Origin of the sequence: Variovorax atrisoli (assembly GCF_014195185.1) — a bacterium.
GTDB lineage: Bacteria > Pseudomonadota > Gammaproteobacteria > Burkholderiales > Burkholderiaceae_C > Variovorax > Variovorax atrisoli.
Map to the genome: position 1 here is coordinate 1 of NZ_JACIBG010000016.1, position 48,180 is coordinate 48,180.

Annotated in this window: 48 protein-coding genes; 29 read left to right on the top strand and 19 right to left on the bottom strand. The window is 67.8% G+C overall.

Annotation, left to right across the window (positions count from 1 at the left end; all coding sequences use genetic code 11):
- Positions 1-124: 124 nt before the first annotated feature.
- The 5 genes from FHY06_RS33655 to FHY06_RS33675 form a co-directional block, all read right to left on the bottom strand.
- Positions 125-676, bottom strand: coding sequence for a TIGR00725 family protein (locus tag FHY06_RS33655; RefSeq protein WP_051127672.1), 552 nt, complete (start codon positions 674-676; stop codon positions 125-127).
- The gene (locus tag FHY06_RS33660; RefSeq protein WP_184607595.1) at positions 624-1,448 is read right to left on the bottom strand and encodes an ABC transporter permease; all 825 of its coding nucleotides are present in this window, start codon (positions 1,446-1,448) and stop codon (positions 624-626) included. The genes FHY06_RS33655 and FHY06_RS33660 overlap by 53 nt, the downstream gene beginning before the upstream one ends.
- 158 nt (positions 1,449-1,606) lie before the next feature.
- Positions 1,607-2,683 carry an extracellular solute-binding protein gene (locus FHY06_RS33665; protein WP_132755089.1) on the bottom strand — a complete coding sequence of 359 codons (1,077 nt, stop codon included), beginning with the start codon at positions 2,681-2,683 and terminating at the stop codon, positions 1,607-1,609.
- Between the two features lie 37 nt (positions 2,684-2,720).
- Complete coding sequence (locus FHY06_RS33670) at positions 2,721-3,749, bottom strand: ABC transporter ATP-binding protein (protein WP_184607596.1); 1,029 nt, start codon at positions 3,747-3,749, stop codon at positions 2,721-2,723.
- Positions 3,750-3,768: 19 nt separating this feature from the next.
- Entirely contained in the window at positions 3,769-4,554 is a 786-nt protein-coding gene (locus FHY06_RS33675) for an ABC transporter permease (RefSeq protein ID WP_026346754.1), read from the bottom strand.
- 166 nt (positions 4,555-4,720) lie between these two features.
- Between FHY06_RS33675 and FHY06_RS33680 the strand changes: the two genes are divergently transcribed.
- Together FHY06_RS33680 and FHY06_RS33685 are read left to right on the top strand one after the other, a co-directional pair.
- On the top strand, positions 4,721-5,635 hold the full coding sequence (locus tag FHY06_RS33680) for a LysR substrate-binding domain-containing protein (protein ID WP_019657775.1): 915 nt from the start codon (positions 4,721-4,723) through the stop codon (positions 5,633-5,635).
- A 67-nt stretch (positions 5,636-5,702) separates the two neighbouring features.
- Positions 5,703-6,608 (top strand): ketopantoate reductase family protein, encoded by a 906-nt coding sequence (locus FHY06_RS33685; RefSeq protein WP_184607597.1) that lies wholly within the window; start codon positions 5,703-5,705, stop codon positions 6,606-6,608.
- A 110-nt stretch (positions 6,609-6,718) separates the two neighbouring features.
- On the opposite strand, the gene gorA is transcribed toward FHY06_RS33685, so the two are convergent.
- Positions 6,719-8,086, bottom strand: coding sequence for a glutathione-disulfide reductase (gene gorA, locus FHY06_RS33690; protein WP_132755093.1), 1,368 nt, complete (start codon positions 8,084-8,086; stop codon positions 6,719-6,721).
- A gap of 171 nt (positions 8,087-8,257) precedes the next feature.
- Here gorA and FHY06_RS33695 point away from each other — a divergent pair, with 171 nt between their 5' ends.
- A complete protein-coding gene (locus tag FHY06_RS33695) occupies positions 8,258-8,557 on the top strand; it encodes a double zinc ribbon domain-containing protein (protein ID WP_132755095.1) in 300 nt (99 codons plus the stop codon).
- A gap of 4 nt (positions 8,558-8,561) precedes the next feature.
- Here the strand turns inward: FHY06_RS33695 and FHY06_RS33700 are convergent, their stop codons facing one another.
- Complete coding sequence (locus FHY06_RS33700) at positions 8,562-10,508, bottom strand: DUF6600 domain-containing protein (RefSeq protein WP_184607598.1); 1,947 nt, start codon at positions 10,506-10,508, stop codon at positions 8,562-8,564.
- Between the two features lie 147 nt (positions 10,509-10,655).
- On the opposite strand from FHY06_RS33700, the gene FHY06_RS33705 reads away from it, so the two are divergent.
- Positions 10,656-12,704 carry a PEP/pyruvate-binding domain-containing protein gene (locus FHY06_RS33705; protein ID WP_184607599.1) on the top strand — a complete coding sequence of 683 codons (2,049 nt, stop codon included), beginning with the start codon at positions 10,656-10,658 and terminating at the stop codon, positions 12,702-12,704.
- Positions 12,705-12,731: 27 nt separating this feature from the next.
- Here FHY06_RS33705 and FHY06_RS33710 read toward each other — a convergent pair whose 3' ends face one another.
- The 3 genes from FHY06_RS33710 to FHY06_RS33720 form a co-directional block, all read right to left on the bottom strand.
- A complete protein-coding gene (locus tag FHY06_RS33710) occupies positions 12,732-14,705 on the bottom strand; it encodes a TRAP transporter large permease (RefSeq protein WP_184607600.1) in 1,974 nt (657 codons plus the stop codon).
- Positions 14,702-15,322: a TRAP transporter small permease subunit gene (locus tag FHY06_RS33715; RefSeq protein WP_019657782.1), complete on the bottom strand. Its 621-nt coding sequence runs from the start codon at positions 15,320-15,322 to the stop codon at positions 14,702-14,704. Before FHY06_RS33715 ends, FHY06_RS33710 begins: the two co-directional genes overlap by 4 nt.
- Before the next feature lie 107 nt (positions 15,323-15,429).
- A complete protein-coding gene (locus FHY06_RS33720) occupies positions 15,430-16,545 on the bottom strand; it encodes a TRAP transporter substrate-binding protein (RefSeq protein ID WP_126183858.1) in 1,116 nt (371 codons plus the stop codon).
- 177 nt (positions 16,546-16,722) lie between these two features.
- On the opposite strand from FHY06_RS33720, the gene FHY06_RS33725 reads away from it, so the two are divergent.
- Positions 16,723-17,133 (top strand): rhodanese-like domain-containing protein, encoded by a 411-nt coding sequence (locus tag FHY06_RS33725; protein WP_019657784.1) that lies wholly within the window; start codon positions 16,723-16,725, stop codon positions 17,131-17,133.
- A gap of 208 nt (positions 17,134-17,341) precedes the next feature.
- Here FHY06_RS33725 and lysM read toward each other — a convergent pair whose 3' ends face one another.
- Positions 17,342-17,806 (bottom strand): peptidoglycan-binding protein LysM, encoded by a 465-nt coding sequence (lysM, locus tag FHY06_RS33730; protein ID WP_184607601.1) that lies wholly within the window; start codon positions 17,804-17,806, stop codon positions 17,342-17,344.
- Positions 17,807-17,940: 134 nt separating this feature from the next.
- Here lysM and FHY06_RS33735 point away from each other — a divergent pair, with 134 nt between their 5' ends.
- Positions 17,941-18,729 carry a type III pantothenate kinase gene (locus FHY06_RS33735; protein WP_184607602.1) on the top strand — a complete coding sequence of 263 codons (789 nt, stop codon included), beginning with the start codon at positions 17,941-17,943 and terminating at the stop codon, positions 18,727-18,729.
- A gap of 6 nt (positions 18,730-18,735) precedes the next feature.
- Here FHY06_RS33735 and FHY06_RS33740 read toward each other — a convergent pair whose 3' ends face one another.
- From FHY06_RS33740 to FHY06_RS33750, 3 genes are all read right to left on the bottom strand, one after another.
- Positions 18,736-20,088, bottom strand: a complete 1,353-nt coding sequence (locus tag FHY06_RS33740; RefSeq protein WP_184607603.1) for a serine hydrolase domain-containing protein — start codon at positions 20,086-20,088, stop codon at positions 18,736-18,738.
- A gap of 24 nt (positions 20,089-20,112) precedes the next feature.
- A complete protein-coding gene (locus tag FHY06_RS33745) occupies positions 20,113-20,928 on the bottom strand; it encodes a crotonase/enoyl-CoA hydratase family protein (RefSeq protein WP_019657788.1) in 816 nt (271 codons plus the stop codon).
- A 119-nt stretch (positions 20,929-21,047) separates the two neighbouring features.
- Positions 21,048-21,896: a 3-hydroxybutyryl-CoA dehydrogenase gene (locus FHY06_RS33750; RefSeq protein ID WP_019657789.1), complete on the bottom strand. Its 849-nt coding sequence runs from the start codon at positions 21,894-21,896 to the stop codon at positions 21,048-21,050.
- A gap of 173 nt (positions 21,897-22,069) precedes the next feature.
- On the opposite strand from FHY06_RS33750, the gene purT reads away from it, so the two are divergent.
- The 10 genes from purT (at position 22,070) to FHY06_RS33800 (ending at position 33,164) form a co-directional block, all read left to right on the top strand.
- Complete coding sequence (gene purT / locus FHY06_RS33755; RefSeq protein ID WP_126183861.1) at positions 22,070-23,269, top strand: formate-dependent phosphoribosylglycinamide formyltransferase; 1,200 nt, start codon at positions 22,070-22,072, stop codon at positions 23,267-23,269.
- 298 nt (positions 23,270-23,567) lie between these two features.
- Entirely contained in the window at positions 23,568-24,509 is a 942-nt protein-coding gene (locus FHY06_RS33760; protein WP_184607604.1) for a LipP1 family hormone-sensitive lipase, read from the top strand.
- A 121-nt stretch (positions 24,510-24,630) separates the two neighbouring features.
- A complete protein-coding gene (locus tag FHY06_RS33765) occupies positions 24,631-25,473 on the top strand; it encodes a helix-turn-helix domain-containing protein (protein WP_184607605.1) in 843 nt (280 codons plus the stop codon).
- A 19-nt stretch (positions 25,474-25,492) separates the two neighbouring features.
- Positions 25,493-26,368, top strand: a complete 876-nt coding sequence (locus FHY06_RS33770) for a branched-chain amino acid ABC transporter permease (RefSeq protein ID WP_019657793.1) — start codon at positions 25,493-25,495, stop codon at positions 26,366-26,368.
- 93 nt (positions 26,369-26,461) lie between these two features.
- The gene (locus FHY06_RS33775) at positions 26,462-27,538 is read left to right on the top strand and encodes a branched-chain amino acid ABC transporter permease (RefSeq protein WP_184607606.1); all 1,077 of its coding nucleotides are present in this window, start codon (positions 26,462-26,464) and stop codon (positions 27,536-27,538) included.
- Positions 27,539-27,683: 145 nt separating this feature from the next.
- Positions 27,684-28,502, top strand: a complete 819-nt coding sequence (locus FHY06_RS33780) for an ABC transporter ATP-binding protein (RefSeq protein ID WP_019657795.1) — start codon at positions 27,684-27,686, stop codon at positions 28,500-28,502.
- A 238-nt stretch (positions 28,503-28,740) separates the two neighbouring features.
- The gene (locus FHY06_RS33785; protein ID WP_145759708.1) at positions 28,741-29,514 is read left to right on the top strand and encodes an ABC transporter ATP-binding protein; all 774 of its coding nucleotides are present in this window, start codon (positions 28,741-28,743) and stop codon (positions 29,512-29,514) included.
- 5 nt (positions 29,515-29,519) lie between these two features.
- Positions 29,520-31,379: an AMP-dependent synthetase/ligase gene (locus tag FHY06_RS33790; protein ID WP_184607607.1), complete on the top strand. Its 1,860-nt coding sequence runs from the start codon at positions 29,520-29,522 to the stop codon at positions 31,377-31,379.
- Between the two features lie 145 nt (positions 31,380-31,524).
- Positions 31,525-32,694, top strand: coding sequence for an ABC transporter substrate-binding protein (locus FHY06_RS33795; protein ID WP_019657798.1), 1,170 nt, complete (start codon positions 31,525-31,527; stop codon positions 32,692-32,694).
- Between the two features lie 8 nt (positions 32,695-32,702).
- Positions 32,703-33,164, top strand: a complete 462-nt coding sequence (locus tag FHY06_RS33800; protein WP_184607608.1) for an EVE domain-containing protein — start codon at positions 32,703-32,705, stop codon at positions 33,162-33,164.
- 23 nt (positions 33,165-33,187) lie between these two features.
- Here the strand turns inward: FHY06_RS33800 and FHY06_RS33805 are convergent, their stop codons facing one another.
- Together FHY06_RS33805 and FHY06_RS33810 are read right to left on the bottom strand one after the other, a co-directional pair.
- Entirely contained in the window at positions 33,188-33,841 is a 654-nt protein-coding gene (locus tag FHY06_RS33805; protein ID WP_019657800.1) for a MarC family protein, read from the bottom strand.
- A 2-nt stretch (positions 33,842-33,843) separates the two neighbouring features.
- Complete coding sequence (locus FHY06_RS33810; RefSeq protein WP_126183867.1) at positions 33,844-34,590, bottom strand: SDR family oxidoreductase; 747 nt, start codon at positions 34,588-34,590, stop codon at positions 33,844-33,846.
- A 73-nt stretch (positions 34,591-34,663) separates the two neighbouring features.
- On the opposite strand from FHY06_RS33810, the gene FHY06_RS33815 reads away from it, so the two are divergent.
- On the top strand, positions 34,664-35,266 hold the full coding sequence (locus FHY06_RS33815) for a 2-hydroxychromene-2-carboxylate isomerase (RefSeq protein WP_184607609.1): 603 nt from the start codon (positions 34,664-34,666) through the stop codon (positions 35,264-35,266).
- A gap of 84 nt (positions 35,267-35,350) precedes the next feature.
- Complete coding sequence (locus FHY06_RS33820; protein ID WP_019657803.1) at positions 35,351-36,034, top strand: dienelactone hydrolase family protein; 684 nt, start codon at positions 35,351-35,353, stop codon at positions 36,032-36,034.
- A 45-nt stretch (positions 36,035-36,079) separates the two neighbouring features.
- Here FHY06_RS33820 and FHY06_RS33825 read toward each other — a convergent pair whose 3' ends face one another.
- Positions 36,080-36,994: a LysR family transcriptional regulator gene (locus FHY06_RS33825; RefSeq protein ID WP_019657804.1), complete on the bottom strand. Its 915-nt coding sequence runs from the start codon at positions 36,992-36,994 to the stop codon at positions 36,080-36,082.
- Positions 36,995-37,127: 133 nt separating this feature from the next.
- Between FHY06_RS33825 and FHY06_RS33830 the strand changes: the two genes are divergently transcribed.
- Together FHY06_RS33830 and FHY06_RS33835 are read left to right on the top strand one after the other, a co-directional pair.
- Positions 37,128-37,457 carry an alpha/beta hydrolase gene (locus FHY06_RS33830; RefSeq protein ID WP_126183870.1) on the top strand — a complete coding sequence of 110 codons (330 nt, stop codon included), beginning with the start codon at positions 37,128-37,130 and terminating at the stop codon, positions 37,455-37,457.
- A 219-nt stretch (positions 37,458-37,676) separates the two neighbouring features.
- Complete coding sequence (locus FHY06_RS33835; protein WP_026346758.1) at positions 37,677-38,045, top strand: hypothetical protein; 369 nt, start codon at positions 37,677-37,679, stop codon at positions 38,043-38,045.
- A gap of 81 nt (positions 38,046-38,126) precedes the next feature.
- Here the strand turns inward: FHY06_RS33835 and FHY06_RS33840 are convergent, their stop codons facing one another.
- Positions 38,127-39,302: a magnesium transporter CorA family protein gene (locus FHY06_RS33840; protein ID WP_126183871.1), complete on the bottom strand. Its 1,176-nt coding sequence runs from the start codon at positions 39,300-39,302 to the stop codon at positions 38,127-38,129.
- A gap of 20 nt (positions 39,303-39,322) precedes the next feature.
- A complete protein-coding gene (hemB, locus tag FHY06_RS33845; RefSeq protein ID WP_019657808.1) occupies positions 39,323-40,336 on the bottom strand; it encodes a porphobilinogen synthase in 1,014 nt (337 codons plus the stop codon).
- A gap of 345 nt (positions 40,337-40,681) precedes the next feature.
- On the opposite strand from hemB, the gene FHY06_RS33850 reads away from it, so the two are divergent.
- From FHY06_RS33850 to FHY06_RS33890, 9 genes are all read left to right on the top strand, one after another.
- Complete coding sequence (locus FHY06_RS33850; RefSeq protein ID WP_126183872.1) at positions 40,682-41,110, top strand: CopD family protein; 429 nt, start codon at positions 40,682-40,684, stop codon at positions 41,108-41,110.
- Between the two features lie 19 nt (positions 41,111-41,129).
- On the top strand, positions 41,130-42,260 hold the full coding sequence (locus FHY06_RS33855) for a VanZ family protein (RefSeq protein WP_019657810.1): 1,131 nt from the start codon (positions 41,130-41,132) through the stop codon (positions 42,258-42,260).
- A 57-nt stretch (positions 42,261-42,317) separates the two neighbouring features.
- Positions 42,318-42,671 (top strand): (2Fe-2S) ferredoxin domain-containing protein, encoded by a 354-nt coding sequence (locus FHY06_RS33860; protein ID WP_019657811.1) that lies wholly within the window; start codon positions 42,318-42,320, stop codon positions 42,669-42,671.
- Positions 42,672-42,706: 35 nt separating this feature from the next.
- Positions 42,707-43,339 (top strand): alpha/beta hydrolase, encoded by a 633-nt coding sequence (locus tag FHY06_RS33865; RefSeq protein ID WP_126183873.1) that lies wholly within the window; start codon positions 42,707-42,709, stop codon positions 43,337-43,339.
- Between the two features lie 40 nt (positions 43,340-43,379).
- The gene (locus FHY06_RS33870) at positions 43,380-44,549 is read left to right on the top strand and encodes a D-alanyl-D-alanine carboxypeptidase family protein (protein ID WP_184607610.1); all 1,170 of its coding nucleotides are present in this window, start codon (positions 43,380-43,382) and stop codon (positions 44,547-44,549) included.
- A gap of 202 nt (positions 44,550-44,751) precedes the next feature.
- Positions 44,752-45,129: a 30S ribosomal protein S12 gene (gene rpsL, locus FHY06_RS33875; RefSeq protein WP_019657814.1), complete on the top strand. Its 378-nt coding sequence runs from the start codon at positions 44,752-44,754 to the stop codon at positions 45,127-45,129.
- Between the two features lie 149 nt (positions 45,130-45,278).
- Positions 45,279-45,752 carry a 30S ribosomal protein S7 gene (gene rpsG / locus FHY06_RS33880; RefSeq protein WP_019657815.1) on the top strand — a complete coding sequence of 158 codons (474 nt, stop codon included), beginning with the start codon at positions 45,279-45,281 and terminating at the stop codon, positions 45,750-45,752.
- A 95-nt stretch (positions 45,753-45,847) separates the two neighbouring features.
- Positions 45,848-47,947, top strand: coding sequence for an elongation factor G (gene fusA, locus FHY06_RS33885; RefSeq protein ID WP_019657816.1), 2,100 nt, complete (start codon positions 45,848-45,850; stop codon positions 47,945-47,947).
- Between the two features lie 143 nt (positions 47,948-48,090).
- Positions 48,091-48,180 (top strand): GTP-binding protein (locus tag FHY06_RS33890; RefSeq protein ID WP_038111923.1); only part of this gene is annotated, 90 nt, incomplete at its 3' end.

Below are 48,180 nucleotides of genomic sequence, written 5' to 3' on the forward strand. Positions count from 1 at the left end.
ATACGGGGTGTTGAGGTCGGGCAAGCCCTTCGATGTGAACCATCATCCCAAGGCAGTCTGTAGTTGACAGGCAGAACGGTGTCTTTATTTCGCTGTGCACACCCCCGAACGACAGAGCAGAAACTCAGCCCAACAGGCAGGCCACCACCTTGGAGAGCATCTCGTTCACATCCGAGACCTGCACCGCCCCCGGCAGCGCCACGTCGCCGTGCATCACGAACACCGGCTTGCCCCACTTGAGACCCAGCGCCATCTCCGACAGCGTGCCCATGTTGCCGCCGATGGCCACCAGGCACACGCCGCTGCGAGCGACGATGCCGTTGCGCATCTCGCCCATGCCGGTGGGGATGGCCACGCTGAGCCATTCGTTGGCGTTGCGGTCGTCGTCCTCGGGCAGGATGCCCACGGCGATGCCGCCGGCTTCCACCGCGCCGCGCGAGGCGGCCGCCATCACGCCGCCGCGCCCGCCGCAGACCACGGCCATGCCGGCGCCGGCCAGCGCATGCGCCACGGCATGGGCGGCCTCGCATTCGGCCGGACCGCCGTCGCCGGGGCCGATGATGGCCACCGGCTGACGGTGGCGCTGCGGCCCCCGCTGCTTCTGCGCGAGGCGCGCCAGCGCCTCAGTGACCTGCGCCGGCAGCGCCACCGCGCTCGCGCCTTCGCGTAAAGACATCGCCCACTCCCATCACGATCACACACACAACCATCAGCACCAGCGACAGGGCCGCCGCCACCGCGAAATCGGAACCGCCGTCGCCCACCTGCGCCAGCAGCATCAGCGGCAGGATGTTGAGCTGCGTGCCCACCAGCGCCAGCGCCGTGCCGTAGGTGCCCATCGCGATCGCGGCCACCATGCAGGCGTTCGACAGGACCGAGGGCAGCACCTCGGGCACCACCGTGTCCCAGAAAGCACGCGAGCGAGAGGCGCCCAGCGTGCGCGCCGCCTGCGCCGGGCGCAGGTCGAGGTTCGCGAACACCGGGTACAGCGACAGCGCCACGCGCGGAATCAGGTAGTAGGCATACGCAAAACCCAGGCCCGACACGCTGTAGATCCAGCTGCCGAGGGCCGCCGGGTCGGCGCCCAGGCCCGCGAGCAGCTGCGTCACGAAGCCCGCGCGGCCGAAGGCCAGGATGAAGCCATAGGCGATCACCAGCCCCGAGAACGCCAGCGGCAGGCCCAGCAGGGTCATCATCCAGCGGCGGCGCGCCTCGGGCTGGCGCGCGAGCTCGATCGCGATGCAGGTGCCCACCAGCGCCGACATGGAACCCGCCGCGAGCCCGAGCGCCAGGGTATTGCGCAGCGCGCCGAAGAAGAGCGCGTTGCCGAACAGCCGCCCGAAGGCGCTGCCGCCCTCGCCGAAGGCCTCGGGCAGCAGCGCGCCAAGGGGCACCGCGAAGAACAGCGCCATGAAGGCCCATGCGGGCCAGGCGCCAAAGCGTCGCATATCAGTTCTCCGTCACGACCTGCCGCGGCCCATGGCGCATGCAACGGCAGGGCCAGGGCGGGGAACACCGCGGAACCGGCTTTGCCGGGCCGCAGGTGTTGCCCCCGGCGAGGGGGTTGGCGAAGCGACACGAAGTGCGCAAAGACTGCGGGAGTGCGTCATTTCAGTGCTGCCTGCGCCCAGAGCTTGTCGACCTCGGCCTTGCGCTCCGAGGCCTTCACCACGTCGAGCGGCTTGATCTGCGGCGCGGCCGGCATCTTGGCGGCCACGTCGGCGGCCAGCGGCGTGCCCGGCACGGCGGGGCGCACGAAGCCCTGCGCGAAGAGCGACTGGCCGGCCTCGCTCATGATGAAGTTGAGCCACAGCTTGCCGGCGTTCGGGTTCGGGCCGTTCTTCACGAGGCTGATGGCGTAGGGCGCGGCCACGCTGGCTTCCTTCGGGATCACCACTTCCACCGCGTCGCCCATGCCGTCGACGTGCTTGGCCTTCAGGCCGTCGTTCTCGTAGCTGATCCACACCGGGATCTCGCCCTTGAGGAACTTGGCATAGGGCGTGGTGCCTTCCACGCGCAGCACGTTGCCGGCCGCATGCAGCTTGCCGAGGTAGTCGGTGCCGGGCTGCACGTTGTCGACGCTGCCGCCGTTGGCGTACGCCGCCGCGAAGGTCAGCACCTGGCCGATGCCGGTGGAGCGCGGGTCGAGGTACACCACCGAGTTCTTGAACTCGGGCTTGAGCAGGTCGGCCCAGCCGGCGGGCACGTTCTTCACCAGCTTCTTGTTGACCAGGAAGGCGATGTTGAGCGTATGGATGGTGAACCAGCGGCCCTCGGCCTCGCGGAACACGGCCGGCAGCTTGTCGAAGTTGACGGGCTTGAAGGGCGCGACCACGTCCTTCTTCGCGGCGTCGACGGCGGAGGCGGCGAAGTAGTAGGCGGTGTCGGCCTGCGGGCGGCGCTTCGTCTTCTCGAGCGAGACCACGGTGGCGGCGGAGCCGATGTCGTTGTAGGTCAGCTCGATCTCGGGGTAGCGCTTCTTGAAGTCGCGGAACAGCGACTTCCAGTTGGCCCATTCGGGGCCGGTGTCGAAGGAGACGCACAGGCCTTCCTTCTGCGCCTCGGCGTACAGCGCCTTCTCGCCCGCGTAGAGCTCGGGGCCGTCGAAGGCGAATGCGGTGCGGGCCGCGAGAGAGGCCAGCGGCAGTGCGCCGGCGGCCTGGATCAGATGTCTGCGTTGCATGGTGGCTCCTTGGAGGATGGGTTCAGGGTTTTCTTGTTCAGTGGTCGAGCAGGCGCAGGTGCTCTGGCGCGATGGCGATCGCCTCGGCGGCCGGCCTCGACGATTCGGCGAGGAAGGGCTTGGCGGCGCCCCGCACCTCGAAGTCGTAGCGCGTGAGCGCGCCCAGGTAGCGCTGCGCGCCGGTGCGGCCCGCGAGCCGGTTCACGGCGTCTGCGGCCGGGTCGGGCCGGATGTGCTCGGGCCGCACCAGCACGTTCACCTCGGTGCCGGAGGCGCGCCGGCCGGTGTCGGCGAAGAGCTCGGCAAAACCCATGTCCAGCCGGCCAGGTGCGGCCACCTTCGCGGGCAGGATCGTCGAGAGCCCGACGAACTCGGCCACCGCGCGGCTCGCGGGGTTCTCGTAGATGTCGCGCGGCGTGGCGATCTGCAGCAGCCTGCCGTCCTTGAGCATCGCCACGCGGTCGGCCATGGCCAGCGCTTCCTCCTGGTCGTGCGTGACCAGCAGCGTGGTGGCATTGAAGCGCTGCTGTATGGCGCGGATCTGGTCGCGCAGGTGGCCGCGCACGCTGGCGTCGAGCGCCGAGAGCGGCTCGTCGAGCAGCAGGGCGCGCGGGTCGATGGCCAGCGCGCGGGCCAGCGCCACGCGCTGCTGCTGCCCGCCCGAGAGCTGCGCCACGGCGCGCCGCGAGAACTCGCCCAGCCCGACGATGTCGAGCAGCTCCTGCGCGCGGCGATGCCGCTCGGCCGCGGCCACCTTGCGCAGCTTCAGGCCGTAGGCCACGTTGTCGAGCACGCTCAGGTGCGGAAAGAGCGCGTAGCTCTGGAACACCATGCCGATGTGGCGCTGGTGCACCGGCGTGCGCGACATGTCCTCGCCGTCGAGTGCGATGCGGCCGGTGTGGCCCGTCTCCAGGCCCGACACCAGCTTCAGCAGCGTCGACTTGCCCGAGCCGCTGGGACCGATCACCGCGACCAGCTCGCCGGTGCGGACGTCCAGCGATACGTCGTGCAGCCCGTGCGTGCTGCCGGGGTAGTTGTAGCTGACCTTGTCGAGGAGGAGGCTCATGGCGTATCGGTTCTGCCGCTTATGCGCGTTGCTTCACGAGGGAGGAGGAAAGAAGCGCCGACGCGCTCGCCAGCACCAGCAGGATCACCGTGGCCGCGCAGGCGAAGCCCGTCGCGCCGTAGAAGGCCTGCAGCAGCACCACCGGGTAGGTGCGGTTCTGGAAACTCGTGAGCAGGTTCGACACGCCGAACTCGCCCACCGAGATGGCCGCCACCATCACCAGCCCGCTGATCAGGCTCTGGCGCAGGCTGGGCAGCACGATGCCGGTGAACTGCTGCCAGCCCGAGGCGCCGAGCGTGGCGGCCGCCTGCTCCAGCCGGCCGAGGTCGAGGTGGCGCAGGTCGGTCAGCAGCGTGTTGGTGAGATAGGGCAGCGTGAGGATCGCGTGCGCCGCGATCAGCAGCGGCATCGAGCCCAGCCAGGGCGCGAGGTCGGTGTTGAAGACGATCATGTAGCCGAAGGCCAGCGTGATCGTCGGCACCGCCACCGGCGTGGCGCTCACGATGCGCGCCGCCAGGCTGCCGCCGCGCCGCGCGCCGTGGTACAGCGCATAGGCCAGCGGCAGCGCCAGCACGGTGTTGATGGCGCAGGCCGACAGCGCCACCACCAGGCTGCTCACGAAGGCCTTGCGGAAGGAGGTGTCGAGCCAGAGGTCGACATACCACTGCCCGGTGATGCCCGTGGGCAGCAGCGTGTTGGTCCAGTTGCCGCCCACGCTGCCGACCAGCAGCAGCGCGATGGGCAGCAGCAGGTACAGGCCGTAGACGAGCGAGATGACGCGAACCAAGTTTGTCTCCAATGTCATGGACACCCGGCATACTTTCCGGATGCGCTACTGTTCGCGCCGGTCATGCCGCCGCGCCGTCCCGAATTCTAGGAACCGCATGCGTACTTATGGGTGAAAGTTGGATGACGACACTTGAGCAATTGGAAACCCTTTTTCACGCAGCTTTCATGAAGCGAGGCCATGCATGAAGCGCGACTGCCCCACCATCCAGGAGCTGCTGGCCTTCGACGCCGTGGCGCGCCACCAGAGCATCACGCTCGCGGCCGGAGCCCTGTGCATCACCGTGAGCGCGGTCAGCAAGCAGATCGCGGGGCTCGAGGCCTTCCTGGGCCGCGAGCTGCTGCAGAAGAACGGCCGCGGCGTGCAGCTCACGCCGCAGGGGCGCGTGTACTGGCAGAAGATCTCCGGCGGCCTGCGCGCCATCGAGACCGCCACCTTCGAGGCCCGCTCGGGCGATGCCGGCGCCGGCCTGCTCACGCTGGCGAGCGTGCCAACCTTCCTTACCAAGTGGCTCATTCCGCGCCTGCCCGCCTTCAGCCAGAAGAGCCGCCACGTGATGCTGAGCTTCAGCCGCCACCTGGAGCCCAGCGACGGCATCCCGGCCGGCGTGGATGCCGCCATCCGCTATGGCCCCGACGGCTGGCCCGGCGTGGTGTCCGAATACATCGCGGGGCGCGAGTTCGTGCTGATCGTGGCGCGCTCGCTGGTCGAAGGGCGCCATCGCATCGCGCAGCCCGCCGACATCGTCGGCCACACGCTGCTGCACCACGAGGGCGCGCCCACCGCCTGGCGCCTGTGGGCCGTCCAGCACGGCGTGCCCGAGGTGCAGACCGTGGCCGGGCCGCGCTTCGCCCAGTATTCGGCGCTGATCCAGGCGGCGCTCAACGGACTGGGCATCGGCCTCGTACCGAAGCTGCTGGTGCAGGAAGAGTTGGCCGAAGGCGCGCTGCTCAGCCCCTGCGGCACGCCCGTGAGCGTGAACCAGGGGCACTACCTGTGCTACCGGCCAGACCGCCTCGACCTGCCGGCCTTCGCGGCGTTCCGCGAATGGCTGCTCGACGAGGGGCTGAAGTCGCGCGGCGTGGAAACCGAAGCATGAAGCGAGGCATGAAGGCGCCATCTTCGCTAGGCTTGCCCTCCATGCGGACAAGCAAGGAATCGAACCGATGAAAGTCGCAGTGATGGGTGCCGGCGCGGTCGGCTGTTACTACGGGGCGATGCTCGCGCGCGCCGGACACGAGGTGGTGCTGATCGGCCGCCCCTCGCACGTGGAGGCCGTCGACGCCAGGGGCCTGCGCCTGGAGACCAAGGCCTTCGACGAGCACGTGCGCGTTGCCGCAAGCACCGAGGCTTCGGTCGTGCAGGGCGCCGACCTCGTGCTCTTCTGCGTGAAATCCACCGACACCGAATCGGCCGCCGGACAGATCAGGCCGCACCTTGCACCCGGCGCGCTGGTGCTCACGCTGCAGAACGGCGTGGACAACGACCAGCGCGTGCGCTCGGTGCTGCCGCCGTCGAACGAAGTCGCCGCGGCCGTCGTCTACGTCGCGACCGAGATGGCCGGCCCCGGCCACGTGAAGCACCACGGCCGCGGCGAGCTGGTGATCGCGCCTTCGGCCCGCAGCGAGGAAGTGGCGCGGCAGCTCGAAGCCGCCGGCGTGCCCACGCAGATATCGCCCAACGTGCGCGGATCGCTCTGGGCCAAGCTGATCCTCAACTGTGCCTACAACGCGCTCTCCGCCGTCACGCAGCTGCCCTACGGCGTGCTCGTGAAGGGCACCGGCGTGGCCGACGTGATCCGCGACGTGGTGGCCGAATGCCTCGCGGTCGCGAAGGCCGAGGGCGTGGACGTGGTCGGCGACACCGACGCCGCCGTGCGCGCCATCGCGCAGACCATGCCGTCGCAGTACTCCTCCACCGCGCAGGACCTCGCGCGCGCCAAGCCCACCGAGATCGACCACCTCAACGGCCTCATCGTGCGCCGCGGCGAGGCGCTGGGCGTGCCCACGCCGGCGAACCGCGTGCTGTTCGTGATGGTGAAGCTCCTTGAAGGCAAGCAACGCTCGAGCTGACCCCTATCTGGCGGAAACACCGCGGAACCGGCTTTGCCGGGCCGCAGGTGTTGCCCCCTGCAAGGGGTTGGCGCAGAGACACGAAGTGCGCGCAGCCTGGGGGCGAGCCTTCACCCCGGCATCGGCTCGCGCATCGTCACGAACTCCTCGGCCGCCGTGGGATGGATGCCCACCGTGCTGTCGAAGACCGCCTTCGTCGCGCCTGCGCGCATCGCCACCGCGAAGCCCTGCACCACTTCGCCGGCATCGGCGCCCACCATGTGCAGGCCCACGACGCGGTCGGTGGCCTTGTCGACCACCAGCTTCATGAAGGTGCGCTCGCTGCGGCCCGAGAGCGTGTGGCGCAGCGACTTGAACTCGCTGGAGAACACCGTCACCTCGCCGAACCTGGCGCGTGCGTCGAGCTCGGTGTAGCCGCAGGTGCCGATGTTCGGGTGCGTGAACACGGCGGTGGGAATGAACTCGTAGTCGAGCCGGCGCTTTCCCTTGCCGAAGAGCTCGTCGACCACCACCATCGCCTCGGCCAGCGCCACCGGCGTGAGCTGCACGCGCGTGGATACGTCGCCCACCGCGTAGATCGACGGCACCGAGCTGCGGTAGTGCGCATCGACCGCGATCGCGCCGCGCTCGTCGAGCGCCACGCCCGCCGCCTCCAGGCCCAGCCCCTGCGTGTTGGGCACGCGGCCGGTGGCGAAGAGCACCGTGTCGGCCTCGATCTGCTGGCCGCGTGCCAGCGTGACCGTGAGGCCGCCGCTACCGCCGGTGTGGCGCGTGACCGAGGCGACATCGCAGTTCAGCCGCACGTCGACGCCGGCCTTGCCCATCTCGTTGGCCAGGAACTGCCGCACGTCGTCGTCGAAGCCGGTGAGCAGGTGGGCGCGGCGGTGCAGCTGCGTGACCTTGGCGCCCAGCCCGTTGAAGATCGACGCGAACTCGCAGGCGATGTAGCCGCCGCCCACCACCAGCAGGCGCCTGGGGAACGGATCGAGGTCGAACATCGCGTCGGAGGTCACGACGTGCTCGCGGCCCTGGATGTCGGGCACGAAGGGCGTGCCGCCGGTGGCCACGAGCAGGTGGCGCGCGGTGTGACGCTTGCCGTCGACCTCCACCGTGTGCGGATCGACCAGCTGGGCCCATCCGGTGACGAGCGTGACGCCCGCGTTCTTCAGCAGCGAGGCATAGATGCCGTTGAGCCGGCCGATCTCCTTCGCGCGCTGCGCCTTCAGGTGCGCCCAGTCGAACTGCGGCGCCTCGGGCAGCTTCCAGCCGTAGCCCGCGGCCTCCTCGAAGGATTCGGCATAGCCGGCCGCGTAGCTGTAGAGCTTCTTGGGGATGCAGCCCACGTTGACGCAGGTGCCGCCAAGCTCGGCGGCCTCGGCGAGGGCGACGCGGGCGCCGGTCTGCGCAGCCATGCGAGCGGCGCGGACGCCGCCGCTGCCGCCGCCGATGACGAAGAGATCGAAGTCGAATGTGGGCATGAAAGGCTTGCTCCTTGGCCGCCGACTGTAGCGGCCGGGGCGAAGCCGGCGCTTCCGTCGGGGCTTGCTTGACCCTGGAGCTGCTTCAGGGATTCCACTGTGTCCGGGCCCCGCGGGTGTTCATCGCCGCCGGCGACGCTTCCGCGGACTGCCCGCTATCAGGGAGATCACATGGGCATGCTTGAAAGGCTTTTCGGAGGCCACGGCGGATCGCGGCATGGTGGTGGCGGCCACCATGGCTCGCACGGCGGATACGGCCACGGCAGCGGCGCACCGCCTGCTGGAGGGGGAGGTGGCGGCAGCGCTTGCCCCGCATGCCGCGCCGTCAACGGGCCGGGCGCGCGCTTCTGCCAGCAATGCGGCGGCTCGATGCTGCCGGCGGCCTGCAGGCAGTGCGGCACCGCGATGCAGGCCGGTGCGAAGTTCTGCGCGCAGTGCGGCCAGCCCTCGGACGCCCCGCTGCGCGGCTGAAGCGCTACTGGCGCGAGTCGGGCGAGGTCCAGAGCCGGCGCGGGTCGTCACCGCGCTGGCCGGGCTGCGGTTGCTGCACGGCGGGCGGCTGGATGCCGCGCTGCTGCTGCAGCGCGCGCAACTGGGCCTGCTGCAAGGCCTGCTGTTGAGCCTGCGCCTGCTGTTGAGCCTGCGCCTGCTGCTGCATCTGTGCGGCGCGCTGCTGCATCTCCTGCTGCTGGCGAAGCTGCTGTTGCTGCGCCAACGCCTGCTGCTGCGCCGCGCGCTGCTGCTGCAGAAGTTGCATCTGCGCCGCCTGCTGTTGTTGGAGCAGCTGTTGCTGCTGCAGGGCCTGCGCCTGCGCGGCGCGTTGCTGCATTTCCTGCTGCTGGCGCATGGCCTGTTGCTGCTGGAGTTGCAACTGCTGTTGCTGCAGCTGCTGTTGTTGCTGGCGCTGCCAGCGATCCTGCTCCCCGCGCTGGCGCCATTCCTGCTGCGCCTGCCAATCCTGTTGCTGGCGCCAATCCTGTTGTTGCCTCCAGCCTTGCTGGCGCTGCCATTCCATCTGCTGCTGTTGCTGCATCAGCTGTTGTGCCTGTTGTGCCTGTCGCGCCTGCTGGAGCTGGATCTGCTGCTGCCGCGCCGCCAGCGCGGCGGCCGGCGGCACCACCGCGGCGGGCCGGCCGAAACCGCCGAAGGCATTGACTGCGATGCCTGGCGCGGGCGCCACAGGTCCGCGCGCGAAGCGGTCGTCCGGCAGCCGCATCAGGTCGCGCCGCCCGAAGGGGCCGCGGCCGAAGCGGTCGGCGGGTACCACGGTCACCGCGCCGGGCATCTGCTGGTTGGCGTAGAAGTCGCTGCGCAACGCCTGGCGGTTATAGATGGCCATGCGGTTGACCTGGTCCAGGTAGCGCTGGCTCGCGCGGTAGCCGGGGCGCCATTGTTCGCCCGGGGCCAGCGGGAACCAGCCGACCCCGCCGTTGCCGCCCGTTCCGGCAGCGCCGCCCACGAAGCCCACCAGCGCCGGCGAATACACGGGCCGTCCGCCCGGCCGCCCCGGCACCCAGCCCCAGCGCGGACCGACGCGCGCCCAGCGTCCGTAATGGGAGGGCGCGAAGCCCCAGGGCGCGGCGTCGATCCAGGTCAGGCCCCAGGGCGCGACGTTGACCCACTGGCCGTCGCGGTACGGCGCCCAGTCGGCATCGACATTGCGCGGGAACCACACGTCGCCATAGGTCGGGTCGCTCTGCCAGTCGCCGTACGCGTCGAGCTGCTGGTAGCCGACCACGTCGCGCGACACGTAGCGGGCGGAGATCGACTGGTCCTCGATGCGGTTGCGCTCGGCCACCCAGGCGTCGAAGCCGCTGCCCTGCTGCGGCGCGCCGCTCACGGCCGAAAGATCGCGGCCCGCCACGGTGAGCTGCTGGCGCGCGCCCAGCGACTGCGACTGGCCGTTCTCGCCATGGAGCGTGACCCGGCCCGAGGCCACCGCCACCCAGGTGGTGCCGGCGGCCGGATCGGCGGCGATGCGGTATTCGCCCGGCGCGTCGATGACCACCGCGATGTTGCCGGTGTCCACCTCGAAGCGCTGGCCCGAAAGCTCGTCGCGAACGCGCAGCTGCAGGTTGCCCTGGTTCGACGTGATGCGCGCCGTGTCGTCGTCCAGTTCTGTGAACTCCAGGTGCGTCTGCCCGTCGAGCCGCAGCGCCGCCGAGCCGATGAAGAGTTCGGCGCGGGCGTTGCGGTCGGTCCAGAGCCGGTCGCCGGTGGTGATGGGGCGGTTGGTCTGCGCGTCGTACCAGCTGTCGGCGCCGGCGGGTGCGAAGCTCACCGAGCCCTGCTGGTAGCCGAGCAGCGCGACGCGGCCCGGCGGGTCCTGCTGCGCGCTGGCCGCGAAGGCCGCGCACAGCAGCGCGATGCCGAGCAGCCATCGGCGTGGCGCGGCAAGCATGGAAGGGGTGGGTTGGTTCATGGTGTCGTTCTCTGATCCTCGGGACGGTGCGAAAGCGCGGCGCCGGGTTTTTGTAACGCGCGAGAATCCGCTGCCGCCGTCACCGCACGACCCCTGCTTGGTGAAGCGCGCGTGCAATCGGAAACCGGCTGTAAGGAGGGACACCCCATGAAAAACCAGAACAACACACGACCCACGGGCAGATCGCGCTTCAAAAAGCGTAGCGCGATCGTGTTCTCCATGGCTGCTGCTGCGGCAACACTGGTGGCAGGGCCCGCCGATGCGCAGCTGGCTCGCAAGCCGTCTTACTACCAGCAGCAGAACCAGCCGCAGCCCGAAGGCCCGGCCGCGCAACTGGTGCCGCGCCCCGCAGTGCCCTCGTCGCTGCCCGCGCTGCGCAGCCAGGCCGACTTCGACCAGCTCGCCCGCGTCTACGACGCCGGCACGCCGATGCAGCTTGCGCACGTGCTCTTCGTGGTCGACCGGCAGGCGAAGCCGCCGCGCATGTACTACATCGACACTCCGCGCTACCAGCTGCACGTGCGCTTCCTGCGCGACACGCGGCTCGCGCCCAACACCGTCAAGCGCGAGATCGACCGCAACTACCTCGTGCCCGACCGCCGCTTCCTGTTCGGCACACTGAGCTGGCAGCAGAACATCGGCAGCTTCACCTACGAGTTCTGGGAGGGCGACAAGCTCACCGCGCCGCTGCTGCGGCAGGCCGAGCAGCAGGTCAGGTCCAGCTTCTTCGGTCCGGTGAAGTTCAAGACCAACTCCACGCTGCACGAGCGCGTGGCGAAGGAAGCCGGCATCGATTTCGTGAGCCAGGAGGCGCTGATCCGCGAGCAGCCCTTCCTGCCGATGAACCTAGGCACCGCCACCGGCCGCGTGCGCATCGTGGAGGACGACGCCGGCATCGACGCACTGCTGCCCGACGACATCGCCGTGCTGCGGCAGGTGCCCATCGGCCTGCCGCCGGTGGCGGCCGTGCTGACCGAACGCCCCTCGACTGCGCTCTCGCACGTCAACCTGCTGGCCAAGGGCTGGGGCATTCCCAACGCCTACGTGCGCGACGCCGCCGCGGTCCTGAAGGAGCATGCCGGCCAGTGGGTGGCGCTGAAGGTCGCCAGCTCGGGCTACCAGGTGCGCCGGCTCACACCGGAGGAAATCGCCGCGCTGCCGCCGCGCGCGGTGCGCACCGCCGCCACGGGAGTCGTGCCCGGCAGCGCGCGCGCCATCAGGCCCGACCTGCGCGAGAGCCGGCTGCTGCCGCTGGCCTCGCTGCGCGCGCGCAACAGCGCGCAGTGCGGCGTCAAGGCCGCCAACCTCGGCGCCATGCAGGCCGCGCACATCCCGGGCACCTCGGTGCCCGACGGCTTCTGCATTCCCTTCGCGCACTACGACCGCTTCATGCGCGCCAACGGCCTGGCCGATCGCATCGCGCGCATGCAGCAGCAGCCCGGCTTCGCGAGCGACCCGAAGGTCCGCCAGAAGGCGCTGGCGCAGCTGCGCGACGAGATCGTGCAATGGCCCGTCGATGCCGCCACCGCCGCCGGCTGGCGCGCCGCATGGCAGTCGCAGCTCGGCGGCGGCGGCGTGTTCGTGCGCAGCTCGTCCAACTCCGAAGACCTGCCCGGCTTCAGCGGCGCGGGGCTCTACACCACCGTGCCCAACGTCAAGACCGGCGACGCGCTCGAAGTGGCCGTGAAGAAGGTCTGGGCCTCGGTGTTCAACCCCGAGGCCTGGGAGGCCCGCGCGGCGGCGGGCTTCGGCGCCGAATCGGTCCTCATGGGCGTGTTCGTGCAGACCGCCATCGACTCCGCCAACGCCGGCGTGATGATCACCCGCGACCCCTTCGACGCGGGGCATCCGCACATCACCTACATCTCGGCCAAGCGCGGCATCGGCATCCGCGTGGTCGAGGGCCGGCGCGTGGCCGAGCAGGTGATGTACTCGAGCTGGTCCAAGGCCATCCAGGTGCTCAGCCGCTCGGCCGAAGACACCGCGCTGCAGCTCGACAAGGACGGCGGCGTGAAGGAAGTGCCGGTGGAAGCCGGCCGCAACGTGCTGACCGACGACCTGGTCGTACGGCTGTCCAACGTGGGCGCGGCGGTCAAACGCACCTTCAACGGCGTCGACCAGGACATCGAGTGGGCGACGATGGGCGACAGGATCGTGCTGCTGCAGGCGCGGCCGTATGTGGAGAGGCGGCGCTGACGCCACCGCCCCGGCTTGCCGCCGCTTCTACTTGTACAGCAGCTGCGGCAGCCACAACCCGATCTGCGGCCACATGTACAGCAGCACGATCGCCAGCACCTGGATGCCCATGAAGGGCAGCATGCCCAGGAAGATCTGGTTGAGCGTCACGTGCGGCGGGCTCACGCCCTTGAGGTAGAAGGCGGCCATCGCGACCGGCGGCGACAGGAAGGCGGTCTGCAGGTTCAGCGCCACCAGCAGCCCGAAGAACAGCGGGTCGACGCCGAAGTTGTCGAGCAGCGGGATGAAGATGGGCATGAAGATCACGATGATCTCGGTCCACTCCAGCGGCCAGCCCAGCAGGAAGATGATGACCTGGCTCAGGATCAGGAACTCGACCTTGGTGAGGTTCATGCCGAGCACCCATTCCTCCACCAGCGCCTGTCCGCCCAGCAGCGCGAATGCGGCCGAGAAGATGGCCGAGCCGACGAAGAGCCAGCACACCATCGCCGATGTCTTGGCCGTGAGGAACACCGACTCCTTCAGCACCGCGAGGTTGAGCCGCCGGTAGGCCGCCGCCAGCAGCATGCCGCCGAGCGCGCCCATGGCTGCCGCTTCGGTGGGTGTGGCGAGGCCCAGCACGATCGAGCCCAGCACCGCGAGGATCAGCAGCACCAGCGGAAAGAACGACGCCAGCAGCATCTTGAATATCTCGAGCCGCGCGAAGCTCAGGAACAGGTAGAACAGCGTGACGATCGCGCCGAAGATGGCGAAGGTGACCCACCACCAGGTCGGCGCGGGACGCTGCGTGGCGGCTTCGGCGGCGGCAGGGGCGGCGGGCTCCGCAGCTCCCTCGGCGGCAGGCGCCGGTGGTGCGGGCGATGCCCCCGGTGGCTCGGCCAGCGAGCCTTGGTTCGAAGCAGCGGCCGGCGCCGATGGCTGCAAATCTTCACTGGGCGGCTCCTGGAGGCCGCCTTCCTGCGGCGGCTCCTGCAGCCCGCCTTCGACCGGAGGCTCCTGCAGTCCACCCGACTCCGGCGTGCTGCTGCGCACCGCGCCGATCTCCTCGATCTCGTAGCGCGCCTGCGCTTCTACGGTGGTCACGGCCTTGTAGCTGAAGGCGGCCAGCAGCAGGAAGATCACACCCGGCAGCGCGACGACGCCAAGCTGTTTCAGCACATGCGAGAAGGGCACGTCGGCATTGCGCCGGCCCTTCAGCAGGCCGACCAGCGCATGCGCGGCCGGGCTTTCAGCCAGCCGCTGCGACAGCGGCGGCAGCGGCACGACGCGCTCGGCGTGCGACAGCGGCGGGGCCCATTGCGGCTTGAGCCACGCGACGATGATCACGTACAGCACGTAGAGCGAGGCCAGCATCAGCCCCGGAAAGAACGCCCCCGCATAGAGCTGCACCACCGACACGCCCGCCGTCGCGCCGTACACGATCAGCAGCACCGAAGGCGGAATCAGGATGCCCAGGCAGCCGCCCGCGGTGATCGAGCCCGCCGCCAGCGGCACGCTGTAGCCTGCGCGCAGCATGGCCGGCAGCGCCAGCAGGCCCATCAGCGTGACCACCGCGCCCACGATGCCGGTGGCCGTCGCGAAGATGGTGCAGGTCACGAGCGTCGCCACCGCCAGCGCGCCCGGCAGCCGCGCGAGCGCGAGGTGCAGGCTCTTGAACAGCGACTCGATGAGGTTCGCGCGCTCCACCAGGTAGCCCATGAACACGAACAGCGGCACCGCGATGAGCACGTCGTTGGCCATGGTCTTGAAGGCCGACTGCACCATCAGGTCGAGCGTGCGGTGCCAGTCGCGGTCGTAGGCCAGCCAGGTGAAGAGCATGCCCATGCCCATCAGCGTGAACGCCGTGGGAAAGCCCAGCATGATGGCCACCACCACCAGCGAGAGCATCAGCAGGCCGAGGTGGCCGTTGGTGATGGTGGGCGCGTTGGCCAGCACCGCCACCGCGCCGATCACGATCAGCGCCATGAACGAGAGGCCGAACCAGAGTTCGCGGTGGATCATCGCGCGGCCTCCTTCGAGGCGACGACGCGATCGAGCGCGGCGATGTCCTCGTCCTTCACGTGCACCATCTCCTTGAGCTTCTCGACGTCGACTTCCTCCACGTCCTGCTCGCGCGAGGGCCAGGCGCCCTCGCGGATGCAGCGCACGCAGCGGATGATCTCCACCAGCCCCTGCAGGAGCAGCGTGAACCCCGCCAGCGGAATGACGTACTTGAACGGGTACAGCGGCAGCGGCTCGGCCGAGAAGGTCTGTTCGCGGATGGCGAGCGACTCGCCCGCGTAGACCCATCCGGCCCAGGTCAGCGCCACGATGCCGGGCAGGAAGAAGACGATGTAGAGCACCAGGTCCACCAGCGCCTGCGTGCGCGGGCGGAAGAAGCCGTAGAGCACGTCGCCGCGCACGTGGCCGTTCTTCGAGAGCGTGTAGGCGCCCGCGGTCATGAACATGGTGCCGTACAGCATGATCTGCGCGTCCAGCACCCAGGCGTGGGGCTTGTTGAGGGCATAGCGCGAGAACACCTCCCAGCTGATCAGCAGCGTGAGCAGCAGGGCGCACCAGGCGAAGGTCTTGCCGATCCATGTGGAGAACCGGTCGACCGCCAGCAGGAAAGATTGCATCGGAACGAACTCCTCGCCGCGTCATCCGTGTCTTGCGCGGCAGCTTGGGCGCAGGCATGAAAAGAGGGCACCGCACGGGTGCCCTCGCGTCGCATCGATCCCTTGGCTCAGGTCTTCTTCGCCTGCCGTCCGAAGTAGTGGTTGTAGGCCATCTTGAAATCGACCTCGTAGTCGTTCTGCCACTGGCCCGCGCGTTCCGCGAAGGCTCGCTGCGAGTCGAGCACCTTCTTGAACATGGGGTTCTCGGCCGACTTCTTCGCGATGGTCTTGTCCCACGATGCGAGCTGCGCGCGCAGCACCGTGTCGGGCGTCTTGTAGAACTTGATGCCGGCCTTCTTCAGCTCCTCGTAGTCCTTCGAGTTGCGGTCGATGGCCTTCCAGCTCATCTCCGCGCTCGCGGCCTGCGTGGCGTACTCGATGATCGACTTGAGCTCGGTCGGCAGCGCCTTGAGCTTGGCGCCGTTGAACAGCACCTCGAACTGCTCGCCGCTCTGGTGGAAGCTCTGCAGCATGCAGTTCTTGGCGACGTCGGGAAAGCCCAGCACGCGGTCGCTAGACGCATTGTTGAACTCGGCCGCGTCGATCAGGCCGCGGTCCAGCGCGGGCACGATCTCGCCGCCGGGCAGCGGGTTCACGGCCGCGCCCATGTCGGTGAACACGTCCACCGCCAGGCCCACGGTGCGGAACTTCAGGCCCTTCATGTCCTCGGCCTTGGCCACCGGCTTCTTGAACCAGCCCAGCGGCTGCGTGGGCATGGGGCCGTAGAGATACGAGACCACGTCGAGGTTCAGGCCCTTGTAGATCTCCTCCATCAGCGCCTTGCCGCCACCGTAGGTGTGCCAGGCCAGCACCATGTTGGCGTCCATGCCGTAGCCCGGGCCAGAGCCCCAAAGCGCGAGCGCCGAGTTCTTGCCGTACCAGTACGCGACCACGCCGTGGCCGCCGTCGAGCGTGCCCTTGGCCACCGCGTCGAGCAGCTGGAAGGCGGGCACCACCGAGCCGGCGGGCAGCACCTCGATCTTCAGGCGGCTGCCCGCCATGTCGTTGACCTTCTTCGCGTAGTCCTGCGCGTACTCGTGGAAGATGTCCTTCGCGGGCCAGGTGCTCTGGAAGCGCAGGGTGGTGGTCTGGGCCATGCTGACCATCGGCACGGACATGGCGCCGGCGGCCACGGCCGCGCCCTTGAGCAGCCCGCGGCGGCGGGGCATCTTGCTGTCTGTCATTTGTCTCTCTCCAAACGGTTCTGACTTGGGAAAACCCAGGCTGTACGTCTTGGAGTTATGGTTCGACAGGCCCAAGGCGCCATCTTTGGCGCGCGGCAGCACTCAACAAACAGGGTTTTCACGAACCGGTGAAAAATTCCGGGGAATGAAAACCCGCATGCCAAGGACGCAAGAGAGATGACCGAACCCATCGAGAACAAGGGCTACGCCGGCGACGTGACGCCCGAGCAGGCCGCGCAATGGATCGCCAGCGCAGAGGCCGTGCTGGTCGACGTGCGCACGGATGCCGAGCGCGAATGGGTCGGCTACGTGCCCGGCGCCGTGCCGCTGGCATGGAAGCAGTGGCCCGGCATGGCGCTGAACCCGGCCTTCGACGAAGGCATCCGTGCCGCGGCCGAAGGCGGCAAGAAGCTGGTGCTGCTGTGCCGCAGCGGCGTGCGCTCCATCGCCGCGGCCAAGCGCGCGACGGAACTGGGCGTGGAGGCCTACAACATCCTCGAAGGCTTCGAGGGCAACCCGGACGAGAACGGGCACCGCGGGCTGACGGGCGGCTGGCGCAAGCGCGGGTTGCCGTGGCGGCAGAACTGAGCCTGAAGCCTGGCGGCTGAGTGTTTCATGGCAGGGCCACGAAGAATTCGTTGCTCAAAAGGCGACGATCGTTGCTAATCGGGCAACAGGCACCCGGCGTGCGGAGTACGCGTCGCGCCGGGTGGGCTTGCCCTTCATCGGCTGCGCCAGAAATCACAAAGGCCCACGGTACGCCGCGGGCCTTCCTGCACTGCATGGCGAAAGGCTTTCAGCCCAGCGCCGGAATGCGCAGCTTCTGCCCCGGATAGATCTTGTCCGGATTGCTCAGCATCGGCTTGTTCGCCTCGAAGATCACGTTGTACTTGTTGGCGTCGCCGTAGTACTTCTTCGAGATGGCAGAGAGCGTGTCGCCGCGCACCACGTCGTGGTACTGGGCGGGCGGTGCGGCCGGTGCGACGAGGTTGTTCTCCACGCTGGTCACGTTCGCCACGTTGCCGGCGGCCAGCGAGGCCTTCTCGCTGGCTTCCTGCGACGGCGCCTGGCCCGCGAGGGTGACAACCCCGGTGCTGGCGGTGTAGGTCACTTCCAGTCCCGTGAGACCGAGGTTCTGGGTCTCGATGTAGGTCTTGATGGCTGCGGCAGCGGCCTGGTTGGCGTCGGGCGTGGCGGCCTGGGCCGACGAGCCGCCGAACAGCTTCTCACCAGCCTCCTTGATGAAACTGAGCAATCCCATGGTTCTCTCCTTGTGCGGTGGTGGGTGGAACCCGCCAATGTAGGGGTGGAACTCGGCGTGCCTGCGTAGTCCCATGCCGCGTGTGTCAACGACGTGCCAGCAGGAATAACAACAAAGTCGCAATAATCCCGCGCATGTCATCCCCCTTCCTCGCCATCGACATCGGCAACACCCGCATCAAGTGGGCGCTCTACGACTCGGCCGGCCCCGGCGCCGCGTTGCAGGCGCAGGGCGCCGAATTCCTCGACCACATCGAACGGCTGGCCGACGGCCCGTGGGCCGACCTGCCTTCGCCGGGTTCGATGCTGGGCTGCGTGGTGGCCGGCGATGCGGTGCGCCGTCGCGCCGAGGAGCAGATCGTCGAGCGCTTCGACTGCACGCCGCGCTGGGTGATGTCGAGCGCGGGCGAGGCAGGCATCGTCAACGGCTACGACCATCCCACGCGCCTGGGCGCCGACCGCTTCGTGGCGATGATCGGCGCGCGCCACCGCATGCTGGCCGCCGCCAGGCCGGGGCAGGCGCCGCGGCCGATGGTGGTGGTGCTGATCGGCACGGCCGTGACGGTCGAGGCCATCGATGCCGACGGCAAGTTCCTCGGCGGCCTGATCCTGCCGGGCCACGGCATCATGCTGCGCGCGCTCGAGTCGGGCACGGCGGGCCTGCACGTGCCCACCGGCGAGGTGCGCGAGTTCCCGACCAACACCAGCGACGCGCTGACCAGCGGCGGCACCTACGCCATCGCGGGCGCGGTGGAGCGCATGGTGCAGCACGTGCGCTCGCACTGCGGCGTGGAGCCGGCCTGCTACATGACAGGCGGTGCGGGCTGGAAGATGGCGCCCGTGATGAACGGGCACTTCGAACTGGTCGAGAGCCTGATCATGGACGGGCTCCTGGTGATCGCCCGCGAGCGGGCTTCGAACTGAGAAGGCTCAGGGGCGCATCAGCGCCTCGGCCATCGCCTGGAAGGCCGGCAGCGTGAGCGGATCGTTCGCGCCGTTGGCCGCCACCGGGTGCGCCGCATAGCGCACGATCACCATCTCGGCCTTCGGGTCCACGTAGATGCTCTGGCCGTGGATGCCGCGCGCCATGTAGGCACCGTGCGGGTTGTGCGAGACCCACCACATGTCGCGGTACGACCAGCCCTTGAGCAGCGGATAGCCCGCCTTCACGAACTTGGCCGGGTCGCCGCCGCGCTGGATGTCTTCCACCACCGCCTTCGGAATGGCCTGCTGCCCGCTGGAGGCGCGCCCGCCGTTGCGCATGGTCTCGCCGAAGCGCGCGAGATCGCGCAGCACGGTGTTCAGGCCGCCGCCGCCCGACTCGGTGCCGATGCGGTCGACCATGAAGTAGGCGTCCTGCTCGGCGCCGATGCGGCGCCAGATCTTCTCGCTCAGCAGGTCGGCCAGCGACTGGTTGCTGGCGCGGCGAACGATCCACGCCAGCACCTCGGCGTTGACCGTCTTGTAGGCGAAGCCTTCGCCGTGCTCGCCCTCCTTCTTCAGCGTGACGAGGAACTCGTAGAACGACTTCGGGCCGGTGTAGTTCGCGCCCTGGGTGAGCATGCCGCCGGCACGCGCGTAGTCCCAGATCTCGGCCTTGGGGTCGGCGTAGTTCTCGGAGTAGTGCACGCCCACGGTCATGTCCATCACCTGGCGCACGGTGGCGTCGCCGTAGGCGCTGTCCTTGAGCTCGGGGATGTACTTCGTGACGGGCGCGGCCGGGTCGAGCTTGCCCTCGTCCGCGAGGATGGCCGCCAGCGTGCCCACGAAGGACTTGGTGACCGACATCGCGATGTGCGGACGCTCGGGCGTGAGCGCGCCGAAGTACTTCTCGTAGACCACCTTGCCGCGGTGCATCACGAGGATGCCGTCGGTGTAGGTGTTGGCGATCATCTGGGCGAAGTTCAGCGTCTGGTCGCTGCCCAGGGGCTTGAAGGTGACGGCCTCGATGTCGAAGGGTGCCGGCGTCGAAGGCAGCGGGCTGGCCGCGCCTGGACCGCGCCATACGTTGGCCGTGGGCACCGTCTCGCGCACGTGCGAGAAGCTCCAGCGCGTGCGCGGGAAGACGCCGCCGGCGGGGTTGTCGAAGGTGATGAGCTTGTCGGGCGGGGGCGGGAAGCCCTTCATCCAGCCCATGGCCTCGACCGAGGTGGCGGCAGGGTCGGGCAGCGCTGCAGGCGTGGGCGTCTGGGCGGAAGTGGTGTTCACGGCGAGCAGGGTGAATGCGGCGGCGAGCGCCGTGCGAGTGAGAAGAGGAGTGAGAAGGTGGGTGAGACGAGGCATCTTCGTTGTTCTTGATGAAAGAGTTCAGCGGCCCGAGAACCGCGCCGGCCGGCGTTCGATGAAGGAGCGCACGCCCTCGGCGGCGTCCTCGCTGTTCGACAGGCGCTTCTGCGTCTCGATGAATTCCGACACGGCGGCCAGCGGCCCCTGCTCCACGGCCTTGATCACGTTCAGCCGCGTCGCCACCACCGCCAGCGGCGCCTGCGCCGCGATGCGCTGGGCGATGGCCAGCGCCGCGTCCAGCTCCTGCCCGGTGGGCACCACTTTCTGCACGAAGTTGAGGCGGTAGGCCTCGGCGCTGTCGAACTCGTCTGCAGTGAGCAGGTGCAGCATGGCGTTGCCCACGCCCGCGCGCTCGGCCATGCGCAGCGTGGCGCCGCCCGTGGCCATGATGCCGCGCTGCACTTCCATCTGCGAGAAGCGGCAGTTGTCGGCCGCCACCACGATGTCGGCGCCCAGCATCAGCTCGATGCCGACCGTGAAGCAGATGCCCTTGACCGCCACCACCATCGGCTTGGTGCGGCGGCGGTAGTCGGGCAGGCCGAAGTCGTGCGGCTCCACCAGCCCGGCAGGAATCGCCTTCTCGCCGCGCTTCATGTATTCGGTGACCGCCGGCAGGTCGAGGCCCGCCGTGAAGTGGTCGCCGAAGGCATGCAGCACGCCAACGCGCAGTTCCGGATCGTCGTCGAGCCGGGTGTAGGCCTCGGCCAGCTGCTTGAACATCGGCGGCGTCCAGCCGTTGCGCTTGGCCGGGCGGTTGATGCCGATCAGCAGCACGTGGCCGAGTACCTGGGTGTCGATGCAGCCTTCTGCGGGTGGGGTGGTGGGCGTGGCGGTCATGCGAGCAGTCTCCTTTCTTGTCTTTTCAAGGAACACCGCGGAACCGGCTTTGCCGGGCCGCTGGTGTCGCCCCCTTGCCAAGGGGGGGGCGGGCCACACGAAGTGGCCGAGTCCGGGGGTTAGTAGGTGTACACGCCGCGGCCGGTCTTGCGGCCGAGCTGGCCGGCCGCGACCATTTCCTTCAGCAGCGGGCAGGGGCGGTACTTGGAGTCGCCGAACTGCTCCAGGTACACCTCCATCACCGCCAGGCACACGTCCAGGCCGATCATGTCGGCCAGCGCCAGCGGGCCGATGGGCTGGTTGCAGCCCAGCTTCATGCCGGCGTCAATGTCTTCCGCCGTGGCGATGCCTTCGGACAGCACGAAGAAGGCCTCGTTGATCATCGGCACCAGGATGCGGTTGACCACGAAGCCCGGGGCGTTCTTCACCGTGATCGGCGACTTGCCCAGGCGCTCGGCCAGCTCCTTCACCGTGTCGTGCGTGGCGTCGCTCGTGAGGTAGCCGCGGATCAGCTCCACCAGCGCCATCATCGGCACCGGGTTGAAGAAGTGCATGCCGATGAAGCGGTCGGCGCGCGAGGTGGCTGCGGCCAGCTGCGTGATCGAGATCGAGGAGGTGTTCGAGGCGATGATGACCTCGGGCGCCAGCATCTCGTCGACCTGCTTGAGGATCTTGAGCTTGAGCGCGTGGTTCTCGGTGGCGGCCTCGATGACCAGCTGGGCGCCCTTCAGGTCTTCGTAGTTCGTCGAGCCCTGGATGAGCGCCAGCGCGGCGGTCTTCTGCTCGGCGGTGAGCTTTTCCTTCTTGATCAGGCGGTCGAGGCTGCCCGACACCGTGGCCAGGCCCTTGTCGACCGCCGCCTGGGCGATGTCGACCATCACCACCTTCACGCCGGCCACCGCGCAGGCCTGCGCGATGCCGTTGCCCATCGTTCCGGCGCCGATGATGCCTACAGTCTGGATAGCCATGAGAGAACTCCTTGGAGAAAGCAAAAAGAAAGGGGAGCGCGCGGCTGGCCCGCGGCAAGAACATCGATTGTGAAGCAGCCCCGCGCCCGCGCCGTTCCCGCGTGCGACACCGGCGGCTGCAGGTGGCTTACAGTCCTGCGGTTGCTTTTTCCCGCCTTTTTCGACTTCCGACCATGACCACCCTCGGCACCCCCCTTTCCCCCTCCGCAACCCGCGTGATGCTCCTGGGCTCCGGCGAACTCGGCAAGGAGGTGCTGATCGCCCTGCAGCGCCTCGGCGTCGAGACCATCGCCGTCGACCGCTACGAGAACGCCCCCGGCCAGCAGGTGGCGCACCATGCCCGCACCATCACCATGAGCGACCCGGCGCAGCTCAAGGCGCTGATCGAGGCCGAGAAGCCCGCGCTGGTGGTGCCCGAGATCGAGGCCATCGCCACGCCCATGCTGCAGGAGCTGGAAGAGGCCGGCACCGTGCGCGTGATCCCCACGGCCCGCGCCGCCCGCCTGACCATGGACCGCGAGGGCATCCGCCGCCTGGCCGCCGAGACGCTGGGCGTGCCGACCAGCCCCTACAAGTTCTGCGACTCACTGGCCGAGCTGCAGGCCGCCATCGACGCGGGCATCGGCTACCCCTGCATCGTCAAGCCCGTGATGAGCAGCTCCGGCAAGGGCCAGAGCAAGATCGACGGCCCCGCCGACGTGCAGAAGGCCTGGGACTACGCCATGGCCGGCGGCCGCGTGAGCCACGGCCGCGTGATCGTCGAGGGCTTCATCGACTTCGACTACGAGATCACGCTGCTGACCGTGCGCGCCAAGGATGCCGCCGGCAACATCGAGACCAAGTTCTGCGACCCCATCGGCCACGTGCAGGTGAGCGGCGACTACGTCGAAAGCTGGCAGCCGCACCCCATGGCGCCCGCGGCGCTGCAGAAGGCGCAGCAGATCGCGCAGGCCGTCACGGCCGACCTGGGCGGCCAGGGCCTGTTCGGCGTGGAGCTCTTCGTGAAGGGCGACGAGGTCTGGTTCAGCGAAGTCAGCCCGCGCCCGCACGACACCGGCATGGTCACCATGGCCACCCAGTGGCAGAACGAGTTCGAGCTGCACGCGCGCGCCATCCTCGGCCTGCCGGTCGACACCTCTCTCAAGAGCCCGGGCGCCAGCGCGGTGATCTACGGCGGCGTGGACGCCACCGGCATCGCCTTCGACGGCGTGGCCGATGCGCTGCAGGTGCCCGGCAGCGAAGTGCGCCTGTTCGGCAAGCCCGAGAGCTTCACCAAGCGCCGCATGGGCGTGGCGCTGGTGCACGCGGCCGACACCGACACCGCCCGCAAGCTCGCGAAAGAAGCCGCCTCGCGCGTGAAGCCCCGGAAGTAAGCTCGCCCCCAGGCTTCGCGCACTTCGTGTCGCTACGCCAACCCCCTGCCGGGGGCGACACCGGCGGCCCGGCAAGGCCGGTTCCGCGGTGTCCCTGGCCCGGGCCGTGCCGGCGCGTGGGCCTTGCGAAGGAGGAGTCTCCGCGATAGATGTAGCCAGTTTCCGCAAGCCGTGTCCTGGCGAGCGCGGGCATGGTGCGGTGGCTTGCCGGGCCCGGTCGGGGTGCGGGTGCATGCGGATACCGCAAGCGCCCGATGCCTCCCACACTGGACGCTCGCAACGATCCACCGGAGACACCATGCTGCATCCCCAGGCGCGCGCCCTGCTGGACTTCATCGAGGCGCGCGGCATCCCGCCGACGCACACCCTGTCGCCCGCCGACGCGCGGGCCTTCTACCGCGAGCGGCGCACCGCCACGCAGCCGCTGCCACCCGAGGTGGCCGAGGTGCGCGACCTCGCTGCCGACGGTCCGCACGGCGCCATCCCGGTGCGCCTGTACCGTCCGATGGGCTCTGGCGTGGGGCCTCTGCCGGTGCTGGTGTACTACCACGGCGGCGGCTGGGTCATCGGCGACCTCGACACGCACGACGTGCTGTGCCGCCAGCTGGCCAACGGCGCGGGCTGCGCGGTGGTCGCGGTCGACTACCGCATGGGCCCCGAGCACCGCTTTCCCGCCGCCGTCGACGACGTGCTGGCCGCCACCCGCTGGGTGCGCCGCGAGGCCGCGGCGCTGGGGCTCGACGCGAACCGCCTGGTCGTGGGCGGCGACAGCGCGGGCGGCAACCTCGCAGCGGTGGTGTCGATCGCCGCGCGCGACGCGGGTGACATGCCCATCGTCTACCAGCTGCTGATCTACCCGGCCACCGACATGCGGCGCGGCCACGCATCGCACCAGAGCAATGGGCAGGGCTACCTGCTCACGGCGGACACCATCCGCTACTTCCACGACCACTACATCACCGACCCGAAGCACGACCTCGACTGGCGTGCCTCGCCGCTGCTGCATCCCGATCTTTCGAGGCTGCCCCCGGCATTGGTGCTCACCGCCGGCTACGACCCGCTGCGCGACGAAGGCGCCGCGTATGCGCAGGCGCTAACGGCCGCGGGCAACAGCGCGGTCTACGTGTGCTTCGAGCGCCAGATCCACGGCTTCGTGCCGATGGGCAAGGTGCTCGACGAGGCCAATGCGGCGGTCGCGCTGTGCGCCGCCGAGCTGCGCCGCGCGTTCGCGGCGGCATAGGGAAAGTCCTCGCGCAAATCGGCGCAAACCCATATCGCGCAGGCGGCCTGCGCCGCTACGATCCAGCCAACAAAGGACGCCGCCACGAAGCGGCAGTCCACCGATGCAGGAGACAAGCACCATGCAGCGAACGAGGACGCCGCCGCCCGCGCGCGGTGCCGAGAGGCAAGGCGAACGCCTGATGTGGCTCACGCCGCATCGCGTGTTCTACGCAGGCCTGCTCGGTGCCGCTGCCGAGCGCACAATGGGCGGGCACGGCGTGTACGTGTCGCCCGTCGGCGCGCCGCCCACGCGCATCCGCATCGGCGGCGGAGCCTGGATGAGCGGCGAGTTCATCGTGGTGCCGCCGCACGTGCCGCACGAGGTGGAGACCGCGCATCCGCTGATCTTCAACCTGCTGATCGAGTCGGAGTCGGTCGATCCGGCGCGCATGCCGGCCTTCCTTCAGCACTGCGGCCCGGCCGATGCGCCGGCCTTCGTGCAGCGCGTGCGCGAGGCCCATGCGAACCTGCTCGCCGCCTCGGCGCGAGGCATGAACTTCGAGGGCTTCGACTTCGACACGATGTTCTTCGGCGAGCCGCTCGCGCCGCGCGCGCTCGATGCGCGCATCCGCAAGGTGGCCGACGCCATCAACGCCGACCCGGCTGCGCCGGCCTCGGCCGAGGAGTGGGCGGCCTCGGTGCACCTGTCGTTCTCGCGCTTCCTGCACCTGTTCAAGCAGGAGACGGGCATGGCCTTCCGTGCGTTCAGGGCCTGGAAGCGTGCGCGCAGCCTGCTGCGCCATGTGCGCCAGAGCAGCACGCTGACCGACATCGCGCTCGACACCGGCTACCCCGACTCGACGCACTTCAGTCATTCGATCCGCCAGGTCTACGGCCTCAAGCCCAGCGACATCGTGGCCGGCTCGCGCCGCCTCGCGCTGCACGACGCGGCCGGCGGCAGCGGCGGCTTCACCCGGCAATGAACGCGGCGGAACAGAGTCCATGCAGATTCTTCAGCTGCTGCTGTCGGGCATCGCGCAAGGCTGCATCTACGGCCTGATCGCGCTGGGCTTCGTGCTCATCTACAAGGCCACCGAGACGGTGAGCTTCGCGCAGGGCGACCTGATGATGCTCGGCGCCTTCGGGGCGTTCGCGGGCATGTCGCTCTTCGGCATGCCCTTCTGGCTGGCGGCCATCCTCGCGGTGGTGGCGATGGCGGCATTCGGCGTGCTGCTGGAGCTGGTGGTGATCCGGCCGATCCTCGGGCAGCCGCAGTTCTCGATCGTGATGCTGACCATCGGCATCGCGTACGTGGCGCGCGGGCTCGTCACCATGGTGCCGGGCATCGGCACAGAGACGCACACGCTGGCCGTGCCCTACAAGGACCAGATCTGGAAGCTGGGCGAGCTGGTGGTGAACCTGGAGCAGTTCGTGATCATCGTGGCCACCGCCATTCTGTGCGGCCTGCTGTTCGCGATGTTCCGCTACAGCAAGCTGGGCATCGCGATGCAGGCCTCGTCGCAGAACCAGCTCGCGGCCTACTACATGGGCATTCCGGTGAAGCGGCTCAACGGGCTGGTGTGGGGGCTCGCGGCGGCGGTGGCGGCCATCGCGGGCATGCTGCTGGCGCCCATCACCTTCGTGCACGCGAACATGGGCTTCATCGGGCTCAAGGCCTTTCCGGCGGCGGTGGTGGGCGGCTTCGGCAGCCTGCCGGGCGCGATCGTCGGCGGGCTGGTGATCGGCATCGTCGAATCTTTCGCGGGCTTCTACCTGCCCGACGGCTTCAAGGACACGGCGCCGTACATCGTGGTGCTGCTGATGCTCATGATCAAGCCGAACGGCCTGTTCGGCGAGAAGCTGCGCAAGAAGGTTTAAAGAATGCGCCCCCACGCTCGTCACTTCGTGTACTCGCTGCCCCCCGAGGGGGCGCAGGTCCGCCCTGGGGCGGCCCGGCGACGGACCTGAACCATGCGCTTCATCTTCAAAACGAGTTACGACCAGGACATCCGGCTCGCCAAGCACGGCGGCCATGTGTTCTGGTACGGGCTGCTGGCGGCCTTCCTGCTCGCGGCGCCGTGGGTCATCGACGAGTACTGGCTCGCGCAGCTGACCTTCGTGCTGATCTACGGCATCGTCGGCCTGGGGCTGATGCTGCTGGCGGGCTTCACGGGCCAGTTCTCCATCGGGCACGCGGCGTTCCTCGGCGCGGGGGCGTACACGCAGGGCGTGCTGACGAACACCGGCGTGCCGTTTCCGCTGGCACTGGTCGCGGCCGCTGCGCTGTCGGCGGCGGTGGGCGTGGTGGTGGCCCTGCCGGCGCTGCGGGTGAAGGGCATCTACCTGGGCATCGCGACGCTGTCTTTCGGCTTCATCGTCGAGGAGGTGTTCGCGCGCTGGGAGAGCATGACGGGCGGCAACGCGGGGCTGCACGTCAAGTCGACGCAGCTCTTCGGCTGGTCGCTGGGCTCTGGCGAAGGCTTCTACTTCCTCTGCCTGGTGGTGGCGGTGCTGGCGACGCTGGGCATCCTGAACCTGCTGCGTTCGCCGACGGGGCGGGCCTTCGTCGCGATCCGCGATTCGGAGATCTCGGCGCAGAGCATGGGCATCCATCTGGCGCGCTACAAGACGATGTCGTTCGCGATCTCGGCCGCGCTCGCGGGGCTGGGCGGCGCGCTGTATGCGCACAAGCTGAGCTTCATCTCGCCGGACCAGTTCAGCATCCTGCAGTCGATCGACCTGCTGCTGATGGTGGTGATCGGCGGGCTGGGCTCGGTGCACGGCGCGTTCCTGGGCGCGATCTTCCTGATCGCGATGCCGCAACTGATCTCCATCGGCAAGGACTGGCTGCCTGCCGCCATCGGACAGGCGCCGGGCCTGCAGGGGCTGGTGTACGGCCTGGTGCTGATCGCCTTCGTGCTGTTCGAGCCGCTGGGGCTGTACGGGCGCTGGCTGAAGATCCGCACCTGGCTGCAGCTGTTTCCGTTCTACCGCAAGGGTCTGTTCAAGCGGCAGAAGTCCTTCACCAAGTCGGATCGACTGAAATGACACTCTCCCAGGCTTCGCGCACTTCGTGTCGCTTCGCCAACCCCCTCGCCGGGGGCGACACCTGCGGGCCGGCAAAGCCGGCTCCGCGGTGTCCTGCGAATGCCGAGTGGCAATCCTGCGCGCCGGCGCGTGACGGAGTACAGCGTTGAGCGGCGACATCCTTCTTTCCGCGAAGGAGCTGAGCGTTCGCTTCGGCGGCGTGCTCGCGGTCAACAAGGTGAGCTTCGACGTGCGGCGCGGCGAGGTTTTCACGCTGATCGGGCCGAACGGTGCGGGCAAGACGACGGTGTTCAACCTCATCAGCCGCATCTACACGCCGACCACCGGCGAGATCGTGTGGCACGGCGAAGCGGGAAGGCCGATCGCGCTGACGCAGCAGGCGCCGCACGCGATTGCGGCACTGGGCATCGCGCGCACCTTCCAGAACATCGAGCTCTTCGAGCATGCGACGGTGCTGCACAACCTGCTGATCGGCCGCCACACGCACCGGCGGACGGGCTTCTGGAGCGAGGTCTTCTTCACGCCGGCCACGCGGCGCGCCGAGATCGCGGCGCGCGAGAAGGCGGAGCAGGTGATCGACCTGCTGGACCTGCAGCACCATCGCGACTCGATGGTCGCGGGGCTGCCCTATGGCGTTCGCAAGGTGGTGGAGCTGGCGCGTGCGTTGTGCACGGAGCCGAAGCTGCTGCTGCTCGACGAGCCTTCGTCCGGCCTCAACGTGGAGGAGACGGCGGACATGGCCTTCTGGATCCAGGACATCCAGCATGAGCTGGGCGTGTCGGTGCTGATGGTCGAGCACGACATGTCGCTCGTGTCGAAGGTATCGGACCGGGTGCTGGCCATGAACCAGGGCGAGGTGCTGGCTACTGGCTCTCCCGGCGAAGTGCAGGCTGATCCTCGTGTTGTCGAGGCCTATCTGGGGACCGTGGACGACGTGAGCAGTTTGAGGAGGGTGGCGGCGTGACAGCTTCGTTCGTTGCCTCTTTGGGGGTGCCCGGCATGCGGTGCGGCGCGGCCGCCCCCACTATGCCGGCCGCTTCGCGGCTACCCTGCGGTGCTCGCGTTTCGCGGGGTCTCGCAGAACTCTCTTCGCTCAAACAGCTGCGAGCCCTTGTCCGCGAAACGCTGCGCTCCTTGGCGGCACAGAGGGGGCGGCCGCGCCGCACCGCACACCGGGCTTGGCTGGGTGGTGGAGGGCGGACATGAGCGACACAGTCCTCCAGCTCATGAACGTCGAGAGCGCCTACGGCCCGATCAAGGCCATCAGGGGCGTGAGCCTCAGGGTCCGCAAGGGCGAGATCGTGACGGTGCTCGGCTCGAACGGCGCGGGCAAGACGACGATCCTCAAGACCATCTCCGGGATCATCGATCCGCGCAAGGGCAGCATCGAGTTCCAGGGCGCGGACATCACCGCCAAGGACCCGGCCTACATCGTCCAGCAGGGCCTGAGCCACGTGCCTGAAGGCCGCGAGGTGTTCCCGCTGCTGTCGGTGAAGGACAACCTGCTGATGGGCGCCTACACCCGCAAGGACCGCGACGGCGTGGTGCGCGACATCGAGACGGTCTTCGGCTACTTCCCGATCCTGCGCGAGCGCGCGGCGCAGGACGCGGGCCTGCTGTCGGGCGGGCAGCAGCAGATGCTGGCGATCTCGCGCGCGATCATGGCGGCGCCGCATCTGATCCTGTTGGACGAGCCCAGCCTCGGCCTCAGCCCGAAGCTGACGAAGGAGATCTTCGAGATCGTGGTGCGCATCAACCGCGAGCGCGGCACCACGATCCTGCTGGTGGAGCAGAACGCCAACATGGCGCTCAACGCGGCGGACCATGGCTACGTGCTGGAGAACGGCCGCATCGTGATGGAAGACTCCTGCGAACGCCTGAGGGAGAAGGAGGACATCAAGGAGTTCTACCTCGGCATGAAGGACGACGGCGTGCGCGGCGAGCGGCGCTGGAAAAAGAAGAAGACCTGGAGATAGTCGCCATGCAGCAAGGACTCTGGGACCTGAACACCTTCGCGCCGAAGCTCGACGTGGTCGTGCCCGGCGACACCATCCCGGCGATGTTCTGGAACGCCGTGAAGCAGCGCGGCGACAACATCTGGATGCGGCAGAAGAAGCTCGGCATCTGGCGCAGCTGGAGCTGGCACCAGACGGCCGACGCGGTGCGCGAGATCGCGGCGGGGCTGCAGGCCATCGGCTTCGCGCCGGGCGAGTGCGCGTCGATCCTGTCGAACACCGTCATCGAATGGGTGCTGGCCGACCTCGCGGTGCTCAGCTGCGGCGGCGTGTCCAACGGCATCTATCCGACCGATGCCGCCTCGCAGGTGCACTACCTCTGCGAGGACTCGCGCACCACCGTGCTCTTCGTGGAAGACGACGAGCAGCTCGACAAGGCGCTGGAGGTGCGCGCCGGCCTGCCGGGGCTGCGCCGCGTGATCGTGTTCGACATGGAGGGCCTGCGCGAGCTCGACGACGCGGGCGTGATGAGCCTCGACGCGCTGCGCGCCCTCGGCCGCGAGCGCCTGGCGGCCGACCCGCAAACCGTGGAGCGCACCGTCGCGGCCTGCCGTCCGGAAGACCTGGCCATCCTCGTCTACACCTCGGGCACCACCGGCAAGCCCAAGGGCGCGATGCACAGCCACGCGGGGCTGGTGTACACGGCGCGCGGCTACAACACGCTGGTGGCGCAGGACGACAAGGACGAGCGCATGTGCTTCCTGCCGCTGTGCCACATCGCCGAGCGCATGGGCGGCGAGTATTTCGCGATGTACACAGGCTCGATCCTCAACTTCGTCGAGAACCCGGAGACGGTGCCCGAGAACGTGCGCGAGATCGCACCCACCGTGTTCACTGCGGTTCCGCGCGTGTGGGAGAAGTTCTATTCGGGCGTGATGATCGCGCTGAAGGAAGCGAGCCCGCTGCAGCAGGCGGCCTACAGGTGGAGCATCGGCGTGGGCGAACGGATCGCCGAGCGCGTGCTGGCAGGCCAGCCGGTGGGGGCAGGGCTGAAGCTCAAGTTCAGGCTGGCGCGCGCACTCGCGCTGGACAACGCGCGCAAGCTCATCGGCATCCACCGCTCGCGCTTCCTGGTGACGGGCGCGGCGCCCATCTCGCCGGAGCTGGTGAAGTGGTACCTCGCGCTGGGCGTGCCGATGCTGGAGGTGTGGGGCATGACGGAGTCGTGCGGCGCCTCCACCGCGGTGCCGGCCGCACGCATCAAGCCGGGCTCGATCGGGCCGGCCACCAGCTACAACGAGGTGCGCGTGGACCCGGCCACCGGCGAGATCCTGGTGCGCGGTCCCAATGTCTTCATGGGCTACCTCAACCTGCCGGAGAAGACGGCCGAGACCATCGACGCCGACGGCTGGCTGCACACCGGCGACGTGGGCGTGATGGACGAGGACGGGTATTTCCGCATCACCGACCGCATGAAAGACATCATCATCACGGCGGGCGGGAAGAACGTGACGCCCAGCGAGCTGGAGAACGAGCTCAAGTTCAGCCTCTACATCACCGATGCCGTGGTCATCGGCGACAGGAGGCCCTACCTCACGGTGATCGTCATGATCGACCAGGAGAACGTCGAGAAATTCGCGCAGGACAACGACGTGCCGTTCAGCAACTACGAGAGCCTGACGCGCGCCAAGGAAGTGCAGGAGCTGATCCAGGGCGAGATCGATCGCGTCAACGCCAAGTTCGCCCGCGTGGAGCAGATCAAGAAGTTCTTCCTGCTGGAGACGCAGCTCAGCGCCGAGGACGAGGAGCTCACGCCCACGATGAAGCTCAAGCGCAAGCTGGTCCAGGCCAAGTATGCGCAGCGCATCGAGGCCATGTATGGATAAGGCTCGCCCCCAGGCTTCGCGCACTTCGCGTCGCGCACGCCTTCCCCCTATCGGGGGCAACACCAGCGGCCCGGCAAAGCCGGTTCCGCGGTGTTTCTGGAAAAGGCCAGGCAGTGTGTTTTTCAACAGGCAAGGAGACAACGCAATGACGAAGCTCAAGACACTGACGACGCTGGCCGTGCTGGGACTGACCGCGACGCTCGCGTCCGCCCAGCAGCAACAGGGCGTGACCAAGGACGAGATCCGCATCGGCACCATCCAGGACCTGTCGGGCCCGCTCGCGGGCTTCGGCAAGCAGGCGCGCAACGGCATGCAGCTGCGCGTGGACGAGCTCAACGAGCAGGGCAACGTCAACGGCCGCAAGCTCAAGCTCTTCGTGGAGGACTCGGGCTACGACCCGAAGAAGGCGGTGCTGGCGGCGCAGAAGCTGGTGAACCAGGAGAAGATCTTCATCATGGCCGGCCACATCGGCACGGCGCAGAACATGGCGGCGATGCCGGTGCAGTTCGACAAGAACGTCATCAACTACATGCCCATCACCGCGGCGCGCGAGATGTACGAGCCGCTCAACCGGCTGAAGTATTCGTTCGCGGCCACCTACTACGACCAGATCCGGCTGGCGCTGCCGAAGATGATCAAGGACAAGGGCGCCAAGAAGGTCTGCACCATCTACCAGGACGACGAGTTCGGCCTGGAGGTGCAGCGCGGCGCCGAGGCGGGCCTGAAGGCCGCGGGCATGGAGCTGACGGAGAAGACATCGTTCAAGCGCGGCGCCACCGACTTCAGCTCGCAGGTCGCGAAGATGAAGGCCGCCAACTGCGACCTCGTGGTGCTCGGCACCATCATCCGAGAGACCATCGGCACCGTGGGCGAGGCGCGCAAGACCGGCTTCAACCCGACCTTCCTGGGCTCCAGCGCGGCGTACACCGACCTGATCCACAAGCTCGGCGGCAAGGCGATGGACGGCATCTACGCCACCATGACCGTGCAGAACCCCTACACCGACGAGCAGTCGCAGCCACTGCGCTTCTGGGCCAACAAGTACAAGACCAAGTTCAACGAGGATCCGACTGTGTTCTCGGTGTACGGCTACGTGATCGTCGACTCGTTCATCAAGGCCGCCACCAAGGCCGGCCCGAACCTCACGACCGACAGCTTCATCAAGGCCATGGACAGCATGACCTTCGAGCCCGACATGTTCGGCAGCCCGAAGAGCACGTACACGGCCACCAAGCGCCTGGGCAACGACCAGTCGCGCCTGTCGCAGATCAAGGACGGGAAATGGGTCGTCGTGTCTGACTATGTGACACCATAGCGGGCACCATGCCCAATTACTGGTTGATGAAATCCGAGCCCGACGAGGTCTCGATCGACGATGCGCTCGCCGCGCCCGATGCCACCGTGGCCTGGACCGGCGTGCGCAACTATCAGGCACGCAACTTCATGCGCGACGGCATGAAGGTCGGCGACGGCGTGCTGTTCTATCACTCGAGCTGCCCGGAGCCGGGCATCGCCGGCATCGCGCGGGTGGCCTCGGGCATCAAGCCCGATCCGACGCAGTTCGACCCGAAGTCGCCCTACTACGACGCGGCGTCGAAGAAGGACGATCCGCGCTGGCTGCTGGTGGACGTGCAGGCGCTGCGCAAGACGCGCCTGCTGGCGCTGCCCGAGTTGCGCGCCAGGCCCGAACTGGCCGAGCTGGTCGTGCTGCGCAAGGGCAACCGGCTGTCGATCACGCCGGTGGAGCCGGCGCACTGGAAGATCATCGAGAAGATGCTGGCCTGAACCAGCTGCCGGCTGTCGGCTTTTCAGCCGAGCTTGTTCAGGATCGGGAACAGCTTGCCCAGCCCGTCGGCCATCACCTCGACCGCGAGCGCGGCGAGGATCAGGCCCATCAGCCGGGTCATGATGTTGATGCCCGTCTTGCCCAGCACGCGTGCGATCGGCTGAGCGAGCGAGAAGGCCAGGGCGGTGGCCAGCGCCACCACCACGCCGTAGCCGACCAGGATCGCCAGCTCCCACAGGTGCTGCGCCTTGTCGGCGTAGATCACCACGGTGGAGATGGTGGCCGGCCCGGTGAGCAGCGGGATGGTGAGCGGCACCACCGCGATCGACGCGCCCATCGACGCCTTCACCTCGGTGGCGCGCAGCTCCTCGACGTTGGTCTTGCTCTCGGCAGGCTTGGCATTGAGCATCGACAGCGAGCTCATGAGCAGCAGCAGCCCCCCGCCGACCTGGAAGCTCGCGATGGAAATGCCGAAGAAGGACAGCAGCTGCAGCCCCAGCAGCGCGCTCACGGCGATCACCACGAAGGCGCTGAAGGCCGACATGCGCACCGTGTGGCGGCGCTGCGCGTCGCTGTAGCCCTGCGTGTAGTGGATGAAGAAGGGCACGATGGCCAGCGGGTTGACGATGGCCACCAGCGTCACCAGCGGCTTGATCAGGTCCATCGAGGTGCTCATGCTCAGCGGCCTCCGGTGACGTCGAGCAGGGCCGTGGTGGTGTAGCTCGCCTCGGGCGAGAGCAGCCACAGGATGGCGCCGGCGATCTCCTCGGCGGTGCCGGTGCGCTTCATCGGCACGGTCGGTGCGAGCTCGAAGGCGCGGTCGGGCAGGCCGCCCGAGGCGTGGATCTCGGTGTCGATCAGGCCGGGGCGCACCGCGTTAACGCGGATGCCTTCCTCGGCCACTTCCTTGGCCAGGCCGATGGTGAAGGTGTCGATGGCGCCCTTGCTCGCGGCGTAGTCGACGTACTGCCCCGGCGAGCCCAGCCGCGCAGCGCCGCTGGAGATGTTGACGATGGCGCCGCCCGAGCCGCCGTAGCGCGTGCTCATGCGCCGCACCGCCTCGCGCGCGCAGATGAAGCTGCCGATCACGTTGATGCGGAACATGCGCTCCAGCCGCGCGAAGCTCATTTCGTCGACGCGCGCAGTCATGTCGACCACGCCGGCGTTGTTGACCAGCGCGGTGAGGCGGCCGAAGCGGGCATCGACCTTCCGGAACATGGCCAGGACCTGTGCCTCGTCGCCCACGTCGGCCTGCACGGCCATGGCGTTGCCGCCGTTGTCGCGGATGGTGCGCACCACCTCGTCGGCGGCCAGGGAGTTGGTGGCGTAGTTGACGGCCACTGCGTAGCCGCGGCTGGCCGCGAGCAGGGCCGTGGCGGCGCCGATGCCGCGACCGCCGCCGGTGATCAATAGCACCTGGTCCAAAACCTACCTCCTGCAGAGAAACTGCGTGTCAGTTAAAACGACTGGCTTGGATTACATCACCGGGGGCATGCGCATGAGCACCAAGACGATCGACTACTACTTTGCGCCACAGAGCCCATGGACCTACCTGGGGCATTCCCGCTTCGAGGCGATCGCCGCGGCCGCCGGTGCCACGGTGCGGGTGCGGCCCATCGACATGGGCAGCGTGTTCCCGGTGTCGGGCGGGCTGCCGCTGGGCAAGCGGGCGCCGCAGCGCCAGGCCTATCGGCTCGTCGACCTGGCGCGCTGCTCGAAATACCTGGAGCTGCCGCTGAACGTCAAGCCGAAGTTCTTCCCGGTGGCGAGCGACGACGCGGCGCGGCTCATCATCGCGGTCGACATGCACGACGGCACCGAGGCCGCGATGCGCGTGTGCTCGGCGGTGTTCCAGGCCGTGTGGGTGCAGGAGCGCAACATCGGCGATCCGAAGGTCCTCGATTCGCTGGTGGTCGAATGCGGGCTGTCGCCCAAGCGCGGCGAGCAGTCGCAGAGCCAGGCGGTGCAGGAGCGCTACGAGGCCTACACGCAGGAGGCCATCGACATCCAGGTGTTCGGCGCGCCGAGCTACGTGATCGACGGCGAAATATTCTGGGGGCAGGATCGCCTCGACTTCGTCGAGAGGGCGCTGCGCGCGTAGGCCGGCAAATCATTCATCCGGTCCTCCCTTTCTTTATTCATTCATTCATTCATTCATCCGTTTGCCATCAAGGAGCAAGAAAACATGGGTCAATTCATCGATCTCAAGGCCAAGGACGGCCTGAGCTTTCCCGCCTACGTGGCCGAGCCGGCCGGCAAGCCGCGCGGCGCGGTGGTCGTGGTGCAGGAAATCTTCGGCGTGAACTCGCACATCCGCTCCGTGGCCGACGGCTACGCGGCCGAGGGCTACCTCGCCGTGGCGCCGTCGACCTTCCAGCGCGTCAAGCCGGGCGTCGAGCTCGGCTATTCGGAAGACGACATGAAGAACGGCTTCGGCCTGAAGACGGCGGTCGAGGCGCTGCCGGCGCCGGGCGTGCTGCAGGACATCGAGGCCGCGATCGCCTATGCGTCGAAGGCGGGCAAGGTCGGCATCGTCGGCTACTGCTGGGGCGGCCTGCTGACCTGGCGCGCGGCCGCGCTGCTGCCGGGCCTGTCGGCGGCGGTGCCTTACTACGGCGGCGGCATGACCTCGCCCGAGGAAACGGCTCGCCAGCCCAAGGTGCCGGTGCTGGCGCACTTCGGCAACCAGGACCACTGGATTCCGCTGGACACCGTCGAGGCGTTCAAGAAGGCGCATCCCGAAGTGGAAGTGCACGTGTACCCCGTGGGCCACGGCTTCAACTGCGACCAGCGCGGCTCCTATGACGCCGACGCGGCCAAGCTGGCGCGCGAGCGCACGCTGGCGTTCTTTGCGAAGCACGTCGGCTGACCCGCTCCGGCTAAGAAGGGAAAAGCCCGGCATGCCGGGCTTTTTTCATGGTGCCGGTTTTCGCCTGGGGCCGTGCCCGTCGCCCACGCGGGTCTGCAGGAAGTCGAGCAGGGCCCGCAGCGCGGCGCTGTTGTGGCGCCGCTGCAGGTACGCCGCCGAGAGCCACATGTCCTTGCGCGTGTAGTCCTGCAGCACCGGCACCAGCTCGCCGTGCTCGATGTGCGACTGCACGAGGATCGAGGGCAGGTAGATCACGCCGAACCCGCGCATCGCCACGCGGATCAGCGGCGCGCCTTCGGTGCAGTCCATGCGGCTCTTGACGTGGACGTCCAGCGGCTGGCCGCCGTCGTCGAAGCGCCAGACAGGCTGGGCGCCGAGCAGCGAGTGCGTGAGGGCTTCATGGTTGGCCAGGTCGCGCGGGTGCTCGGGCTTGCCGTGCTTCTTCCAGTAGATGGGCGAGGCGCAGACCACCATCTCCATGCGCCGGAGCTTGCGCACGATCAGGTTGGCGTCTTCCACCGGGCCGCTGCGGATGTCGACGTCGATGCCCTCCTCGGCGAGGTCGACGGTGCGGTTGGTCAGCTGCAGGCTGATGCTCACGTCGGGGTAGTAGCGCATGAAGTCGGCCAGCAGGTTCGGGAACTCGCCGTTGCCCATGCCGTGCGGCGCCGAGATGCGCAGCCGCCCGCCGGGCTGGCTGGCGCGCTCCTGCAGCTCGGCCTGTGTGAGCTCGACCATCTCCAGCACCGGGGTGCTGCGCTCCAGCAGCAGCTGGCCGGCGTCGGTGAGGCTCACCGAGCGGGTGGATCGGTTCAGAAGGCGCACCCCGAAGCGGGTTTCCAGCTCGGCCACATACTTGCTCACGGTGGCCTTTGACATGTCCAGCCTCTTGGCTGCCTGGGAGAAGCTGCCGTGCGAGGCGACCTCCCGGAAGGTTCTGATCAGATCGAGGCTGTCCATGTGGATGGGTCCATTGTTTCCGTTTTGGGAACGCGATGGTTCGATTCTCCCGGGTTTTTCCTGACCGGTCTGGGCGACACTTGCGCTACGCGCCGACGTCGCCAGCCCGGCTGGGCCGTTGGAAGGAACTGGAATGAAGACCCCGAAGATCATCGCCGCCGCTGCCCTGTCGCTCCTCGCCGCTTCCGGCGGCGCGCTGGCGCAGGGCTTCGAGCCTGTCCAGCCGCTCAAGGCCGTCACCAGCCGCAGTGCCGTGGCGGCCGAAGCCGATGCCGCGGCGCGCGACGGCAATGTCTATGGCGACGTGGTCGCGGCGCCGCTGACCTCCCGGCCCAGTTCCCGTGACCGGGCCTCGGTCCGCGCCGAGGCCGTGGCCGCCGCCCACGCGCCGAACCAGAACCTGGACCGCCGCGCCTTCGTCAACAGCGAAGTGCCGCCCCAGTTCCAGCGCGCCGGACGCTAGGCCGGAAGTCTTCCCTCAGCCAGGGCCGGGCCGGTGCGAACCGGGCCCGGCTTTTTGCTTTGCATGCCTTCATGTCGGCATTGTTTCAATAGAGGAAACACGGTGTCTCTGAACCGAGTGTTCCGGCAACGCAGTTCCCCCGGAAACTCGCCGCACAGGCTCGCGGACCAGCAGGCCTGGTGGACGAACCATCCAACGAACACCCTAGGAGAAATGAACATGAAGACCTCGCAAATCCTCGCTGCCGCCACCCTCGCCCTGCTCGCCGCCACCGGCGCCCAGGCTGAAACCTACCAAGGCGTGAACACCGCCGTGTCGACCAAGAGCCGCGACGAAGTCAACGCCGAAGCCGTGCGTACCGCAGCGGCTCCGAACCAGAACGTCGTGCGCGGTTCGCGCGGTGCCGAAACGGTTGCCGTGTCGAAGGACCGTTCGATCGTCGAAGCCGAAGCCGTTCGCACCGCCTACGCTCCCGACCAGAACGTGACCAGCGGCTCGCGCGTCAACAGCAAGGTCGTCTCGACCATGCCCCACCCGATGGACGTGCGCGTCCAGGCCCAGCAAGGCGCCGGCGCCACCGCCAAGTAATTGAAGCGGTCCTCCGGACTGCAGCAATGAAAAAGGGCCACGCGAAAGCGTGGCCCTTTTCTTTTGGCGCGAAGCCTGGGTTCAGCGCGTGCGGGCGAGGTAGCGCTTGCGCCAGAACACGATGACCAGCAGCACCGCGATGACCAGCATGGAAGTCATCGCGATCCAGAAGCCGTCGGCCTTGTGCACCAGCGGGATGAATTCGAAGTTCATGCCGAAGATGCCGGCGATGAGGTTCAGCGGCAGGAACACGGCGGTGAGCACCGTCAGCACCCGCATGATGTCGTTGGCGCGGTGCCCCTGGACGCTGAAGTGCATCTGCACGGCCGTCTCGGCGTTCTGCTCCAGCCGGTGCACGTGGTGCACCACGCGCTCGATGTGCTCGAGCACGTCTCGGCTGCGGATCATGATGAGTTCGCGCTCGCGCTGCTCCACCTCGCCCTTGGGCACGGGGAGCGTCTCCAGCGAATCGATCCAGTCCTGCATGGCGGCGCGCTGGTCCTCGCAGATCTCGTCGAGGTGGTGCAGCGACTGGCGCGCCTCCATCAGCGCGCCCCAGTTGGTGAAGCGGCTGCGCGGGTCGATCAGCTCGCTCTGCCAATGGTCGAGCTGCTTGGTGAGCTCGCGCCGCAGGTCGAGGTAGCCGTCGACGATCTGGTTGATGACGCGCAGCATCAGGTCCGCAGGGCTGGTCGGCAGGCGGGCCGAGGTGGCGCGCACGTCGAGCGCCGGGGCGCCGCCGTCGGGCGAGGCGGCGGCCAGCAGCCGGGCGGCGAAGGCGTCGCGCACTGCGCCGTCTTCCGGGTGCACCGAGAGCAGCACACGGTCGAACACCGCGAAGCCAACCGGCCGGGTGTCGACACGGCGCAGCACGGGCGGGCCGCTGCGCGGCTGGCGGGGAGCCGCAGCCGGTGCCGGCAGTGGCGGGGCCTCGTTGGTGCTGCCCTTGCCGTTGCCCAGCGCCGCCTGGCCCTGACCGTTGGCCAGCCGCCGGAACACCAGCACGTCGTACAGCGAGGTGTAGTCGTAATGCGAAGGAAGCTGGTCGTTGAGCAGGTCGGCCACGTGCAGGTCGACCAGCTGCGTCTTGCACAGCGTCTGCAGGATCTGCTGCACCTCGGCCAGCGAGGAGCGGAATTCATCCCGCGTGAGCGAGATCCAGAGATAGCCGCTGGCCCCGCAGGCACCCGGAACCGCGAGCGGTGCCAGCGCGGCGTGTTCGCTGACCTGCGAGCGGTTGATTTCGAAGATGCGCATGCCCGGTTGCCGGCGCGCCGTTACTTCTGCAGCAGGCGCGCGGCGTCGAGCGCGAAATAGGTCAGCACGCCGTCGGCGCCCGCGCGCTTGAAGGCCAGCAGGCTTTCGAGCACCACGGCGTCGTGGTCGAGCCAGCCGTTCTGGGCGGCGGCCTTGAGCATGGCGTATTCGCCGCTGACCTGGTAGGCGAAGGTGGGCACGCGGAACTGGTCCTTCACGCGGCGCACGATGTCGAGGTAGGGCATGCCGGGCTTCACCATCACCATGTCGGCGCCTTCGGCGATGTCGATGGCGACTTCGCGCAGGGCCTCGTCGCTGTTGCCGGGGTCCATCTGGTAGACCTTCTTGTTGCTCTTGCCGAGCGTGGCGGCCGAGCCCACGGCGTCGCGGAAGGGGCCGTAGAAGGCGCTGGCGTACTTGGCGCTGTAGGCCATGATGCGCGTGTGGATGTCGCCGCGGGCCTCGAGGGCATTGCGGATCGCGCCGATGCGCCCGTCCATCATGTCGCTGGGCGCCACGATGTCCACGCCGGCCTGCGACTGGGCGAGCGCCTGCTTCACCAGTACTTCGACGGTCGCGTCGTTGAGGATGTAGCCGGTGTCGTCGAGCAGGCCGTCCTGGCCGTGGCTGGTGTAGGGGTCGAGGGCGACGTCGGTCATCACGCCGAGTTCCGGAAAGCGCGACTTCAGCGCCCCCACCACGCGGGGAATCAGCCCGTCGGGGTTGAAGGCCTCGCGGCCGTCGGGCGTCTTGAGGCTGGCGTCGATCACCGGGAACAGCGCCATCACCGGAATGCCGGCTGCCACGCACTGCTCGGCCACGGGCAGCAGAAGATCGAGGCTCAGGCGGTCCACGCCGGGCATCGAGGGGACGGCGTCGCGGCGTTTCTCGCCTTCCTGGACGAACACCGGGTAAATCAGGTCGTTGGTCGTCAGCGCGTGCTCGCGCACCAGGTTGCGGGTGAAAGCGTCGCGGCGCAGGCGCCGCGGCCGCCCGGCGGGAAACATGGCCAGGGGGGAAGATGATGACGTCATATTTACAAAATTGTGCCTGAACCGTCTGTTTACGACTCCCTTGGCACGGGCGTTCGGTTGTCTGACAACTACGGAAAATAGTAGAACCAAGGTTTTCAGTTTTTTGCTTTAAATGTCAAAGAAAGTGGCCCAGTCGCTTGAAACCTTGTTTCGTCTTTGTTAAATTCTGAAGCGGGCGGCTTGCCGCCCCCCGCTTTTCCTCCCTGAGCGGGTGCCTTGATGTGTGACAGCAAAAGGGCTTCCCAGCCCGACGTGAAGACGTCGGGCTTTTTTTTGCCTGTCGTACGAGTGAATCGCCGCCCGAACAGAGCGGTGCCGCGGGGAGGGCGCCACTAAACTGCCCCCATGCTCTGGGTCAAATCTCTACACATCGTCTTCATCGCAAGCTGGTTCGCGGGGCTGTTCTACCTGCCGCGGATCTTCGTGAACCTGGCGATGGTTCCTCCCGAGTCGGTGGCGGAGCGCGAGCGCCTGCTGCTCATGGCGCGCAAGCTCCTGCGGTTCACGACCTTCCTGGCGGTTCCCGCGATCGGCTTCGGCCTGTGGCTCTGGCTGGGCTACGGCATCGGGCGCGGCCCCGGCAACGGCTGGATGCACGCCAAGCTCGCGCTGGTGCTGGTGGTGATCGGCTACCACCACGGCTGCGCGGTGCTCCTGCGCCGCTTCATCGCCGGCGAGAACCGGCGCAACCACCGCTGGTTCCGCTGGTTCAACGAACTGCCGGTGCTGCTGCTGCTGGGCATCGTGATCCTGGTGGTGGTCAAGCCCTTCTGAGCCGGCACCGGGGCACACGGTGGATCGGCCGCAGCACAAGTCCGCCGCGCTTCCGCTGGCGCTCGCCTACGGGGCGTTGATCGTCTACGCCAGCCTGTACCCGTTCGCCGACTGGCGCGACCAGGGGATCGCGCCCTGGGCGTACCTGTGGGCGCCCTGGCCCAAGTACTGGACGGGCTTCGATTTCGCGGTGAACGTCGCGGGCTACGTGCCCTTCGGATTCCTTTGCGCCCTGGCGGTGCTGCGGACCGGGAAGGCCTCCCGCGTCTGGCACGCGGTGGCCCGGGCCACCGTGGCGGGGGCGGCGGTCTCCTTCGCCATGGAGACGCTGCAGAGCTACCTGCCGGCGCGCATTCCTTCCAACGTGGACCTGGGGCTCAATGTTTCGGGCGCGCTCGCCGGCGCCGTCGTGGCGGCGGGGCTCGAGAGGCTGGGGGCCGTGGCGCACTGGAGCCGGGCGCGCTCGCAGTGGTTCGCCGAGGACTCGCGCGGCGCGCTGGTGCTCCTGGCGCTCTGGCCCTTCGCGCTGCTCTTTCCGGCCGCCGTCACTTTCGGGCTGGGGCAGGTGTTCGAGCGGCTCGAGGTGGCGATCTCCGAGTGGCTTCTCGACACGCCCTTCATCGACTGGCTGCCGCTGCGGCAGTTCGAACTCGAGCCGCTGGTGCCGGCGGTGGAACTGCTGTGCGTGATGCTGGGCGCGCTGGTGCCATGCCTGCTGGGCTACCTGGTGGCGCGCTCGGTGGTCCAGCGCGCGGTGCTGCTGCCGTTGACGCTGCTGTCGGGCGTCGCGGCCTCCGCGTTGTCGGCGGCGCTGAGCTACGGGCCGGAACACGCCTGGGCCTGGCTGGGGCTGCCGGTGCAGGTCGGCATGGCGGCAGCGCTCTTCGCCGGCGTGCTGCTGCTGTTCGCGCCGCGGCGCCTGTGCGCGGCGCTGCTGCTGATGGGGCTGGTGCTGCAGCTGAGCCTGCTGAACCAGGCGCCCGAGAGCGCGTACTTCGCGCAGACGCTGGCCACCTGGGAGCAGGGGCGCTTCATCCGCTTCCACGGGCTGGCGCAATGGCTGGGCTGGGTGTGGCCCTATGCGGTGCTGGTCTACGTGGTGGCGGCCCTGTCGCGCCGCGGGCGGCGCGATGCGGCTCCTGTGGGCTGAGGGTGCGGATTGCTCGGCCGTCGACATGGCGAAGAGGGTGGTCACTAAAATCCGCCGATGCCCAGCTCCACTCCAGCCGCGCCGTCCGGCTACTACGGCCGCCACATCTTCTTCTGCCTGAACGAGCGCAAGAACGGCGAGGACTCCTGCGCCATGCACAACGCGCAGGAGGGCTTCGACCGCTGCAAGGCGAAGGTCAAGGCTGAGGGCCTGTCGGGGCCCGGCAAGGTGCGCGTCAACAAGGCCGGCTGCCTAGACCGCTGCGCAGGCGGGCCGGTGGCCGTGGTCTATCCGGAGGCCGTCTGGTACACCTTCGTCGACAGCGAGGACATCGACGAGATCGTCGAGTCTCACCTGAAGAACGGCCAGGTCGTCGAGCGGCTGCTGCTACCTCCGAACGTCGGACGCTGAACTTTTCCGCCGCCCCTCTGCTCGTACCTGCGCCAATGAATTCCCAGACAGAAAAGATCAGCCTCCAGGGCGCCGCAGGCGCGATCGAAGTGCAGCGCGACCAGCCTGCCGGAACCCCGCGCGGCGTCGCGGTCATCGCCCATCCGCATCCGCTCTTCGGCGGCACGATGGACAACAAGGTGGTGCAGACGCTGGCGCGCGCCTTCGTCGCCACCGGCTGGACCACGGTGCGTTTCAACTTCCGCGGCGTGGGCGCCAGCGAGGGCGTGCACGACGAGGGTCGCGGGGAGCTGGAAGACATGCTGAACGTCATCGGCCAACTCGCCCCCGAAGGGCCGCTGGCGATCGCCGGCTTCTCCTTCGGTGCCTTCGTCGCGAGCGGCGCCGTCGCCCGGCTGTGGTCCGCGCGCGAGCTCCGGCAGATCGTGCTGGTGGGCACGGCGGCGTCGCGCAACAACGTCGCGACGCTGCCGGTGGAGGCGCACGAGCGCACGCTGGTGGTCCATGGCGAGGCCGACGATACGGTCGCGCTGTCCGCGGTGATGGACTGGGCTCGGCCGCAGTCACTTCCTGTCACAGTCATCCCCGGGGGCGGCCATTTCTTTCACGGACAATTGCCGCTGCTCAAGGGTCTGGTCGTCCGCCATCTGCGCGCGGACATCGCTTGAAAGCCGCTCCGGCTTGTTTTCGTCTCTTTCCGAACTCCCAATGAATCCTTTTCTTGGCGCGCTCCGCGCGCTGGTCTTTACCGCCGCCGCTTCCTTCAGCCTGCTCGCCGCCGCCCAGATGCCGGCGCCGCCTGAAATCGCCGCGCGCAGCTATCTGCTGCTGGACGTGACCGCGAACCAGATCCTGGCCCAGAAGGACATCGACAGCCCGGTCGAGCCGGCCTCGCTCACCAAGCTGATGTCCGCCTACCTGGTGTTCGACGCCCTGCGCACCAAGAAGATCACGCTGACCCAGACCCTGCCGGTCAGCACCCGCGCCTGGAAGATGCCCGGCTCGCGCATGTTCATCGACCCCAAGATGCAGGTGCCGGTGGAAGACCTGATCAAGGGCCTGATCGTGCAGTCGGGCAACGACGCCACCGTCGCCCTGGCCGAAGGCGTGGGCGGCACCGTGGAGCATTTCGTCGAGATGATGAACGCCCAGGCCAAGGTGCTGGGCATGAAGAACACCACCTACAAGAACCCCGAGGGCCTGACCGCGCCCGGCCACACCACCACGGCCCGCGACCTGAGCATCCTGGCGACCCGCCTGGTGCGCGACTTCCCCGAGGAAGCCAAGTACTACGCCATCAAGAAGTACCGCTACCCGGGCACTCCGTCGACCAACGACACCAATCGCAACATGCTGCTGTTCCGCGACCCGACCGTCGACGGCCTGAAGACCGGGCACACCGAAGCTGCCGGCTACTGCATGATCGCCACCGCCAAGCGCGACTTTCCCAACCTGACGGGCGGGCGCCGCCTGCTGTCGATCGTCCTGGGCACCACGGGCGAGACCGTGCGCGCCAACGAGTCGCAGAAGCTGCTGAACTGGGGCTACACGGCCTATGACGCCGTGCGCCTGTTCGACGGCGGCCAGCCGGCGGCCACTCCGGCCGTGTGGAAGGGCAAGGCCAATGTGCTGAAGCTGGGCCGTCCCGATCCCATCGTTGTGGCCGTGCCGGCCGGCTCGGCCAACAAGATCAAGACCCAGGTGTCGCGCCCCGACCCGCTGGTGGCGCCGTTCACCAAGTACCAGCCGGTCGGCTCGCTCAAGGTCACTCTGGACGACCAGCCCCTGGCCGACGTCCCGCTGGTGGCCCTGGAACCGGTCGAGCAGGCCGGCATCTTCGGCCGCGCCTGGGACGCCCTGCGGCTCTGGATCAAGTAGCCTGAAGGGCCCGAAAAGCCATCGGCAGGCCTGCGGGCCCGCCCGGCTTTGCCGTTTTCAGACTCGTTTGCTATACTCGTGGGCTTTTCGGAATTTTCCGAAGGGTTTCACGTTTTCGTCATTCCCGGCCTCCTTGAGTCACGACAAGGGCGGTTTCACAGCCAGGGCCGGGGCGTTTCTCGTTTTGGGGACTTTTTAATTCATGCCAACCATCAATCAACTGGTGCGTCAGGGTCGGACGGTCGAAAAGATCGCTTCGAAGAGCCCTGCCATGCAGAACTCGCCGCAACGTCGCGGTGTCTGCACCCGCGTCTACACCACGACGCCCAAGAAGCCGAACTCGGCTCTGCGTAAAGTTGCCAAGGTCCGCCTGACCAACGGCTTCGAAGTCATTTCCTACATCGGCGGCGAAGGCCACAACCTCCAGGAACACAGCGTCGTGCTGGTCCGCGGCGGTCGTGTGAAGGACTTGCCCGGTGTGCGCTACCACATCGTTCGTGGCTCGCTCGACCTGCAAGGCGTGAAAGACCGCAAGCAGTCGCGTTCCAAGTACGGCGCGAAGCGTCCCAAGAAGGCTTAAGCCTTCCTGTCGTCAAAAACAAACGGTGTTCGGTTACCTTGGCGGGTACATCGAACGTAGTGACCCACTGTCGGGTCGAGTAAGTGAGAGTCCTGCTTGACTCTCGCGGTGCCGGAAACGGTGCCAACTGAAGCAAAGAGGTTAGAAAAATGCCACGTCGTCGCGAAGTCCCCAAACGTGAAATCCTGCCGGATCCCAAGTACGGCAATGTCGAGCTGTCCAAATTCATGAACGTGATCATGGAAGGCGGCAAGAAGGCTGTTGCCGAGCGCATCATCTACGGTGCCCTCGACTTCATCGAGAAGAAGAACCCTGACAAGGATCCCCTCGAAGCGTTCACCATCGCCATCAACAACGTGAAGCCGATGGTCGAAGTGAAGTCGCGCCGCGTCGGCGGTGCGAACTACCAGGTGCCGGTCGAAGTCCGTCCCGTCCGTCGCCTCGCCCTGTCGATGCGCTGGATCAAGGAAGCCGCCCGCAAGCGCGGTGAGAAGTCGATGGCCCTGCGTCTGGCCAACGAACTGATGGAAGCCACGGAAGGCCGTGGCGGCGCGATGAAGAAGCGCGACGAAGTGCACCGCATGGCAGAAGCCAACCGCGCATTCAGCCACTTCCGCTTCTAAAAACCAAACTTCGCTTGGGCGTTGGGTGTCGAGTGACGGGCTTTCAGCCTGTACTCGAGGCCCAGCGCTCAACGCATTTAACCCGAAAGTAAATCATGTCCCGCAAGACCCCCATCGAGCGCTACCGCAACATCGGCATCTCCGCGCACATCGACGCTGGCAAGACCACGACGACCGAACGCATCCTGTTCTACACCGGTGTGAACCACAAGATCGGTGAAGTGCACGACGGCGCCGCCACGATGGACTGGATGGAGCAAGAGCAAGAGCGCGGTATCACGATCACCTCGGCTGCCACCACCTGCTTCTGGAAGGGCATGGCCGGCAAGTTCGACGAACACCGCATCAACATCATCGACACCCCCGGCCACGTGGACTTCACCATTGAAGTCGAGCGCTCGATGCGCGTGCTGGACGGCGCCGTGATGGTGTACGACGCCGTCGGCGGCGTGCAGCCCCAGTCGGAAACCGTCTGGCGCCAGGCCAACAAGTACAAGGTTCCGCGTCTCGCGTTCGTCAACAAGATGGACCGCACCGGCGCCGACTTCCTGCGCGTTCGCCAGATGATGATCGACCGCCTGAAGGCCAACCCCGTCGTGATCCAGATCCCGATCGGTGCCGAAGAGCACTTCCAGGGCATCGTCGACCTCGTGAAGATGAAGGCGATCATCTGGGACGAGGACAAGGGCGTGACCTTCCAGTACGGCGACATCCCGGCCAACCTGGTCGATGTCTGCAATGAATACCGCGAAAAGCTGGTCGAAGCGGCTGCCGAAGCCAGCGAAGACCTGATGAACAAGTACCTCGAAGGCGGCGAGCTGTCGGAAGAGGAAATCAAGAAGGCCCTGCGCCAGCGCACCATCGCCGGCGAGATCCAGCCGATGCTGTGCGGCTCGGCCTTCAAGAACAAGGGCGTGCAGGCCATGCTCGACGCCGTCGTCGAATACATGCCCTCGCCGCTGGACATCCCGCCGGTGGCTGGCGTGTCGGAAGACGACGAGCCCACCACCCGCAAGGCCGACGACAACGAGAAGTTCTCGGCCCTGGCGTTCAAGCTGATGACCGACCCGTTCGTGGGCCAGCTGACCTTCGTGCGCGTCTATTCGGGCGTGCTCTCGAAGGGCGACAGTGTCTACAACCCGGTGCGCGGCAAGAAGGAACGTATCGGCCGTATCGTGCAGATGCACGCGAACAACCGCGAGGAAGTCAGCGAAATCCGCGCCGGCGACATCGCCGCCTGCGTGGGCCTGAAGGACGTGACGACCGGTGAGACGCTGTGCGATCCGGAAGCCGTCGTGACGCTCGAGCGCATGCACTTCCCCGAGCCGGTGATCCGCCAGGCCGTGGAGCCGAAGAGCAAGGCCGACCAGGAAAAGATGGGTATCGCACTGGGCCGCCTGGCACAGGAAGATCCCTCGTTCCGCGTCAACACCGACGAAGAATCGGGCCAGACCATCATCGGCGGCATGGGCGAGCTCCACCTCGAAATCATCGTGGACCGCATGAAGCGCGAATTCGGCGTGGAAGCCAACGTCGGCAAGCCGCAGGTGGCCTACCGCGAGACGATCCGCAAGACCGTCGAGGAAGCCGAAGGCAAGTTCGTTCGCCAGTCGGGCGGCAAGGGCCAGTACGGTCACGTGGTGCTGAAGATCGAACCCCAGGAAGCCGGCAAGGGCTTCGAGTTCGTCGACGCCATCAAGGGCGGTGTGGTTCCTCGCGAATACATCCCCGCGGTCGAGAAGGGCATCGTGGAAGCGCTGGGCCAGGGCGTGCTGGCGGGCTACCCCGTCGTGGACGTCAAGGTCACGCTGCACTTCGGTTCGTACCACGACGTGGACTCGAACGAAATGGCGTTCAAGATGGCCGCGATCTTCGGCTTCAAGGAAGGTGCCCGCAAGGCCAACCCCGTGATCCTCGAGCCGATGATGGCCGTGGAAGTCGAGACGCCTGAAGACTACGCCGGCAACGTGATGGGCGACCTGTCGTCCCGCCGCGGCATGGTGCAGGGCATGGACGACATGGTCGGTGGCGGCAAGGCCATCAAGGCAGAAGTGCCGCTGTCGGAAATGTTCGGTTACTCGACCACGCTGCGTTCGATGTCGCAAGGCCGTGCAACGTACACGATGGAGTTCAAGCACTACGCCGAAGCTCCGCGCAACGTCGCCGAAGCCATCGTGGCCGCTCGCGCCAAGTAAGCTTTCAAAAGAACCAGGGGCCGCGCACTGCGCGGCCCTTCCTGTCTGCGATCCGGTGCCGCCCTGTTCCCGTGCGGGGCGAACCAGCAACCGGATGCAGACATAAAACCAATACACGGGACTGCTCTTTCAAGGATTGAAAAATGGCAAAAGGTAAATTCACCCGCACCAAGCCGCACGTGAACGTGGGCACGATCGGTCACGTCGACCACGGCAAGACCACGCTGACGGCT

Coding starts and splice junctions, on each gene's coding strand:
- FHY06_RS33840 (WP_126183871.1), bottom strand. CDS start 39,302: ATGCGCATCTTCGAAATCAACCGCTCGCAGGTCAGCGAACACGCCGCG.
- FHY06_RS33745 (WP_019657788.1), bottom strand. CDS start 20,928: ATGACCGCCACGCCCACCACCCCACCCGCAGAAGGCTGCATCGACACC.
- FHY06_RS33685 (WP_184607597.1), top strand. CDS start 5,703: ATGAAAGTCGCAGTGATGGGTGCCGGCGCGGTCGGCTGTTACTACGGG.
- FHY06_RS33785 (WP_145759708.1), top strand. CDS start 28,741: ATGAGCGACACAGTCCTCCAGCTCATGAACGTCGAGAGCGCCTACGGC.
- FHY06_RS33655 (WP_051127672.1), bottom strand. CDS start 676: ATGTCTTTACGCGAAGGCGCGAGCGCGGTGGCGCTGCCGGCGCAGGTC.
- rpsG (WP_019657815.1), top strand. CDS start 45,279: ATGCCACGTCGTCGCGAAGTCCCCAAACGTGAAATCCTGCCGGATCCC.
- purT (WP_126183861.1), top strand. CDS start 22,070: ATGACCACCCTCGGCACCCCCCTTTCCCCCTCCGCAACCCGCGTGATG.
- FHY06_RS33850 (WP_126183872.1), top strand. CDS start 40,682: ATGCTCTGGGTCAAATCTCTACACATCGTCTTCATCGCAAGCTGGTTC.
- FHY06_RS33715 (WP_019657782.1), bottom strand. CDS start 15,322: ATGCAATCTTTCCTGCTGGCGGTCGACCGGTTCTCCACATGGATCGGC.
- FHY06_RS33695 (WP_132755095.1), top strand. CDS start 8,258: ATGGGCATGCTTGAAAGGCTTTTCGGAGGCCACGGCGGATCGCGGCAT.
- FHY06_RS33800 (WP_184607608.1), top strand. CDS start 32,703: ATGCCCAATTACTGGTTGATGAAATCCGAGCCCGACGAGGTCTCGATC.
- FHY06_RS33670 (WP_184607596.1), bottom strand. CDS start 3,749: ATGAGCCTCCTCCTCGACAAGGTCAGCTACAACTACCCCGGCAGCACG.
- FHY06_RS33825 (WP_019657804.1), bottom strand. CDS start 36,994: ATGGACAGCCTCGATCTGATCAGAACCTTCCGGGAGGTCGCCTCGCAC.
- FHY06_RS33720 (WP_126183858.1), bottom strand. CDS start 16,545: ATGACAGACAGCAAGATGCCCCGCCGCCGCGGGCTGCTCAAGGGCGCG.
- FHY06_RS33790 (WP_184607607.1), top strand. CDS start 29,520: ATGCAGCAAGGACTCTGGGACCTGAACACCTTCGCGCCGAAGCTCGAC.
- FHY06_RS33700 (WP_184607598.1), bottom strand. CDS start 10,508: ATGAACCAACCCACCCCTTCCATGCTTGCCGCGCCACGCCGATGGCTG.
- FHY06_RS33675 (WP_026346754.1), bottom strand. CDS start 4,554: ATGACATTGGAGACAAACTTGGTTCGCGTCATCTCGCTCGTCTACGGC.
- FHY06_RS33660 (WP_184607595.1), bottom strand. CDS start 1,448: ATGCGACGCTTTGGCGCCTGGCCCGCATGGGCCTTCATGGCGCTGTTC.
- FHY06_RS33865 (WP_126183873.1), top strand. CDS start 42,707: ATGAATTCCCAGACAGAAAAGATCAGCCTCCAGGGCGCCGCAGGCGCG.
- FHY06_RS33765 (WP_184607605.1), top strand. CDS start 24,631: ATGCAGCGAACGAGGACGCCGCCGCCCGCGCGCGGTGCCGAGAGGCAA.
- FHY06_RS33705 (WP_184607599.1), top strand. CDS start 10,656: ATGAAAAACCAGAACAACACACGACCCACGGGCAGATCGCGCTTCAAA.
- FHY06_RS33870 (WP_184607610.1), top strand. CDS start 43,380: ATGAATCCTTTTCTTGGCGCGCTCCGCGCGCTGGTCTTTACCGCCGCC.
- FHY06_RS33750 (WP_019657789.1), bottom strand. CDS start 21,896: ATGGCTATCCAGACTGTAGGCATCATCGGCGCCGGAACGATGGGCAAC.
- fusA (WP_019657816.1), top strand. CDS start 45,848: ATGTCCCGCAAGACCCCCATCGAGCGCTACCGCAACATCGGCATCTCC.
- FHY06_RS33830 (WP_126183870.1), top strand. CDS start 37,128: ATGAAGACCCCGAAGATCATCGCCGCCGCTGCCCTGTCGCTCCTCGCC.
- lysM (WP_184607601.1), bottom strand. CDS start 17,806: ATGGGATTGCTCAGTTTCATCAAGGAGGCTGGTGAGAAGCTGTTCGGC.
- FHY06_RS33770 (WP_019657793.1), top strand. CDS start 25,493: ATGCAGATTCTTCAGCTGCTGCTGTCGGGCATCGCGCAAGGCTGCATC.
- FHY06_RS33735 (WP_184607602.1), top strand. CDS start 17,941: ATGTCATCCCCCTTCCTCGCCATCGACATCGGCAACACCCGCATCAAG.
- FHY06_RS33760 (WP_184607604.1), top strand. CDS start 23,568: ATGCTGCATCCCCAGGCGCGCGCCCTGCTGGACTTCATCGAGGCGCGC.
- FHY06_RS33680 (WP_019657775.1), top strand. CDS start 4,721: ATGAAGCGCGACTGCCCCACCATCCAGGAGCTGCTGGCCTTCGACGCC.
- FHY06_RS33820 (WP_019657803.1), top strand. CDS start 35,351: ATGGGTCAATTCATCGATCTCAAGGCCAAGGACGGCCTGAGCTTTCCC.
- FHY06_RS33740 (WP_184607603.1), bottom strand. CDS start 20,088: ATGCCTCGTCTCACCCACCTTCTCACTCCTCTTCTCACTCGCACGGCG.
- FHY06_RS33815 (WP_184607609.1), top strand. CDS start 34,664: ATGAGCACCAAGACGATCGACTACTACTTTGCGCCACAGAGCCCATGG.
- rpsL (WP_019657814.1), top strand. CDS start 44,752: ATGCCAACCATCAATCAACTGGTGCGTCAGGGTCGGACGGTCGAAAAG.
- FHY06_RS33835 (WP_026346758.1), top strand. CDS start 37,677: ATGAAGACCTCGCAAATCCTCGCTGCCGCCACCCTCGCCCTGCTCGCC.
- FHY06_RS33860 (WP_019657811.1), top strand. CDS start 42,318: ATGCCCAGCTCCACTCCAGCCGCGCCGTCCGGCTACTACGGCCGCCAC.
- FHY06_RS33710 (WP_184607600.1), bottom strand. CDS start 14,705: ATGATCCACCGCGAACTCTGGTTCGGCCTCTCGTTCATGGCGCTGATC.
- gorA (WP_132755093.1), bottom strand. CDS start 8,086: ATGCCCACATTCGACTTCGATCTCTTCGTCATCGGCGGCGGCAGCGGC.
- FHY06_RS33775 (WP_184607606.1), top strand. CDS start 26,462: ATGCGCTTCATCTTCAAAACGAGTTACGACCAGGACATCCGGCTCGCC.
- FHY06_RS33665 (WP_132755089.1), bottom strand. CDS start 2,683: ATGCAACGCAGACATCTGATCCAGGCCGCCGGCGCACTGCCGCTGGCC.
- FHY06_RS33805 (WP_019657800.1), bottom strand. CDS start 33,841: ATGAGCACCTCGATGGACCTGATCAAGCCGCTGGTGACGCTGGTGGCC.
- FHY06_RS33725 (WP_019657784.1), top strand. CDS start 16,723: ATGACCGAACCCATCGAGAACAAGGGCTACGCCGGCGACGTGACGCCC.
- hemB (WP_019657808.1), bottom strand. CDS start 40,336: ATGACGTCATCATCTTCCCCCCTGGCCATGTTTCCCGCCGGGCGGCCG.
- FHY06_RS33795 (WP_019657798.1), top strand. CDS start 31,525: ATGACGAAGCTCAAGACACTGACGACGCTGGCCGTGCTGGGACTGACC.